Origin of the sequence: Ochrobactrum sp. MYb379 (assembly GCF_037479515.1) — a bacterium.
Classification (GTDB): Bacteria; Pseudomonadota; Alphaproteobacteria; order Rhizobiales; family Rhizobiaceae; genus Brucella.
This window is the reverse complement of the sequence record NZ_JBBGYW010000013.1, coordinates 1-55,937: the sequence shown is the minus strand read 5'-3', so window position 1 is coordinate 55,937 and position 55,937 is coordinate 1. Positions and strand designations below refer to the sequence as shown.

The window sequence follows — 55,937 nt, the reverse complement described above, 5'->3', positions numbered from 1 at the left end:
ATAATTACGGCTCATGGTCTTATCCTAGTAAAGTGTCTCAGGAAGAATATCTTTCAGCCGCAGCAGCGCGATGCGCTCGACCTGTTCGGATGCGGTTTCCAGCTCTGCTTGCTTGCTGTTTTCGACGCGCCGTTTGAACGCGCTCAGAATTTCTTGGGCGTTGCGGCCCTTGACCGCGATGATAAATGGAAAGCCGAATTTTTGCGTGTAAGTGTCGTTAAGTTCAGTAAACGTCTTGCGCTCATCGTCCGTCAAAGCATCAAGACCCGCCCCTGCCTGCTCAGAGGTCGATTCCGGTGTCAGACGCTTCGCCGCTGCAAGCTTGCCTGCAAGATCAGGATGGGCGCGCAGCACACCGAGCTTTTCATCATCCGATGCAGCGCGGAAAGCACGCACCAGAACCGTGTGAAGACCGGAAGCCGAGTCTGCCAGTTCCGTCAGGCCCATGTCATGGGCGCGCTCGGCAATCCATGGCGAATGCTCGAAAATCCCGCCATAGCGCGCAACGAAATCTGCCTTGCTGGCTTTCGATGGCACCACATTGACTGCCTTTGGCTTGTGATGTTCATGCCAGTGCCGCGCAATATCGACGCGTTTGGCAACCCAGACCTTGTCATGCGTCTGCACATAATCGAGGAACCGCTCAAGTGCTGCCACACGGCCCGGACGCCCGACCAGACGGCAATGCAGGCCAATTGACATCATTTTCGGCGCACCTTCCGCACCTTCGCGGTAAAGCACATCAAATGTGTCTTTGAGATAGCTGTAGAACTGATCGCCGGAGTTAAAACCCTGTGGCGTTGCGAAGCGCATATCATTGGTGTCGAGCGTATAAGGCACGATCAAATGCGGGCCCTTTGGCCCCTTCACCCAATAAGGCAATTCATCGGCATAGGAATCGGCTGAATAGAGAAAGCCGCCTTCCTCCATCACCAGATTAAGCGTGTTATCCGACGGCTTGCCCTGATAAATGCCAAGCGGACGCGAGCCGGTTATTTCTGTATGCAGGCGCACCGCTTCGCGAATATGTTCGCGTTCAACCTCTTCGGGAACGTCCTTATATTCCCACCAGCGCAGGCCGTGGCTGGCGATTTCCCAGTCCGCTTCCTTCATGGCTGAAACAGCTTCGGGATTGCGTTCCATGGCAAGGGTCACGCCATAAACGGTGACGGGCATGTTGCGTCGCGTAAAAGCGCGCCACAAACGCCAGAAGCCGGATCGGGCGCCATATTCGTAGATGGATTCCATATTGAGGTTGCGCTGGCCGTTCCATGCCTGCGCGCCGACGATTTCGGAAAGCAGGTTTTCGGATGCCGGATCGCCATCGAGAATGCAGCTTTCACCACCTTCTTCATAATTGACGACGAACTGCACGGCGATGTTGGCATCGCCCGGCCATTGTGGGTCTGGTGTGTTGCGGCCATAGCCAACCAGATTGCGCGGATAACTCATATGGTCTTCCCTCGATTATTCATGGTTTTTTCTTATGATAATAAAGATTTACGCAGACTATTCCCCCTCAAAATTTTGAAAGACATCCAACGATTATCATCTTTCCCAAGACAGAGCTTCGGTGAATACTCACAATCGGGAACAAGTGTGGTTCGCAAAGGCTTGAATGTCGTGCGAAATAAACCACATAAAAACAATAGCTTGCAATGGTTGCGACGGTAGATAGGTCGAATCGCGCAAGCGGCAGGAGTACAAATGGGTCACGAAACGAGCGGTCAGGGCCGGTTAACGACGCATGTCCTCGATACGGTGAGTGGCAAGCCAGCGGCAAATCTGCGCATCGAATTGCGCCGCATTGAGAATCAGCAAGCCGAAACTTTGCGCGAAATCCGCACCAATGCAGATGGTCGCTGTGATGCACCGCTGCTTGCCGACGATACACTGCATCAAGGTTCTTACGAGCTGCTTTTTCACGTTGGCGAATATTTCGGCAAAAGCGCTGACACCATTCCGTTTCTGGATGTGGTGCCATTGCGCTTTGGCATTTCCGACGAAAAGGCGCATTATCATGTGCCGTTGCTGGTTTCGCCGTTTTCCTATTCAACCTATCGCGGGAGTTAAGCGATATGGGTCAAGCCGTCAGACATACACTCCGCTTTTTGCTGAATGGCGAGACGGTTGAATTAGACCGTGTTTCGCCCACAGAAACTCTGCTCGATTATCTGCGGCTTTCGTGCAAATTACGCGGCAGCAAGGAAGGCTGCGGCGAGGGCGATTGCGGTGCCTGCACGGTGCTGGTTGGCAAGATTGTCGATGACGAACTCGTCTATGAAAGCGTGAATGCCTGCATCCGTTTTGTAGGCTCTCTCGATGCTACGCATGTCGTAACCATTGAGCATCTGCGCGGCTCCGACGGCGGTCTGCATCCTGTGCAAAAAGCGATGATCGACTTTCACGGCTCGCAATGCGGCTTCTGCACGCCGGGCTTTGTCATGTCGCTTTATGGTCTCTGGATGCGCAATCCAAAGCCAGCGGATGCACAAATTGAAAAGGCACTGCAAGGCAATCTCTGCCGTTGCACCGGTTATGAGGCGATCATGCGTGCCGCGCGTGCAATATCTGACTATGGCACCTTGACCGATGATCCGCTCGCGATCGAACGCGCCTATGTCATCAGCCAGCTCAGCGCTTTACGCGACGGCACACGGGTTGAAATCGGCAGCGGCAAGGACCGTCTGGTCGTGCCTGCTGATCTCGAAGATTTTGCCAATATTTATGCAGCCGAAGCCAAGGCCACAATCGTTGCCGGTTCAACCGATGTGGGCCTCTGGGTCACGAAAATGATGCGTGATATTTCGCCGGTAGTATTCATTGGTCACCTCAATGAATTGCGGACAATTAGCGAAAAAGATGGTGTTATCAGCATTGGCGCGGGCGTCACCTATACCGAAGCTTTTTTATTTCTGGCGAAGCGCATTCCTGCGCTGGGAAGCCTGATCAACCGCATTGGCGGCGAGCAGGTGCGTAATATGGGCACCATCGGCGGCAACATCGCCAATGGTTCGCCTATTGGCGACACACCACCACCATTGATCGCGCTTGATGCAAAGCTGACACTGCGCAAGGGTGCCGAACGCCGGACGATTCCAGTGCAAGATTTCTTCATCGCCTACGGCAAACAGGATCGTCAGCACGGCGAGTTTGTCGAAGCCGTGCATGTGCCAATTCCGGACGAGCGCAGTCAGTTTGCTATTCACAAAATCTCCAAGCGTTTTGAGGAAGACATCACGGCAACGCTTGGCGCCTTTCATCTGACACTCGATGTACATGGCAATGTCGCCTCCATCCGCATCGCCTATGGCGGCATGGCCGCAACGCCAAAGCGGGCGTTGAATGTGGAAGCAGCCCTTCTTGGCAAGCCATGGAATGACGCAACTGTCGAGGCGGCACTTGAAGCCTATGGCCTCGACTATCAGCCTTTGAGCGACATGCGTGCGAGTGCTGGTTACCGTTTGTTGGTTGCGAAAAATCTGCTCCGCCGCTTCTATGCTGAAACGCAGGGCGAGAGCGAAGCTTTGCGTAAGCCAAACACTGTTGCGGCATAAGGAGGATGACATGAACAAGCATCCTGCATCTGAAATCAAAGCGGCGCGCATTAAAGGCGGTGTCGCAACCGATCAGCGCCATGACTCAGCGCATAAGCATGTGACGGGTGAAGCGGTCTATATCGACGATATTCCTGAACCCGAAGGCACGCTGCATATCGGTATCGGTTGTTCGACCGTGGCACACGCCAAAATCACCGGAATTGATTTGTCGGCAGTACGCTCTGCCCCCGGTGTGGTCGACGTACTGACTTATAAGGACGTGCCAGGCGAAAACGACGTCTCGCCATCCGGTATGCATGATGATCCGATTTTTGCGGTAGACACTGTGCAATTTCACGGCCAGCCGATCTTTGCGGTTTTGGCCCGCACGCGTGATCAGGCGCGTCGCGCAGCTCGCCTTGCCAAGATAGACTATGAAGAAATGCCCGGCCTGTTTTCGATTTCGAGTCTCGACGGCTACAAAGACAAGCTGGTCTTCACGCCGTTGACGCTTAATCGTGGTGACGCCCGTAAGGCCATTGACGACGCGCCGCGCAAGGTCAAAGCCCGCATGAAAATCGGAGGGCAGGATCACTTTTATCTCGAAGGGCAGGTATCGCTTGCGATCCCCGGCGAAGATGAAGACGTGACGATCTATTGCTCCACGCAGGGGCCAAGCGAAACCCAGCATCTGGTGGCCCATGCGCTTGGCGTTCCGAGCCATTCGGTGACGGTAGAAGTGCGCCGCATGGGTGGCGGTTTTGGCGGCAAGGAAACGCAGTCAAACCAATGGGCGGCAATTGCCGCTATCGCTGCCAAGAAGCACAAACGCGCCGTCAAAATCCGGCTCGACCGTGATGAGGACATGACCTCGACCGGCAAGCGCCATGATTTCGTCGTCGACTACGAAGTGGGCTTTGACGATGCGGGCAATATCCTCGGTGTCGATTATCTGTTCGCGTTGAATGCCGGTTTCTCTGCCGACCTGTCCGGTCCGGTTGGTGATCGCGCGCTGTTTCACTGCGACAATGCCTATTTCTTCCCCGCCGTTCATGCGCAATCCGCGCCGCTTTATACCAATACGGTTTCCAACACGGCCTTTCGTGGTTTTGGCGGTCCGCAAGGCATGGTCGGTGCCGAGCGCGTGATCGAAGAAGTGGCCTTTGCTGTCGGTAAAGATCCGCTCGAAATCCGCAAGCTCAATTTCTATGACGCGATGGGAACAGACGGCACACGCAATGTCACGCCCTATCACCAGAAGGTGGAAGACTGCATCATCCAGCGCATTGTTGCCGAGCTTGAGGAAAGTGCGGATTACGCGAAGCGCCGCGAGGCAATCCGCGAATTCAACGCCAAAAGCCGCTATGTCAAACGCGGCATGTCACTGACGCCAGTGAAATTCGGGATTTCCTTCACCAAGACGGAATCCAATCAGGCCGGTGCGCTGGTGCATGTCTATAATGACGGTTCGGTACATATGAACCATGGCGGAACCGAGATGGGGCAGGGGCTTCATCTGAAAGTGGCGCAGGTGGTTGCTGAAGAATTCCAGATCGACCTTGATCGCGTGAAGATCACCGCAACTACGACCGCGAAAGTTCCAAACACAGCGCCCACGGCGGCATCGTCCGGCGCTGATCTCAATGGTATGGCGGCGCAGGATGCAGCGCGTCAGATCAAGAAGCGCCTTATTCATTTTGCCGCCCAGCAATATCAGGTGCCGGAAAATCAGGTTGTTTTCCTGCCAAACCGCATACGCGTCGGCAATCAGGAAGTCAGCTTCAACGATTTGGTGAAGCAGGCCTATATCGGGCGCGTGCAGCTTTCCGCATCGGGTCATTACAAGACGCCAAAAATCCATTGGGATCGCGCCAAGGGTAAAGGCCACGCCTTCTATTATTATGCCTATGGTGCTGCCTGTTCCGAGGTGTCTGTCGATACATTGACCGGCGAATATGTGGTGGAACGCACCGATATTCTGCACGATACCGGGCGTTCGCTGAACCGCGCTATTGATATTGGACAAGTGGAAGGCGGCTTTGTGCAGGGCATGGGCTGGCTGACCACGGAAGAGCTTGTCTGGGACGATAAGGGCAGGCTGCGCACGCATGCACCATCGACCTATAAGATCCCTCTGGCCTCGGACCGTCCGAAGATTTTCAATGTAGCACTGACCGACTGGTCGGAGGCTTATGAGCCGACGATCCACCGCTCTAAGGCGGTGGGTGAGCCGCCGCTGCCACACGGTATGTCGGTGCTCTATGCGCTGTCGGATGCAGTGGCGAGTGTTGCAGATCATAAGACCAGTCCGCGCCTTGATGCGCCTGCAACGCCCGAGCGTGTCTTGATGGCAATCGAGCGGCTGCGAAGTCAGAGAGGCTGATGCGATGCTGGGCAGGCGGGACGACATAAGGGCGTTTCTGAATAAGCGGCCCGATAGTGTTCTGATCGAAGTCACTGATGTCAGAGGTTCTGCCCCGCGGGATGCGGGGGCTTGGATGCTTGTTGCGCGCGATATGATTTTCCGCACCATTGGCGGCGGGCAACTCGAATATATGGCGATTGACCATGCCCGGAAGATTTTAGCGGGCGGCAAAGATTCCCCGATGGATGTGCCGCTTGGCCCCGAGATCGGACAGTGCTGCGGTGGTCGCGTGGCTTTGGGTTTCAAGCGCGTGAACCGTGGCCTTGCCGAAGAATTGGTCATTAAAGTCGATGCCGAAATTGCCATGCGTCCGCATGTCTATGTTTTTGGCGCTGGCCATGTTGGTGACGCGCTTGCCTATGCATTGTCGCTGACCCCTGTGCGCGTCATTCTGGTCGATACGCGTGAGGCGGAGCTTATGGCCGTCGATGCGCCCGGCGTTGAAACCTGTCTTGCGGCAATGCCGGAACAGGTGGTCCGTTCAGCTCCACCGGCAAGCGCATTCATCGTGCTGACCCATGACCATGCGCTTGATTTTCTGATCGTGGCTGAGGCTTTGCAGCGGGGTGATGCCGTCTATGTTGGCATGATCGGCTCAAAAACCAAAAAAGCCACTTTCAAGAATTGGTTGAAAAACGAATTCGGCAGCGCTGATTTGTTTGAAAATCTCGTCTGTCCGGTTGGTGGTGCAGTTGTCAAAGACAAGCGGCCGGAAGTTATTGCCGCATTGGCTGCGGCGGAGGTTTTGACCTCGGTGCTGGTTTCCAACAAAGTTTTGCAATTGGTTTAGAGCGCATCCCGAAAAGTGTGAAACGGTTTGCGGACAAAGATGTGCGTTAGAATAAATATTTAGAGCGCCGATCTGATTCAATCAGATCGTAACGCGCTCTTAAGCCAGCAATTCCTTGATCTGCCGTTGGCAGCGCTCAGTCATAAAATCGATGATCAGACGCACTTTCGGATCCTGAAAGCGCTTATGCGGATAGATCGCTGCAAGCTGGATTGATGCTGGTGGGGTGCTTTCAAGAATCGGAATCAGCCGCCCGTCGCGGATATATTCCTTCACCTCAAACAGCGGCTTGTTGATGATTCCACGCCCGCCGAGCGCCCATTGCGTCAATACGTCGCCGTCGTCGGAGTCATATGGTCCGGTGACTTCAAACTTGCGCAGGCCCTCTGCGGTTTGTAGCGACCAGTAAAACTCTTTTGAGCCAGGAAAACGCAGCAGAAGGCAGTCGTGCTGATCACCCAACAACTCATCAGGAGACTGTGGAGTGCCGTGTTTTTCGAGATATTCTGGGGCAGCGCAGATCACACGCTCACAGTTTAAAATGCCGCGCATGCGCAGATTGGAATTTTCCAGAACGCCTAATTTGAAAGCAACATCAACGCTTTCGCTCATAATGTCGATCTCATGGTCAGATAGTCGCAGGCGCACTTCTATGTCCGGATATTTGTCGTGAAACTCCGGAATTCCCGATGCAATCAGTCTTCGACCCAGTCCTAAAGGCGCTGTAATCCGAATCGATCCTTTCGGATTTTTGGCCAATTCGGCCACTGCGGCTTCCGCTTCATCGACCGCTTCGAGTATCTTTATCGCACCATCATAAAAGATGCGGCCATGCTCTGTTGGGGTCAGTTTGCGTGTCGTTCTGTTGAAGAGCCGCACGCCCAAATGCTTCTCCAACTCCTTGATTCGATTGCTTGCAACGGCTGGAGAGGCGCGCTGGTCGCGACCTGCTGCCGATAGATTTCCCAATTCGACAACGCGCACAAAAACACGCAGATTATCAAGGTAAGACATGCGTTCGTTCCACCATTGTATAGTTTTTTTTGAAAGTGATGGTCTTGATGCGACGTTCACACAGGCGCAAAGCTTTGGCAAATACAAAAGCAGGGAACGAAAGCGCGTCCCGAAAAGTGTAAAACGGTTTTCGGATAAGATGCGCGTCAAGAACAAGAATGGGAGTGCCGCATGTATGATCTTGCCGTGGCCTGGGACTGGCTGGGCTTCGCTGCGCGGTGGCTACACGTCGTCACCGCAATTGCGTGGATCGGCTCGTCTTTCTATTTTATCGCGCTCGACCTTGGCTTGCGCCAGCGCCCCGGCTTGCCCGTTGGAGCGCATGGAGAGGAGTGGCAGGTGCATGGTGGTGGCTTCTATCACATCCAGAAATATCTGGTTGCACCCGCCGAAATGCCTGAACACCTGACGTGGTTCAAATGGGAATCTTATGCCACATGGCTGTCGGGCTTCACGCTGCTCTGCATCGTTTACTATGCGGGCGCTGATCTTTATCTGGTCGATCCGAACGTACTCGATGTCTCGGCAACCACCGCGATTGCCATTTCGATTGCCTCGCTGGCTTTTGGCTGGATTGTCTACAACACCATCTGCAAGCTAATGCTTGGCAAAAGCGACACGCTTTTGATGGTGATCCTCTACGTCATTCTGGTGTTTATGGCATGGGGCTATACGCATCTGTTCACGGGGCGCGCTGCCTTCCTGCATCTGGGCGCATTTACCGCGACAATCATGTCTGCCAACGTGTTCATGGTCATTATTCCGAACCAGAAAATCGTGGTGGCCGATCTCATTGCCGGTCGCAAGCCCGATCCGAAATACGGCAAGATCGCCAAGCAGCGTTCCACGCATAACAACTATCTGACGCTGCCGGTTCTGTTCCTGATGCTCTCGAACCATTACCCGCTGGCATTTGGCACCGAGTTTAACTGGATCATCGCTTCGCTGGTGTTCCTGATGGGCGTTACAATCCGCCATTGGTTCAACACGCGCCATGCCCGCAAAGGCAATCCAACTTGGACATGGCTCGTGACGGTGCTGCTGTTCATCGTGATCATGTGGCTGTCCACTGTGCCGAAAATCTTGACGGGCGAACCGGAAGAGCAAAAGATTTCATCGTTACAGCAGAGTTTCATTTCGGACCCGCACTTTGATAAGGTGCGGGATACCGTTCTCGGACGCTGTGCGATGTGTCATGCTAAGGAGCCCGGCTGGGAAGGCATCATCGCGCCACCGAAGGGCGTAGTGCTTGAAAATGATCGGGAAATCGCGGCCCATGCCCGTGAAATCTATTTGCAGGCTGGTCGTTCCCATGCCATGCCGCCTGCCAATGTGACCGGCGTGAGCAATGAGGAGCGCAAGCTTCTCGCTTCCTGGTATGAATCTGCGACTGCTGGAGCAAAGCAATAATGACCAAACTTCTCATCCGTGGCCGTGTGCTGAGTTTTCGTGAAGAACCGCAAAGTCTGGATGATGCGCAATCTTATCGCTATATCGAAGATGGAGCCGTTCTGGTCGAAAATGGCCGTATCGCGCGCCTCGGTGACTATGCCGATGTGAGCGCCGAAGTGGGCCATGATGTTCAGGTTGCCGACCATCGCCCGCATCTCATTTTGCCGGGTTTCATCGATACACATATTCACTACCCACAGACGCAGGTTATCGCGTCCTATGCGGCCAATCTTCTTGAGTGGCTCAACACCTATACATTCGTGGCAGAGCAGAAATTCGCCGATGAGCAGCACGCGGAATTTATCGCTGAGCGCTTTCTGGATGAGCTGATCCGCCATGGCACAACGACCGCCGTTGCCTATTGTTCGGTGCATCCGCAAAGCGTCGATGCCTATTTCCGTGCATCGCAACATCGCAATATGCGTATGCTGGGCGGCAAGGTGATGATGGACCGCAACGCGCCGCCAGCACTGTGCGACACGGCACAATCGGGTTATGATGACAGCAAGCAGCTGATTGCCCGCTGGAACGGCAAGGACCGGCTTGATTATGTGATTACGCCGCGTTTTGCGATTACCTCAACACCAGAACAGTTGGAAGCAAGTCAGGCGCTTGCCCGCGAGCATCCTGAATGCTTTATCCAGACTCATCTGTCGGAAAACCACGAAGAAATCGAGTTTACGAAGTCGCTCTATCCCGATGCGCCGGATTATCTTGGCATCTATGAGCATTATGGGCTTCTCGGCGAAAAGACATTGCTCGGTCATTCCATTCATCTGGAAGATCGTGAAGTGGGCGTCATGGCGGAAACCGGCTCAATTGCAGTCTTCTGCCCGACTTCGAACCTGTTTCTCGGCTCTGGGCTTTTCGACCGTGATCGCCTCAAAGCATCGGGCGTGCGTATGGCAGTGGCTACCGATGTTGGCGGCGGCACCAGCTTCTCGATGCTGCGCACGATGGACGAGGGCTACAAGGTTCTGCAATTGCGTGGCAACCGGCTCAATCCGTTCCAGTCATTCTACATGATGACGCTCGGCAATGCTCGTGCACTATCGATGGAAGACAAGATCGGTACGCTCGAAGAAGGCACCGAAGCCGACATCGTGGTGCTCGATTCCTCTGCCACCTCGGCAATGCGCTTGCGCATGGCAGCCGTTTCAACACTCGAGCAGGAATTGTTCCTGCTGCAAACGCTGGGCGATGATCGCGCAATTGTTGAAACATATGTGGCGGGCAAGCCGCTAAAGGCTGAATTGGCCTAAAAAATCTCTGGAGGAGGGAGAGGGAGTACCTGCGGCGGAGAAATCTGCAGCGGGTCTTTCTTTTTTGATTAAAGTTCCTCCGGACGTTTGCCGCCCATTGCATGGGTCAGGTCATCGGCTGTAGACCGAATGAGTGGCCCCAGTTCTTCGAGCTTTTGCCGGGGCAAACGAACCGCAGGCCCGGACACGGAAATCCCTGCAATCGCCTCGCCATGCTCATTGAAAATAGGCGCCGCGATGCAGCACATACCAAGCGTATGCTCTTCATCATCAATCGACCAGCCCCGTGTGCGGGTTGCCTGAATGTCTTTCAGCAGTAGAGGCAATGTATCGAGCGTACGTTGTGTAAACTGCTCGAGCGCTTTGCCTGAAAGCGTGCGCGCAATTTGGGTATCCGACCATGTGGACAGAACTGCTTTGCCAATACCGGATGCATGGATAGGTCCACGCCGTCCTGGACGAAAGAAAGCGCGCATCGGCGCGTGGCTTTCGACTTGCGAGATAAACACCACATCACCATCATCTTCGATGCCGATATTGGCGGTCTCGCCGCTCGCTTCCATCAATGATTTGAGATAGGGCCGCGCCAGTGTGCCGAGCTTGCGGAAACGGCGAAACGCATTGCCAATTTCAAACGCCTTGACACCAATGGTCCAGTCGCCGCTTTCCAGATCATGAGAAACCATGCCGTGATTGGCGAGCGAGGTCAGAAGCCGGTGCACGGTGGAAGGCGCCATCCCACTTTCATCAGCAAGATCGGTCAACGTCGAGCCATCATTTTCGGCAATCAGCGCCAGAAGCTTGAGACTGCGATCCAGAACCTGAACGGAGGAAGGTGCCGCGTTTTCCGCAGCCTTGCGGCCCCGCTTTGCTTTTACCTGTTCCATTAGCCACCTCCGATTCCCTGCTCTCTCATCACTACCGCATCCATGTTCTCTCCGAAAGTGCATGTCGATTATCTCCATTTCGTTGAAAATCCTTATTTCCATAGAATGGTATGCATTTCCATTTTTATAGAATAGATTTTTGTTATGGATTATTTTTCCGTTGGAGGAGATCAACATGGCCAGAATGCGTGCAGTGGATGCAGCCATACTTGTGCTGGAGAAAGAAGGGATCGATTGCGCATTTGGTGTGCCAGGTGCTGCGATCAATCCGTTTTATTCGGCCATGCGGGCGCGGGGTTCGATCCGTCACATTCTGGCGCGTCATGTTGAAGGCGCTTCCCATATGGCGGAAGGTTACACCCGAGCAAAACACGGCAATATTGGCCTTTGCATCGGAACATCCGGCCCGGCTGGCACCGATATGATCACCGGGCTTTACTCGGCATCAGCAGATTCAATTCCAATCCTCTGCGTTACAGGCCAAGCACCCCGCGCGCGCCTCGACAAGGAAGACTTTCAGGCAGTGGATATCGCCAAGATCGCGGCCCCTGTCACCAAATGGGCGGTCACGGTTATGGAGCCTGCACTGGTGCCTTTTGTTTTCCAAAAGGCATTTCATATCATGAAGTCGGGTCGCCCCGGCCCGGTGCTGATCGATCTGCCGATCGATGTCCAACTCGCCGAAATCGAGTTTGACATCGATACTTATCAGCCAATGGAGGCTTACAAGCCATCAGCCACCCGCGCACAGGCTGAAAAAGCCATTGCGATGTTGAATGATGCGGAACATCCGCTGATCGTAGCGGGTGGCGGCATCATCAATGCCGATGCTTCCGATCTTCTGGTTGAGTTTGCTGAAATCACCGGCATTCCGGTTATCCCGACCTTGATGGGCTGGGGCGTTATCCCTGATGATCACCGCCTCATGGCGGGCATGTGTGGTCTTCAGACCTCGCATCGCTATGGCAACGCGACGCTATTGGCTTCAGATATGGTTATCGGTATTGGCAATCGCTGGGCCAACCGTCACACCGGCAATGTGGAAACCTATAAGAAAGACCGCAAATTTATCCATATCGATATTGAACCCACCCAGATTGGCCGTGTGTTCGCACCGGACTTCGGTATCGTTTCGGATGCTGCCAAAGCGTTAAAACTGCTGCTGGATGTTGCCACCGAATGGAAGACGGCAGGTAAGCTGCGCGATTGGTCCGGCTGGGCGCAAGAATGCGCTGAGCGCAAAAAAACCATGCTGCGCAAGACGCATTTTGATCAAACGCCGTTGAAGCCTCAGCGCGTTTATGAAGAGATGAACCGGGCCTTTGGCCGCGATACTTGCTATGTCACCACAATTGGTCTGAGCCAGATTGCTGGTGCGCAGTTCCTGCATGTTTATCGCCCGCGCAACTGGATCAATTGCGGTCAGGCTGGTCCATTGGGCTGGACATTGCCAGCAGCACTTGGCGTTCGCGCGGCTGATCCAGATCGCCCGATTGTTGCACTGTCCGGCGATTATGATTTCCAGTTTATGATTGAAGAGCTGGCGGTCGGCGCACAGCACAAGCTGCCTTACATTCATGTGGTCGTGAACAATTCCTATCTCGGCCTAATCCGTCAGGCGCAACGCGGCTTTAATATGGATTTCGAGGTCAGCCTGGCATTTGATAACATCAACGCATCGGGCGATGCCGAAAAGGGCTATGGCGTCGATCATATCGCGGTTGCCGAAGGACTGGGCTGCAAGGCGATCCGGGTGCGAAGCCCCAACCAGTTTGCCGAGAGTTTTGAACAGGCAAAGGCGTTGATGGAAGAACATCAGGTGCCGGTTGTGCTTGAATTCATTCTCGAACGTGTCACCAATATCTCCATGGGAGCCGACATCGATCAGGTTGTCGAGTTTGAGGAACTGGCCGAGCGTGGCGAAGATGCGCCAACTGCAATTGCGGCTTTATTAGATTAATTTCGGAGGAATGGGCTATGCCAAGATTTGCAGCCAATCTGACTATGCTTTTTAATGAAGTGCCGTTTATGGAGCGCTTTGCACTGGCAGCGAAAGCGGGTTTCAAAGGGGTCGAATATCTCTTCCCGTATGACTTCAATCGTCACGAGCTGAAGGCAGCACTGGACCGTCATAATCTGGCACAGGTGCTGCACAATCTGCCCGCAGGAAACTGGGCTGGTGGCGAGCGCGGTATTGCCGTTCTGCCGGATCGGATTGACGAGTTTCGCCGTGGTATTGCCGATGCAATTGACTATGCGACTGCGCTCAATTGTTCGCAGGTCAATTGCCTCGCGGGACTTGCGCCGCAAGGCGTCGATCCCGATGCATTGCGCGCAACGTTCGTGAGCAATCTGCGGCTTGCCGCGCGCGAATTTGGCAAGCATGGCATTCGTTTGCTGATCGAGCCGATCAACCATTACGACATGCCGGGCTTTTATCTCAACACGGTCGAACAGGCGGTGTCGATCATTGATGAAGTCGGCAGCAACAACCTGTTTATCCAATATGATCTTTATCACCAGCAGCGCACGCGCGGCGAACTCATCGCCACCTATGAGCGCTACAAGCCGCTGATAGCACATATTCAGCTGGCCGATAATCCGGGGCGCAACGAGCCGGGCACGGGCGAAATCAACTATCCATATGTGTTCGAAGCGCTGAAAAATGCTGGCTACACGGGTTGGATTGGTTGCGAATACAAGCCGAAGACCACCACTGAGGAAGGTCTTAGTTGGTTTAAACAAGATCAAGCCGAACGGCTGACTGCATAGGGGGAATGGCTATGACAAATATCGGTTTTATCGGGCTTGGCATCATGGGCAAGCCAATGGCGCAGCATTTACAAAATGCAGGCTATAAGCTTTTTACCTCCAAGCATACGCAACCGCCGCACAAGGACTTGCTAGATGCAGGGCTGACTGTCCTCGACACCCCAAAGGCAGTCGCAAGCGAATGCGAAATGACCATTCTCATGCTGCCGGATACGCCGCAGGTTGCCGATGTATTGTTCAGCGAAGGCGGCGTTGCCGAAGGTTTGGGCAAAGGCAAAACGCTCATTGATATGAGCTCAATTTCGCCGATTGAAACCAAGGAATTTGCCAAAAAAGTCCGGGCAACGGGTGCGGAATATATCGACGCGCCGGTATCGGGCGGAGAAGTTGGCGCGAAGAATGCCAGCCTTTCGATTATGGCAGGCGGTGCGCAGGGTGCGTTTGATAAGGCGCTGCCGCTCCTAAAACTCATGGGCAAAAACATCACGCTGGTTGGCGATTGCGGTGATGGGCAAACCACCAAGGTCGCCAATCAGATTATTGTCGCGCTCAATATTGAAGCCGTAGCTGAAGCGCTGGTCTTTGCGTCTAAGGCGGGTGCCGATCCGGCAAAGGTGCGTGAAGCGCTGATGGGTGGCTTTGCTTCTTCGCGTATTTTGGAAGTGCACGGCGAACGCATGATCAAGCGCACATTCGATCCGGGTTTCCGTATTTCGCTGCACCAGAAGGATTTGAATCTTGCTTTGCAGGGCGCGAAAGCATTGGGCGTTTCGCTACCAAATACGTCAATGGCACAGGAACTGTTCAACTCATGCGCAGCGCATGGCGACGATGGTCTCGATCATTCCGGACTGGTGCGTGCGCTGGAGCGAATGGCCAATCATGATGTGGCTTAATTCAAGAGATTAATTCTCTGGAGGGGAGAACATGGAGCTGGCGATCTGGAGGGAGATGGCTGGCTCCATTGCTTTTATATGCGCAGCACGAAATAGTGTTGTGAAATAACAATAATATCGGGAATCTCATGACTGCCATCAACGATCCGAAGAAGTTTCTGACCAGCCTGTTCGATGCAGCGGTTGCGGCTGCTGATCCTGAACTGGTGATCCGCGCCAATTTGCCTGCCAAGCCCAAAGGCCGGACGATTGTGATTGGTGCGGGCAAAGGTTCGGCGCAGATGGCAGCAGCTTTTGAGCGCGCATGGGCAGAGCGGCATGAGGGCGAGGACGCGCCAATCGAAGGTGTTGTCGTCACGCGCTATGGCTATGGTGCGCCTTGCAACACGATTGAGATCATCGAAGCATCGCATCCGGTGCCTGATGATGCCGGGCTTGGGGCCTCAAAACGGCTGTTTGATGCGGTATCCAACCTCACTGAAGATGATCTTGTTGTGGCGCTGATTTCTGGTGGTGGCTCGGCTTTGTTGCCATCGCCACCTAAAGGTCTGACGCTTGCTGACGAGATCGCCGTCAACAAAGTATTGCTGGCGTCCGGTGCGCCGATATCGGCCATGAATGCCGTGCGAAAGCATCTCTCGACTATTAAAGGCGGAAGGCTGGCAGCAGCGGCGCATCCTGCCAAAGTCTTCTCGCTGGTAGTGTCCGATATTCCCGGTGACAACCCCGCCTTTGTGGCGTCCGGCCCGACTGTGCCTGATGAAACGAACCGCGACGAAGCGCTCAAAATTATCGAAAGCTATAGACTTGAACTGCCCGATGCCGTGCTCGCACATATCAAAAGCGAGAAATCGCATGCGCCGAAGCCTGACGATAAGATCTTTGCTGACAACGAAGTGCGGGTGATCGCATCAGCAGCCGTGTCGCTGGAAGCAGCCGTCAAAGAAGCGCAGCGGCATGGCGTTGAAGCGGTGATCCTGTCCGATTCAATAGAGGGTGAGGCGCGCGAAGTCGCGCATGTTCATGCGGCAATCGCGCGGGAAGTGGCGGATCGTGATCGCCCGTTCAAAAAACCGATTGTTCTGCTTTCCGGTGGTGAGACCACTGTGACCATCCGCGCCAAAGGCGGCAAGGGTGGCCGCAACAGCGAGTTTCTTCTGGCTTTCGCGCTTGATATTGATGGCTATGGGAATATTCACGCGCTGGCCGCAGATACGGACGGCATTGACGGTTCGGAAGATAATGCCGGTGCCTTTGCCGATGGCACCACCGCTTCGCGTTTGCGCGATGCGGGTGAGGATGGCGCTGCACGGCTGAATACCAATGATGCATGGAGCGCGTTTGATGCGATTGGCGATCTGTTCACGCCGGGGCCAACCGGCACCAATGTCAACGATCTCCGCGCTATTTTGATAATGGCTTAGTTTCGTCGTCGATCAGGATGCGCGTTGCCGCTCCATCCAGATCTTCATACTGGCCGTTTTTCAATGACCATAGAAATCCGGCAAGGCCCAGAATACCCAGGCCAAGCGCAATTGGAATCAGGAAAAGAAGTCCGCTCATTTGTGCGCTTCCTTGAGAATGACAGCCGGCGCGACCTTGTTTTGCGCCTGCTGTTTTTGTTTTCCGGCCCTAAGCCGCATGGCGTTACTGACAACCACAATCGATGACAACGACATTGAAAGTGCTGCCACCAGCGGCGTGACATAGCCGAAAATCGCAATCGGCACAGCAATGATATTATAGCCGATGGAAAGTGCAAAGTTCTGGCTGATCAACCGACCCGCTTCTTTTGACACCGCAAAAGCCAGCGGAACAGCAGACAGGCTTTCACGCAGGAACACGAAATCGGCGGCGTTGCGGCCAATGTCGGCCGCGGTTGCTGGAGCCATCGAAACATGCGCCGCCACAAGCGCTGGCGCATCGTTCAGCCCATCGCCGACCATCAGGACTTTACGACCATCAGCTGCCAGACCCTGCACAAGCTCCGATTTATCGGCAGGCAGAACTTCACCACGATATTGATCAACACCGAGATAGGCAGCAAGCTTTTTCACTGCAGGCAGTTTGTCGCCCGAGATAATTTCAAGCTTCAAACCATTACGCTTCAGCGTACCAATCGCGGCAGCTGCATCTTCGCGTGGCTGATCTTCAAAGCGGAAGGTTTCAACAAGCATGCCATTGATGGACAGGCAAGTTTCCGGGCCATCTGACAGCGCAGCGTTCGTGTTTCTGTCCGCCCATTCGCGTTTGCCAAGACGATAAATCGTTCCGCTCAGCTCTGCCTCGATGCCAGCGCCGGGAATTTCCTCAATGCGCGTGAAAGCCGTCATCTGCTTTGCACCGGAAAACAGCGCAAGCGCGCGCGAAAGCGGATGGCGCGAATAAAGCGATAGTTCAGATGCAATTTCCAAATTGTTCGGATTGACCGCATCAAGATCAATCAGGCGAGGCTGACCAAGTGTCAGCGTGCCGGTTTTGTCGAATACGGCCGTGTCGATCTCGGCCATACGTTCCATGGCAGAGCCGTCCTTGATCATGATGCCGTTTTCAAACAGGCGACGCGCTGCGACCACCTGAACGATGGGAACTGCCAGTGCCAGCGCACAGGGACAGGTGATTATCAGCGTGCAGATCGCAATGTAAATAGAACGATACCAGTCGCCGCCCGTATAAATCATCCAGCCGACAAAAGCCGCAAAGGCAATCGTATGTACCATCGGCACATAGAGTTCCGACGCGCGATCAGCGAGGCGGCGATAGAATGCGCGACCACCTTCGGCCACATCCATCAGACGCACCATTTCAGCGAGGAAGGAATCCTTGGCTTCAGCGGTCGCACGAATGACGAGCGGGGCAGACAAGTTGATGGTTCCGGCGCGAATATCCGAGCCGGGGCCGACAGGCACCGCATCGCTTTCGCCTGACGCAATCGCGCAATCGAGTTCGGAACGACCGTCTTCGACCTTGGCATCTACCGGCACACGTTCGCCTGCGGCAAGGATGATTCGCATTCCGGGGCGGATTTCATTGACCGGCAGATAGTTGCGCTCGTCATTTTCGCCAATCACCACCGCACCGCGCGGGCTTAATTGCGCCAGACCACGCACCGCAGAACGTGCGCGTGCGCGCATGAGATAGTCGAGCGTGCGGCCAATCAGCAGGAAGAACAGCAGCGAGACAGAAGCGTCGAAATAGGCATGCTGGCCGTGGTTCATTGTTTCATAAACGCTCATGCCAAAGGCGAGCGAAATGGCGAGCGCGATTGGCACATCCATGTTCACGCGGCGCGCGCGCAGCGCATTCCATGCAGAAACGTAGAAAATCCGGCCCGAATAAATCAGGGTCGGCAGGGCGATCAGACCGGAAATCCAGTGAAACATATCGCGGGTGGCAGCATCTGCACCTGACCAGACGGCAACCGACAACAACATCACATTACTGGATGCAAAGGCTGCCACACCAAGTGCAATCAGCAGCCGCGTGAAGGTCGGGTCTTTGTCCTGCACCATATCGAAAATATGCGCTTCATAACCAAGGCGGCGTAGCGGATCGACAACATCGGGCGGCGTTTCGCCATCCTTCCAGCGAATGGTAACGCGGCGCGCGGTGAGATTGACGCGCACATATGCAACTCCGCTAATCTTGCCCAGAGCGTCTTCAATAGTCTTGATGCAAAGCCCGCAATGAACGCCGGGAACTGAGAGATCAAGCTGGCGCAGACCATCGCCGAGTGCACGGCTTGCGACCAGCATTTCATCCGGTGAAACCGACTGAATGACGGTCGCTATTTGTGCATTTTCAACGCAACAACTCATAAGATCCTCCCGTCCTTCACAAGAACGCGGATGATGTGACGATAGGGGTCTTCAAGGTTGTAATCGTCTCTGGCGACGGCGTTGACTTCCATGATCCAGGCACCTTCATCGAGCGCTAGCGGAGCGCTGAGCAAACCGTCTTCTGCAACAGTGAGGTCCACTTTTGTGTCATGCGCATCACCGACAGGGCGCTTGAATTCTACCGTGCCGCCCGTCATCACAACGGCCTTGCCGTCGCGATCATTCAGGCGCCACGAGAACACACCTTCTTCGAGCGCTGGCTGAGACTGCCAGCCAAGCGCTGCCTGCTCTTTTCCAGTCTCTGCTTTGTCGTTGAACTCCTGACTGGCGACATAGGTGTTCTTGACGACCAGTCCGCTCCAACTGCTCACAGCCTTATAAGCCATGGTCATATTGACCGCGATGATGACACCGAAGAACGCGAACATAATACCCAGCATGTGCCAACCGGTGAAGCCATTGGTGGTTTTTGATTTCACTGACATCATTTCTTCTCCGGAGCCATGAAGGTTGCTTTGTAACGTGCATGTTCCGCGCCGTCCGCGTCACGCACTTCGATTTCATAGTCGGAGCGCTGCTCCGTAATGGCATCATGCGGCAGGGTTACGAAAACCCGCAATGTTTTCAGCCGGTCGGGTTCAACGGGTATATCGTAATCGCCCTCTGCATTCAGGTTTTCATCTTGCACAGTCAGTTTCGCGCCGGGTAGACCTTCAATCGAAAGGCGGAACGTGCGCGGAACCGGGATCATGTTGAGCAGCTTGACCGTGTAGCCGTTGCGGATCGAACCATCCGACAGCAGCACATATTGCGGTGCGCGATCATGCAATACATTGATACCGATACGCTGACGCATCGAGAGCGAAATAACCAGTGTCAGACCGATCAACGCCCAGACGATGAAATAGAACAGAGTGCGCGGACGAAGAACCTTCTTCCACGACAGATGTTCAACCGCGGGGGACAGCTTGTTCGGTGTTTCATACACCCGCGCCGGATTGATTGGCGCGGTGCCATTATTGGTGGCAAGCGCCATGTTCCAGTCATAGTCGGCAAGCGTTGCATAGGAAATCAATCCCCGCTCTTTGCCGACTTTATCCATGACGCTGTCGCATGCATCAATGCAGAGTGCGCAGGTGATGCACTCGAGCTGCTGGCCATCGCGAATATCAATCCCCATCGGGCAGGCAGCAACACAGGCATTACAATCCACGCAGTCGCCGACGGTTTCACCCGCTGCGAGTGCCTTCTTGGAATGGCGTGAGCGTGGTTCGCCGCGCCAGTCATTATAGGTCACAGTCAGCGAGTTTTCATCCAGCATTGCGGCCTGAATGCGTGGCCATGGGCACATATAAGTGCAGACCTGCTCGCGCATCAGTCCACCGAAAATATAGGTGGTGGCGGTGAGGATCGCGACAGTCATATAGGCGACGGAGGCTGCTTGACCGGTGACAAAATCCACCAGCAGCGTGGGCGCATCAGCAAAGTAGAAAATCCACGCGCCGCCGGTCAGAACACCGATGATAATCCAGACCGTATGCTTGGTGACACGCTTCCAAACCTTTTCAAAAGACCAAGGCGCTTTGTCGAGCTTCATGCGGGCATTGCGGTCGCCTTCAATAGCGCGCTCGACAACCAGATAAAGATCGACCCAGACGGTTTGCGGACAGGTATAACCGCACCATGCGCGGCCCGCCGCCGATGTCACCAGAAACAAACCAAGGCCCGCCATGATGAGCAGACCTGCGACGTAATAAAATTCTTGCGGCCAGATTTCGACGAAGAGGAAATAGAAGCGACGATTGGCAAGATCGATCAGCACTGCCTGATCGGGCGCATAGGGGCCGCGATCCCAGCGCAGAAATGGCGTCAGGTAGTAAATACCCAACGTGATGAACATGATGATCCACTTGAAGCGGCGGAAATTGCCCTTCACACGCTTCGGAAATATCTTTACCCGTGCCGCGTACAACGACTGCCGGATATTGGGGGAATTGACTGCCTGAACGTCTATCCGTTCGACATCGTCTGACATTTGCCTTGCTCCTCAAGCGCGAGGCCGACAGACAGAAGCTGGCTTGCCGGTTGTTTCGCACTTGTCTTGATTGAGAGCGGGGTGATTATTCGCCGTCCGTTCTTATGTATTTCTCGTTTGGCTGGCCCCGAATTGCCGTCAAGCCGGGGCCAGCTGAAGCTTGGATGCTATTATTCACCACCGCCGAGCGAGTGGACGAAGATTGCGAGCTGCTTGACGGTTGCGTCGCCAAGACGTGCTTCCCATGCAGGCATCACGCCATGTTTTGGACGCGCAACCTGCTTGGCGATTGCGTCTTCACCAGAACCGTAGAACCAGATCGCATCGGTAAGGTTTGGCGCGCCAAATTCGCGCAAGCCCTTCGCATCTGCGCCGTGGCAGACAGCGCAGTTTTCCGCGAAGACCTGCTTGCCAGCCGGGATCATATCCGGGTTATGCGGTGTGCCCGAAAGGCTGACCACATAGGCCGCAACGTCACGAACCTGTTCTGGTTCAAGCACATCGACAAAGGCTGGCATTTCCGAAACGCGGGTATCCGCGTCATCGGGCGAACGCACGCCATGACGGATGGTCGTCAGAATGTCGTCAACCGAACCACCCCAGAGCCAGTCATCATCGTTGAGGTTTGGATAGCCCGGTGCGCCCTGTGCACCAGTGCCGTGGCACTGTACGCAGTTCACGCGGAACGCTGCTGCACCGCCAGCAATCGCATATTGGCGCAGGTTTTCATCCGCGATGATCTCATGCACGTCCTTGGCATTAATCTGGTCCATAATGCCCTGACGGTCAGCTGCGATCTGTGCGTTTTCCTTCCAGAAATCGCCCCGGCTCGACCATTCATAAAGACCTGCCGTCGAGCTTGAGATCAGCGGCCATGCCGGATAGGCAATCACATAGGCTGCGGCCCAAACGATGGTCGCGTAAAAGGTCCACAGCCACCAGCGTGGCATTGGGTTGTCGAGTTCCTGAATACCGTCCCATTCATGGCCGGTTGTGGGTACGCCACTGACTTCATCAACTTGTTTGTCAGTCATTTTTGTCGTCCTTGAACGGTATTTCCTTCGCTTCATCGGCTTTCTTTTTGCTTCCCGGACGGAAAGCAAAAAGAATAACGAAGACGAAGAACAGAGCCATCGCGAGCAGGCCCCAGCTATCGGCGAAAGTGCGCAGGGTATTGTAATCCATGGCTAATTCTCCGCGTTATCGTGCTTTGGGGGACTGGTCGTAGGTCGAGAAGTCGACGAGCGTGCCGAGCATCTGGAGATAGGCAATCAATGCATCCATTTCCGAGATGACCTGCGGGTTGCCGTCAAAGTCGCCAACTTTCGCTTTGGGGTAGCGTTCGAGAAGGGCAGTTGTATCGGCATCCGGCTCTGCCTGCGCTTTAAGATCAGCAAGCGCGTTATCGACCATCTCTTGGCTATAAGGCACGCCAACAGCAACGTTGGCTTTGAGATTGGCCGAAATATCGCTGATTTTCAGCGGGTTTTTCAGCAGGAAGCCGTAATTCGGCATAACCGATTCCGGCACCACGTCACGCGGGCGCACCAGATGCTGCACATGCCATTCGTTGGAATAGCGGCCACCGACGCGCGCGAGGTCTGGCCCCGTGCGCTTCGATCCCCATTGGAACGAATGGTCATACATGGATTCCGCTGCCAGAGAGTAATGGCCGTAACGTTCCACTTCATCGCGGAACGGACGGATCATCTGGCTGTGGCAGAGGTAGCAGCCTTCACGCACATAGATGTCGCGGCCCGCCAGTTCCAGCGGTGAATAGGGACGCATCCCTTCCACCTTCTCGATGGTATTTTCGAGATAGAAAAGCGGGGCGATTTCCACGATGCCGCCGACAGTCACAACAGCCAGCGAGGCGATCAGCAACAGCGTTGCGTTTTTCTCCAGTGTGGAGTGTTTTTTCAGAAAAGACATAAATCACACTCCTTATTCGGCTGGCTGAACAGCTGCGCCAACCACAGGCTGCGCACCGCCCATTGGGGCTTCTTTGCGCAGATTGCCGCGAATGGTCTGATAGACGTTCCAGGCCATAACCAGTCCACCGGCGAGGTAGAGCACGCCGCCCAGCGTACGGATGACGTAGTAAGGGAACATGGCAGCTACGGTTTCGACGAACGAGTAAACGAGGAAGCCCTGGCTGTCGTATTCGCGCCACATCAGACCCTGCTGGATACCGGCAACCCACATGGCGGCGGCGTAAAGCACGATGCCGAGTGTCGCTAACCAGAAGTGCCAGTTGACCATACGGATCGAATAGAGACGTTCGCGGTTCCACAGCTTTGGTGTCAGGTAATAGACAGCCGCGAAGGTAATCATGCCGTTCCAGCCAAGAGCACCCGCATGAACGTGACCAATGGTCCAGTCGGTGTAGTGCGACAGCGAGTTAACCGCTTTGATCGACAGCATTGGACCTTCAAAGGTTGCCATGCCGTAGAAGGCGATCGCAGCAACCATCAGACGGATGATCGGATCGGTACGTACCTTGTCCCATGCACCTGAAAGCGTCATCAGACCGTTGATCATGCCACCCCAAGAAGGCATCCACAGCATGATCGAGAACACCATGCCAAGCGTCTGCGCCCAATCGGGAACAGCCGTGTAATGCAGGTGGTGAGGACCAGCCCAGATATAGAGGAAGATGATCGACCAGAAGTGCACGATCGATAGACGGTAGGAGTAAACCGGACGGTTCGCCTGCTTTGGTACGAAATAATACATCATGGCGAGGAACGGTACGGTCAGGAAGAACGCCACCGCGTTATGACCATACCACCACTGCGTCACAGCGTCCTGTACGCCTGCGAAAGCTGAATAGCTTTTCACGCCGAGGAATGAGACTGGGATCGCCAGATTGTTGATGATGTGCAACATCGCAATTGTGACGATGAATGACAGGTAGAACCAGTTTGCCACATAGATATGTGGCTCCTTGCGCCGCAAGACGGTGCCAAGGAACACGGCGAGATAGGCGACCCAGACAATGGTCAGCCAGATATCGACATACCATTCTGGTTCAGCATATTCGCGCGATTGCGTAATGCCGAGCAGGTAGCCTGTTGCAGCCATCACGATGAAGAGGTTGTAACCCCAGAACACGAACCATGCGAGATCGCCGCCGAACAGGCGTGCGCGACAGGTGCGCTGCACGACATAAAATGACGATGCGATCAAGATGTTGCCGCCAAATGCGAATACAACGCCCGATGTGTGCAATGGGCGCAGGCGACCGAAGTTGAGATAAGGCTCAAAGTTCAGATCAGGGAAAGCGAGCTGTGCTGCGATAAGCACGCCGACCAGAAACCCAACCACACCCCAAAACACGGTCGCGATAACGCCATAGCGGATCGGCCCGTCAATATAGGTCGACGTATCGACCTTTTTTGGCGTCAGGCTGTAATCAGCATTACGCATCAGCAGAATGGTGAAAATGGCGAGTACGGCGAACAGAATCCACATATGGGTTCTGAACAACTCATCATGAGAAAATCCGGCCAGAAGCACGGCAAAAAGTGCTCCCAGACCAGACAGGACTGTTCCAGCGGCGTAGTTCATGTAATCCCCTCGCAGCGCAAGTCAGAAACTGTCTTAATGAAGACAGCTATGTCGATAGCCCCTCTATCGACATTTCTCGGTTACGTGTCATTGATCTAAATCAAATAGCGCTTGTTTGGGATGCGACGAATTGGGAGTTTTGGGGGAGTGGGCCTGTCAGCTCTGGAGCGCCTAGCCGCTTATTCCGTAGCCTGGGCGGGGATAATGACAAGGGCGCGCAAGCCACCTTCCGGGCGATTGCGAAGTTGAACCTCGCCACCCATGCGTGTCGTGGCCATCTTGACGATAGCAAGGCCAAGGCCGCTGCCATTTTCACTTCTGTTGGCACCGCGATAAAAACGCTCGGTTACATGCGCCATATCTTGCGGCGGAATGCCGGGACCGTCATCCTCGACAGTGAAAACAACCTGATCACCCGTCTTTTCGAGGCTGCATCGCACCGAGCCGCCTTCAGGTGAATGGTTGACGGCATTCTCGATCAGGTTGCGCATGGCAAGCGTGAAAAGATGCGGATATTGCATTGTAACAAGCGGTAGATTGTTGGGCAGTTCAATTTTTACGCCACGATGCGCTGCAAGCATACGCATGTCAGTGGAGATCGAGACCAGCAGCTGACAGGCGGGTTCCGGTGCTGGTGGCTCCATTTCATCGCCCGTTTCAAGGGCGGCAAGATCCAGCAACTGATTGACGAGACGGCTGGTGCGATCAACACCCGCCGCAATCTGCCGGACTGCATTGATGCGCATGGCGTCGTCTTTGGCACCCTCCGCGATCTGTGCCTGTGTCTTGAGACCCGCAAGCGGGGTCTTGAGTTCATGTGCGGCGAAGATCGCAAAATTGCGCTCGCGTTCACGCGCTTCCTCAACGCGATGAAAGAGATCGTTCAACGCAGAGACCGCGGGAGTAATTTCCGACGGCAGATTGTCCTGTGGTAACGGCCGCAAATCCCGCGCATCGCGTTTCGATAAAGTGCGAGCGAGGTTGCTCAGCGGGTTAAGTCCGCGCCTGACATAGAGCCAGATTAGCAGAGCCAGAATTGGCAGCATCAACAGCGCTGGCAAAATCACGCCCGTCACCACATTTTGCACCAGTCGCTCACGCACTGATAGGCTGTCACCCACCATCACACGCAGCCCGAGCTTGGTGTTTTCCACCGCAAAGACCCGCCAGCGTTCACCTGCAACGAGGGTATCGGAAAAGCCGTTAGCAACATCGGTTAACCGCTCACCCGGAGCGCTTTCAGACCGCCCCACAAGCCTGCCGTCGATTGCCCAAATCTGGCAGAAAAGCTGGCGGTCATAATGAGGAAAATCATCCATCGGTTTAAATGAAAGCTGCCCGCCGTCACCATCGGGATTAACCTCAACACGCCGCTCGGTGAGCAACGAATTGACCATGCGCGCAGCTTCCATCAGGCGCGCATCCAGCACTTTTTCAAGTTTTGATTGGGTGCTGACATGTATCCAGATCACGGCGAAAAGCCAGACAAGACAAGTGATGCCGATCAATATGCCGGTGAGACGATTGCGGAGCGAATTCATGCCTGTGCTCCGCCGAGCCTGTAGCCGACACCGCGCACGGTTTCGATGAAGCCAGCGCCAAGCTTGGATCGCAAGTGATGGATATGCACCTCGACTGCGTTGCTTTCGACTTCTTCTTGCCAGCCATATAGCGCTTCTTCAAGCGATGACTTTGAAACAGTGGCGGTTGGGCGTTCCATCAATGCGCGCAATATTGAAAATTCACGACGTGTCAGGCGCAGCGGTTCGCCGTTGAATTGCACCGACATTTCGGCAGGATCAAGCTCCACGCCGCGCCATTCAAGGGTGCTGCTTGCGCGCCCGGTACCGCGCCGGGCAATGGCGCGCACACGCGCCGCCAATTCATGCAGATCGAATGGTTTGCCGACATAATCATCAGCCCCAGCATCTAGCCCTGCAATGCGCTCCGGCACCTGATCACGCGCGGTCAGCAACAGGACTGGCGTATCATCGCGGGCCTGTCGCATGGCTTTGAGAATGTCCAGACCAGAACCATCTGGCAGCATCAGATCAAGCACAACGGCATTATAGTTTTGCGCAGCAAGCGCGGCATCCGCATCGCCACAACTCGCCACCGCATCCACGGTAAAGCCAGCCAATCCCAGCCCCACGGATAGCCCGTCGAGCAGGATTGGATCGTCTTCAACCACCAGAATGCGCATGTTTTCCTGTTTCCGCCTTGTTTTATTCGTATGTGGCTTTTTGCTTCGCCAGCTTAAGGCTGCCTTAAGCTGGCAACAGCATTTGCTTTTTACAACCTAATTCATTTTCGAGAATCAGATTACCCAAATGCGTCTCTTCGCGATACTCGCCATCTTTGTTGTGGCCATTCTCTCACCAGCGCTGGCCGCAAATCCGCTGCCGGTGGATGATGCTTTTCGTCTAAGTGTTGTGAAGGATGGCGACAACCGGCTCCTTCTTAACTGGCAGATTTCCGATGGCTATTATCTTTATCGCGATCATATCGAAGCAAAAGATGCGAAAGGCGCAGCACTCACCGTTGATACGCAACCGGGTATCGCCAAGGATGACCCGAATTTCGGACGCCTCGAAGTCTATTACACACGTACGAGTGCAAGTGTTCCTGCAGGCAGTGAACCCATTCAGCTGACCTATCAGGGATGTCAGGAAGACGGCATTTGCTATCGGCCTGAAACCCGCACGATAGATCCCGTAACGCTCGCCGTCAGCTCTCAGATGGGGAAGGCGTTTACGAGCGGCTCGGTGTTCACCGCCGCATCAGCTCCAATAGCTGAGAGCAAAGCTTTCGCGCTCGCCCCCGAAAAAGGCATGATCGAAAATCTTCTCGATCAGGGCGGTTCGGCACTGGTGATTGCGGCTTTCCTTGCTTTCGGTGTGCTGCTGGCCTTTACGCCTTGCGTGTTTCCAATCTATCCGATCGTCGCGAGAACGCTGGCGCGGGAAGGTGAAAAACTGACGGCAAAACGCGGCTTTGTTCTTTCCAGCACCTATGTGGTGAGCCTCGCTTTGGGCTTTGCAGTCGTTGGTGCAATTGCAGGCTGGTCGGGCCAGAACCTACAAATGGTGCTGCAATCCAAATGGATGGCGCTGGCACTGGCTGGCATCTTCACATTGCTGGCTTTGTCGATGTTCGGCCTGTTCCAGCTTCAGCTCCCATCGTCATGGGTCAGTGCAATTTCCGCAAAAACCGGTCAGCGCACGGGATCTAAGCGCTCTGCTGCAATCCTCGGTTTCTCGTCTGTTTTGATTGTCGGGCCTTGCGTGACTGCGCCGCTGGCTGGCGCGCTGCTTTATATTGCGCAGACGGCTAATGTTGCACTTGGAGCCAGCGCGCTCTTCGCGCTTGGCATCGGCAAAGGTCTGCCACTGATTGCTTTTGCGACGCTGGGTGCGGGCACGCTTCCGCGTGCAGGCGCATGGATGGAAGCGGTCAAACAGGTGTTTGGCTTTGGTTTTCTTGCCACGGCCATTTTCATGGCTGCACCTTTGCTGCCATCAGGCGTGGATATGGTTCTGTGGGCTTTGCTGCTGTTTGGCGTGGCGTGCTTCGCATTTATGAAAGTCCCGCATCGCAACCTTGTTGCGCGCACGATTGGAGCGGCTGCGTTTGTCTATGGCGTTATTCTGATGGTGGGTGTTGCGTCTGGCGGTCGCGATCCGTTGCAACCGCTGACAGCATTAGCTAATCGAGATGTTAACCATAATTCAGCCGCGTTACGATTCGCGCCGGTTGAAACGGTTTCTGCCCTTCAGGAAAAGCTGGACGCGGCGCACGGCGATAAGCCGACGCTGGTCTATTTTACGGCAGACTGGTGTGTCAGTTGCTCCGCTGTGGAGCGGCGCGTCCTGCCGGATGCAGGCGTGAAGAAAGCGCTTGGCGGATATCAGCTTATCAAAGCCGATGTCTCGGACCTTAATGCGGGCAATGCCGATCTGATGGCAAAGCTCAGAGTGGCAGGTCCGCCGACCATGATTTTCTTCAACAATGCCAGTAAAGAACCTGAAGGTACACGATTGGTTGGCGATGTTTCGTCAGCAACGATTGAGCGTTCGGTGGGGCTTCTGAATGCCACGCAGAAGCAGGGCGGCGCTTTTAATTAGATACGGCTTGGGCAAAGTAGGGTTGGGGAAATTGACGACACATTATCAAAAAGAGAAGGCGGCACGCTCGCTGGCGCGGCTGGTTTTCATAGGCCTTCTGCCATTTGCAGTTGCTGCCTGCACCACGACACAAGACAGGCCTGTGGTTGTTAACATGCCCGAACCAGTGGTCATGGCGCCTGAGCCTGCGGCTGTTGCACCTCTCTTGCCGGAGCCGGAAGTTCAGACGGCAAGAAGCGAATATGAAGTGATGTATGGCGCTGTCACCGATGGTGGAAATCACATCGCAGCGCTGGATCTCAGTAAAATTGCTGAACGCAATTTGCGCAAGCAAGTGGATTATCAGACCAGCCACCCGGTCGGCACAATCATTGTCGATCCCTATACGCGCTATCTTTATCTCGTGCAGCCCGGTGGTAAGGCCATGCGTTATTCCGTTGGCGTGGGGCGTGCGGGCATGACATTCAGCGGTGACGCACAGGTTGCTTACAAAGCACAATGGCCACGCTGGACACCAACGCAAAACATGATCAAGCGCAACCCAGACCATTACGCAAAACATGCGAAAGGTCTGGAAGGCGGTATTCGCAACCCGCTTGGCGCGCGTGCGCTCTATCTTTATCGCGATGGCAAAGACACGCTTTATCGCATCCACGGCACCAACGAACCCTGGTCAATCGGCAAGGCTGCTTCGTCGGGCTGTATCCGTCTTTTCAATCAGGACATTCTCGATCTGCACAAGCGCGTTTCCGCTGGAAGCCGCGTTGTTGTCCTGAGCAAGTCTCAATCCGGTCAAGGAGAAAGCTAATGATGAACCGCCGCCAGATGCTCGCTACAACAGTAGCCGGAGCCGCGACACTTGCATTTTCTGGCGGCGCAAGCTTCGCCCAGCGCGCGCCGAGCGTCGCCGAAGTCCTTTATGACACGGAAATCCCGGTGCTTGGCAATCCGAAAGGCGATGTGACTATCGTTGAGTATTTCGATTATCAGTGTCCTTATTGCAAAAAGGGCCATGCAGAGCTGATGCGTGTTGTCGAGAAAGACGGCAATGTTCGGCTGGTGTTGAAAGACTGGATTATCTTTGGCGACAATTCTTCCTATCCGGCGCGTCTGGTGCTAGCGGCAGAAAAGTCGGAAAATTACGTCAAAGCTATGGAAGCCATGATGCTGACGCCGGGCCGTCTGACAAAGGATCAGACCGATGCGGCTTTGAAAAAAGCCGGCCTTGATCCGAAGAAGCTCGAAGCTGACTATAAGGCTGATGCAGCGCGGATCGACGGCATTCTTGAGCGCAACATGGAACAGGGCGAGGCTTTCAATTTCAGTGGTACACCGTCTTTTGTCATCGGTACGCGGCTTTATGGCGGTGTGATGAAAGAGCAAAACCTGATTGATGCAATCAAAGAGGCACGCAAGGCTTAACGCGGTCGTAAAATTTGAAAGCAAGCAGCGGAGTGTTGTTTCTCTTGTAAGCGAATAGCTTTCCTTCATAGTAGGAAGGGAAACGGACATGAACCTGATGACATTGACCCACAGCACAGATGACAACCGCTGGAGACAAGTGCTTGCGCGGGACAAGGCATCGGACGGTGAGTTTGTCTATGCCGTCCGCACGACGGGCATTTATTGTCGCCCGTCATGTCCTTCGCGACGTGCAAAACGCGAAAATGTCCAGTTCTTTGCTGCTTGCGACGATGCGGAACACGCAGGTTTTCGTCCCTGCATGCGCTGCAAACCGCATGTTGATGCAACGCTTGAGACACAAAACACTGCGCGTTATGCCGATATGGTTTCGCTTGCTTGTCGTTTCATCGAAAATGCTGAAGAAGTCCCGTCGCTTGAAGACATTGCACGGGCCGCTGGCGCAAGTCCTGCACATTTCCATCGCATTTTCAAAAGCTTTACCGGCCTCACGCCCAAAGCCTATGCCGATGCGCATCGCGCCGACAAAATGCGTGCCGTGCTTAAAGAGACCAGTCGTGTGACCGATGCAATCTATGAGGCAGGCTATAATTCTTCCAGCCGTTTCTATGAAGCCTCAGACAAGATACTCGGTATGAAACCAAAAGCTTTCAAGTCTGGCGGCGAAAGCGAAACTATCCGCTTTGCGATTGGTCAATCTGCGCTGGGTGCAGTGCTGGTGGCGGAAAGTGGCAAGGGTGTTTGCGCTATTCTGATGAGCGATGATCCGCAGGAATTGATTGACGATCTGGAGAAGCGCTTCCCCAAAGCAAAGCTTGTCGGTGCAGATCGCGATTTCGAGGATCATATCGCGCAGGTGATCGGATTTGTCGAAAACCCCGGTATCGGTTTTCATCTGCCGCTCGATTTAAGAGGTACAGCTTTTCAGCAGCGCGTCTGGCAAGCCTTACGTGAAATCCCATTGGGTAAAACGGTGAGTTATAGCGAGCTTGCTGAGACAATTGGTCTGCCAAAATCGGCGCGCGCGGTCGCTCAAGCCTGCGGTGCGAACAAGATCGCTGTTGCTGTTCCGTGTCATCGCGTGGTGCGTCATGACGGCGGAATTTCCGGCTATCGCTGGGGTGTGGAACGCAAGCGCCAATTGCTGAAAAAAGAACGCCAGTCATGAAAGAGAAACTGGCTTCTTACGACTGGCAGAAAATTGCAGATGAGCTGGATCAGTTCGGTGCTGCAACACTGGAGCAGCTCTATTCTCAAGACCAATGCAGTGAGATTAGCGGCCTTTATAACGCTTCCGATGCGTTTCGTTCGACGATTTCCATGGCGAGGCACGGATTTGGGCGCGGCGAGTACAAATATTTCGCCTATCCACTCCCAAAGATCATCAGTGAATCCCGCAAGGAATTGTATGGACAGTTAAGCCCAATAGCTAATCGCTGGAGTGAACGTCTCGGAAGCGGAGTGGAATACCCCGAGAATCATGAGGAGTATCTCGCGAGGTGTCATGCTGCCCGGCAAACGCGTCCGACGCCTCTCATCCTGCAATATGTGGCGGGTGATTATAACTGCCTGCATCAAGATATTTATGGCGATCTTGCTTTCCCACTTCAGGTAGCTGTGCTGTTGTCGCAGCCGGGGGAAGATTTTACGGGTGGGGAATTTGTGCTCACAGAGCAGCGTCCACGTATGCAAAGTAGGGCGGAAGTCGTTCCTTTAGGGCAGGGAGATGCTGTGATTTTTGCAGTAAACGACAGGCCGGTCCGCGGCACGCGTGGCGATTACAGAGTTAAAATGCGGCACGGCGTTAGTCGTTTGCGTTCAGGCAAACGTCATACGCTGGGCATTATATTTCATGATGCACAATAAGGGGTTGCAACGTTTTTGCGGATGGCTTTTGATCGCGATACGAGATCAAAGGAGTCGAAAATGAGCGTGACCATCTACGGTATTAAGGCCTGTGACACGATGAAGAAGGCCCGTAGCTGGCTTGAGGATCATGGCATTGAATACAGCTTTCACGACTATAAGAAAGAAGGTCTGGACGCTGCAACAATCGACCGTTTTCTCAAGGACATAGAGTGGGAAAAGCTGCTCAATCGTGCGGGCACAACCTTCCGGAAGCTGCCCGAAGAAGAGCGCCAGAATGTCGATGCTGCCAAAGCGCGTGCCCTGATGCTGGCGCAACCTTCCATGGTCAAACGTCCTGTTCTCGATAAGGACGGCAAGTTGACGGTCGGTTTTAAGCCGGATCAGTACGAAGATTTTTTTAAGGCTTAACTATCTGAAAGCCTGCCATAAATTGTATCTCTGAATATGACGGATAACAGGGCAGGCCATTCATGCATCAGCGACTTAACAGAGTTTTTCAACAATGGTCGGTGAGTTGGCGCGATGCGCTGATCGCCTCCATTGGTGGTGCGGTTGCATGGCTTATCTGCCAGTGGATGCTCGGCCAGCCGCGTCCTGTTTTTGCGATGGTGACGGCCGTTATTTGCCTTGCACCGAACCTGCCCAATCACGGAAAACAGGCGATTGGCGTCATCGCCGGTGTGACCACCGGCGTGATTGTCGGTGAGTTGTCTCTCTTCGTGCCGGATACCATTATGGTCTTGCATATGAGCGTTGCTACCTGCGTCGCCATGGTGATTGCAACGACTTTTGGTCTGGCCCCTGCCATCGCTATTCAATCGGGCGTTTCGGCTATTCTTGTGTTGGCCATGGGGCCGCAAGTTGCTGGAATGACACGGCTTATCGATGTTCTGGTGGGTGCGGGTGTCGGGCTGTTGTTCAGCCAAATATTGCTAACACCTGACCCGGTCAGACTGATTGATCGCGCCGTTCGCGGGCTGGTCGATAATATCCTGAAGGGTCTCAAGCAGTCGGCAATAGCGCTCGAAAAACGTGATGTTGTGCATGCGCAAAGCGCAATCAATCAGTTCACGCAGGCGCAACGCGCGGTCAATGCGCTGGGCGACGGCATAGCATTGGCTCGTTCCAATGCGCGCTGGTCATTGCGTGGGCGGCTTGTCGCGCGCGAAGTCAGCGAAATGGCAGGCCGCTATGATCGCCGAGGCATTCGTCTCTACGCATCAGCACTGCTGTTTGGCGAAGCGCTTGGCAATGCGCTGCGCAAGAAAGAAGCTCAGCCGCCAGAATGGATTGCGCAATCATTGCAAGCAGTTATCCATAATTGTAATCTCGAAGAAGGAGAGGTGCCAGAGCGTTTGTTACCTGTGCCACAAGACATTGATTTCAGCTGGCGCGATACGGCTTTTCGCTTGCAATCGGTCAATGAAACGTTGTTGCACTTCCTGCATTCAGCCCAACCGGACAGCGTGCCAGTGCGCGCTCGAGCATAATCCGACCTTCGTTCAACGAGGATCGATAAGATTATGCTTAAAGTAAAAGGAGTTAGAGCGCCGATCTGGTTCAGCGCTCGAATGCCGGAAAGTTGAACTGAATTTCCGTGATTGATCCGATCAGAAAAATTCAATTGTATGCTGACAAACGAAGCGTATTTTCCGCGCCATGAATAACACACTCCCCCAGACGTACCCGCATACATCTGCCCTTCGCTATGCCCTTGGCGGCTTTTTCGCCATGATTGCGGTGATGGGCATTGGACGTTTCATCTATACGCCGATTTTGCCCGGCATGATGGTAGATGTAGGCTTCAATGCTGCTGATGCGGGCTTTATCGCTTCGGCCAATTATGTGGGGTATTTGCTAGGCGCGATTGTCGCTGGCTATGGCTGGTCGGCAGGAATTGAACGCGCAAGTGTGCTGACGGGCCTGATCATTAGCGCTATCCTTTGTGCGCTCATGGCGATGGTCGATGGGGTCTGGCTTTTCTCATTCATTCGCTTTGCCGCAGGATTTATCAGCGCTGTAACGATGATTTTAGCCACTGCAATCGTGTTAAGCCACATTACGGCGGCGGAAAAGGCAGAGTTGTCGGCGCTTCATTTTGGCGGCGTGGGCGCTGGTATCGCGCTGTCTGCGATTATGGTCGCAGCTGTCCGTTTCCTTGGCTTCGATTGGCGCGCTGACTGGATTGGCGCAGCCATTTTAAGTGCAGTGCTCGCTGCTTGCGTGGTCTTTTTGGTCAAAGAAGGCCCGATTGGCGGCAATAACGGTAAGCGTGAGCCCGCGCTGCCGAATAGCTTTGCTTTCAATGCAATAGCTCTTGCCTATGGCATTTTTGGCTTTGGCTATGTGATTACTGCAACTTTTATCATCGCGATTGTCCGCGCCAATGAGGGCGGCGGATTGATGGAGGCAGGCGTGTGGGTGCTGACGGGTCTTTGTGCGGCACCATCGATCTGGTTGTGGTCTCCCGCAATCCGCAAATTTGGTTTGTTTACAGCCTTTGCTATCACGGCGCTAATTGAGGCGGTCGGTGTGGCTGCAAGTGTGCTGCTTTCGCCACCATGGGGTCCACTGATTGGTGGCGCACTGTTGGGCATCACCTTTATGGCGCTGACCGCATTTGGCCTTCAGGCAGCAAGAATGCTCGCACCGCAATCACCAAAACGTGCTCTTGCCCGCATGACGGTCTGTTTCAGTATCGGTCAGATTGTTGGACCATTGGTAGCGGGCTTTATGGCTCAGCATTTTGGCTCGTTTACGCTTCCCAGCCTTGTTGCAGCCTTTGCACTGGTTGTAACAGCCGTGATCGGTCTTGCGGCCGGTAGAGCTGCCAAGTGACGGTAAACCTTACAATTATTTAACTGGCAAATATGAGGGAGCAGGAGTTAATTGACGCTAATTTAGTATTTCTGGATTTGCGTCAATGTTCGTCTCCTTCTTCCCGCGCCCCAAGCTGTTTTTTTCTTCCGTGTTGTTCTGGAGCATTCTGGCTGTGCTGGGATGGTATCAGGGCGGTGTCAATCTTGGTCGATTAATCGGTTTAACACCTGCTGCCGCCGACGCTGCACCGATCATTGGCGCGAGCGTTTTTTGGTCTGCGCCATTTTTGTGGTTCTATATATATTTTGCCGTCGTCGTTCTGGCGTTTTACGCTTTCTGGTCTTGGTTTGAGCCGCATCGCTGGCAACGTTGGTCAGTTCTGGGGTCGGCACTCATTCTCTTTGCCACTTATTTTAGCGTGCAAGTCAGCGTGGCCGTCAACGCCTGGTATGGTCCGTTCTACGACATGGTGCAGAATGCACTGGCTAAGCCAGGCGCTGTTCAGGCGGTCGATTTCTACTGGAGCATGCTGGATTTTGCCGGAATTGCATTTATCGGTGTGACGATCAGCGTGTTGAGCGCATTTTTCATTAGCCATTATATCTTCCGCTGGCGCACGGCGATGAATGATTTTTACATGGCGCATTGGCCAAAACTGCGTTCGGTTGAAGGCGCGGCGCAGCGTGTGCAGGAAGACACAATGCGATTTTCGACTACACTTGAGCAGCTTGGGGTTAATCTCATCAAGGCGATCATGACGCTGATTGCGTTTCTTCCCGTGCTGTTTTCATTCTCCGACAAGGTGAGCGAGTTGCCGATTATCGGTCTGGTACCGCATGCATTAGTCTGGGCGGCAATCGTTTGGGCACTGTTTGGAACAGGCTTTTTGGCACTGGTGGGTATCAAATTGCCGGGGCTGGAATTCAACAATCAGCGTGTGGAAGCCGCTTACCGTAAAGAACTGGTCTATGGGGAAGATTTTGCTGATCGCGCGCATCCCTTGACCATGGGGGAACTGTTTTCCAATGTTCGCCAGAACTATTTTCGGCTTTACTTCCATTACGTGTATTTCAATGTCGCCCGTATCTTCTATCTACAAGCCGACAATATCTTCCCGACGCTTATTTTGGTGCCGTCAATCGTTGCAGGCAAGCTAACACTGGGTCTGATGAACCAGATCCTCAATGTGTTTGATCAGGTGCGTGGATCATTCCAGTATCTGGTCAATTCATGGACGACGATTATCGAACTTCTATCGATTTATAAGCGTCTGCGTGGCTTTGAAGCCGTGATCTATAATGAGCCTCTGCCGACACTGGATCAGGAAAACCTCGGTCTCACATCATAATGCCTGTGAATGGCTCTCGGGCGCATTGCCGCCCGGAGCACCGATGCTGTTGAGATAATCATTATAAGTGGTGCATTTGACATCTGGCTTTTTGCAGACCTCTGAAACAAGCCGCTCCATTGCACGCCAGTAAGCGCCGTCATTCATCAGCACAAAATGGAAACCAAGCTGAAGCGGAATGCGTTCACCATCATATTGTTTGTCAAAGGCTGCACGGAACGCTTTATAGGTACGATCCTCAAACTGTGCGGCCTGTGCTGGCGCTTCCTTGCCTTTGGAGTGGCGCACATAGAGGTTGTAATCCATACCAACGATAAGTCTCTGTGATGGGCCTTCGGGAATGAGCGGCAGGCCGAAGGAAGCAAATGCACCATCAAGCTTTGGCACCTCTGGCCCACGCGTGATCGATGACGCCTGATAGCGGAACCCTTCCGACTTCAGCGCATCTTGTACCGGCTTTGATGCCGCAAGGTAGGGTGCGCGAAAGCCATTGATGCCGTTTCGCGCCAGTTCCTGCCAGCCATCCGGTTCGCCTTCAATGCCGTTATTCTTGTAAGCATCGGCAGTAATACGGCGAAATTCTTTGATTTCCTTGTCCCAATCGGCGGTTGACCAGTCGGTTCCGTCAAAATGGCCGCAGCCATGGCTGGCGATCTCATTGCCCTCAAGATGCGCTTGCCAGATGTTGTCGAGGCGGGTCACAACTTCATCATGGCTTAAAGCAAAGCCGACATTGGACGCACCGGCGCGCTTATGCGGCGGCTGGTAATCGCGGCGGTTTTTCTTTTCCATCAGAAAAACGCAGGACAGAAAATAGGTGAAATGCGCATTGTTGTTTTTCGCCAGTTCCCGCGAGCGGGTCCACAGCCTGTTGTCATGTGCGCCATCAAACGAAATCAGCACATATTGCGGCTTGGACGTTTCCGCCTGAACCGGATTTGTGACAAAGGCAAGTGACGCTGAAAGGGCGACAATGGAAGAAAGAACACGCATGGGATAATGAACGCCAGTATGGGGGAAAGGTTGCTTCGTACTGGTTGAATAAGGCAAAGCTCGGACACAAATACAGATTGTTCGGGTAAGGTGCAGCTTATTTCGCTCTCGGGTCTTACATCTCAAGCGAATTCCGATTAAAAGCGCCAGAACATACAAATTAAGATCAACGGTTTTAAGAGCGCGGCTTATACATATTGCGCTCCACTCAGAGTGGCAGGTCCATGGCAGACGACAGTTTCATCCGCGAGGTAAACGAGGAACTCCGTTCGGAACGGGCGAAGCAGGTTTGGAAAAACTTCGGTCCCATCGTTATCGGTGCGGCTGTTGCTATCGTCATCGGTACAGCTGGCTGGGTTGGCTATCAGCACTGGGCTGATGGTAAGGCAAACGCGGCTGGTGACAAGTTCCTCGCAGCGCTTGATCTCGCCGCAGCCGGAAAGAACGATGAGGCAATTGCGGCGCTCGATGATCTGGAAAAGACCGGCTACGGTTCTTATCCGGTGCTGGCGCGTCTGCGTTCGGCTTCGGTTCTTGCCGCTAAGGGCGACGCGACTGCAGCTGTTGCAGCCTTTGATGCGGTTGCTGCCGATAATGCAATTCCAGCGCCGATGCGTGACATAGCGCGCCTGCGTGCAGCCTATTTGCTGGTTGATTCCGGTTCTTATGATGATGTCGCAAAGCGCGTTGAAACGCTTTCGGCAGACGGCAATCCAATGCGTTCCAGCGCGCGCGAGACACTTGGTCTTGCAGCATGGAAGGCGGAACGTTTCGATGATGCTGCCAAGCTTTATCAGCAGATTGCCAATGATACACTGGCCCCGGCGAATATCCGCCAGCGCGCCAACACAATGCTTGATCTCATGCGCGGCGCTGGCATCACTGTGCCAGAAGCTCAGGGCTGAGCTACACTAATTTCGGAGTAATACGAACCTATGGGTTTCACTCTCGCCATCGTCGGGCGTCCCAATGTCGGCAAGTCCACACTGTTTAATCGCCTCGTCGGCCGTAAGCTGGCGCTGGTCGATGACTTGCCGGGCGTTACGCGCGACCGGCGCATCCATGATGCAAAGCTCTATGATCTGAAGTTTCAGGTGATCGATACGGCTGGTCTGGAAGATGCTGCCAATGACAGTCTCGAAGCGCGTATGCGTGCACAGACAGAAGCAGCCATTCAGGAAGCCGATGCGATCCTGTTTGTGGTCGATGCCAAGGCTGGTATCACACCAACCGATGCAACCTTTGCTGAACTTGTCCGCCGCTCGAACCGTCCGGTTGTGCTGGTGGCCAACAAATCAGAGGCACGCGGCGCGCAATCGGGTCTTTATGATGCGTTCCAGCTTGGTCTCGGTGAGCCTTGCGCAGTTTCCGCTGAACATGGTCAGGGCATGCCTGATCTGCGTGACGCGATTGTCGAGCTTTTGGGCGAAGAGCGCGTCTTTGCGGATGAACGTGAACAAGAAGAAGCCGATGAGGTCTTCACACCGAAGGCTGTTGGTGAGCTGATCGGCGACGACATCGAAGATCCGGATGAAGAAGAAATTCCGGCTTACGACACGACCAAGCCGTTGCGCATTGCCATTGTTGGACGTCCGAATGCGGGCAAGTCCACGATGATCAATACGATGCTCGGCGAAGACCGTCTCCTGACTGGTCCGGAAGCTGGCATCACACGCGATTCGATTTCCGTTGATTGGGAATGGCGTGGCCGCAAAATCAAGCTCTATGATACTGCTGGTCTGCGCCGCAAATCCCGCGTTCAGGAAAAGCTTGAAAAGCTTTCGGTTGCCGATGGCCTGCGGGCTATTCGCTTTGCGGAAGTTGTGATCATCGTTCTTGATGCGACGATCCCGTTTGAAAAACAGGATTTGCAGATTGCCGATCTGATTATCCGCGAAGGCCGTGCGCCGATCATCGCGTTTAACAAGTGGGATCTGATCGAAGATCGTCAGGCAGTTCTGGCTGATCTTCATGAAAAGACTGCGCGCCTGCTGCCGCAAGTTCGTGGACTTCGTGCTGTGCCAATTTCTGGTGAGCGCGGTCAGGGCCTCGACAAGCTGATGGAAAATCTTGTTGCGACACATGAGATCTGGAACCGCCGTATCTCGACGGGCCGTCTCAATCGCTGGCTTGCTGGGGTGATTGCGCATCAGCCACCACCGGCTGTTTCGGGTCGCCGCCTGAAGGTGAAATATATGACGCAGGTGAAGACCCGTCCTCCGGGCTTCGTCGTCAATTGTTCGCGCCCTGATGCGATGCCGCAATCTTATGTGCGCTATCTGGTCAATGGTCTGCGTGAAACGTTCGACATGCCGGGCGTGCCGATTCGATTGTCGCTAACGACATCGGAAAATCCGTTTGCGGGTCGCGCAAAGAAGAAGAGATAAACAAAAGCCCGGTCGCTAGACCGGGCTTTTTTGTTAGCTGGGCTTGCGGGTGCTAAGCCCTGCGGAAGCAATCCCCAGAACGCATATGATTGCAATTCCAAGCGATACGTTGCTCGCGGCGTTAAGCGCGGTGCCATCGCCTGCGCTCATCAAAGTCCCGGCAAGTGCTGATGTGATTGAAAAAGCAATGAGCTGCGTGGTTGTGATTGCCGCTGCCGCTTTGCCGCCCTCAGCCGGATCGTTAGTGCTGCTCATAGCGGCAACGCCAAGCAGCGGCCATGAAATACCAATGCCGACACCGGCAACACCGAGCGCTATCGTCCACAATAGAATTGTCGGTGTCGATGCCTTATCGATAAGGAGGAGGCTAAAGGCAATCAAGCCAACTGCCAGCAACAATGGTCCGAGTCGAATGGCACGGCGGCGGGTTGTTTCTGAAGTGATCGATACTGCAAAGAGCTGTGCAATTACCCATGCGAGTGACAGAACCGCGCCCAATAGTCCGGCAAGCAGCGGGCTAAGACCTGCGAGTTGCTGACTGAACAAGGGGATGAAATTCTCAAGCATGACGCCAGCACTTAATGCCGCAACAGTGAGATAAGTCCATTTGAGCGAATTGCCTGGCAGGTAGGTTATGCGCGGCAGGATCGTGTTTGTGGCACTGCGTTCAATCAAAACGAAGACGATCAGCAGCATAACTCCAATGCCGATTGCAATCAGCGTCGGTAGACCGATTGGCAGAACAGAGCTGATGCTGATAGCAATAATTGCAAGCAGTAGCGGGATAAGTGAAGCAAAAGGTATTGGCGCGCGATAGCCGCTTGTCTTTGCCTGTTTGAAGGAACCACGGGCAATGACGGCCAGCAGAAGTGCGGTTACTGCCAGTGCAGCATAGGCCCATCGCCACAAACCAAACTCTGCAAACATGCCGCCCAGTGAAGGGCCGAACAGCGTGCCAAGCCCCCACATTGCGGAAACAACACCTGTCGCACGCGCCCAGAGCTTCTCAGGCAGGGCAGATCGGATCACCGCATAGCCGAGACCGGCCAAAAGACCGCCGCCCAACCCTTGAACAACTCGGGCCACTATCAGCAATTCCATTGTCGGGCTGATCGCAGCGCCCACGGCTCCAAGAGTAAATATTGTGAAGGCGATGACATAGGCCGAAGCTGCACCTTTCCAGTCGAGCACGCGGCTGACGAAAAGCGATGCAACAATGGCTGCAATGACGAAGGCTGTTGTAACCCAAGCATAAAACTGTTGCCCGCCAATATCCATCACGATGGAAGGCATCAGTGCTGCCGTGAAATAAAGGTTCATTGCATAGAGCAGAATGCCGCCCGCCATAACAGAAACAACGGCGAGGTGCTGGCCTGAAAAGAGATCGGCCCAGCTGGCCGAAGGCGCGTCGAGGCCACCGGCCTCGGGTGAGAGTCCAGTCATTGTAGTTCTCCATAGTGTAAAGCTTGAGTTAGTTTGTGGTGCGCGTGCGGCCAGACAAAAATAGCACCAGCAACGACACGATGAGCACGATCAGAGGTGAAATAGCGTGATCATATTCGGTGTGAAAAAGCGTTGTGAGACTTGCCGCGCCCATCACCAAAGCGCCAATTGCAGCACCGGTTTTCCGCGTGGGTGGGTTGATCAACAAAGCTGCGGCTGCCAGTTCAAGCGTGGCGGTTATATAATGAAACCAGTCCGGATAGCTCCAGCGTGCATAAGAAGCCGCATTCTGGGGTGAGAGCAAAAAATTGCCATAAGCGCCAAAGACAAAAAATGCGGACAGCGAGAAAGCAAGGCCAGTGGCGAAGACGGAGCGGAAAGTCATGATGCGAATTCTCAGATTATGCACGACAAAACCCATCACCCGAAATGAGATTTCCGGGCGTGACATTTCGTCTGGACTTCTGTTTTAGATGGTTCTGCCGAGACAGAATGCTATATTCGAGTGGTTACTCTATTTATGTTCGATCTAGTGTCAAGCATAATTAGAGTTAATAATCTATTTATGGAGATTTGAATGGTTCGCACCGTCAATCCGGAAAAACACGAAGAGAAGCGGCTGGAGATTCTGGAAGCTGCCCATCGCTGTTTTCTGCGCGAAGGATTGCAGGGCGCGTCCATTGCAAAAATCTGTAAGGAGGCGGAAATCAGCCCCGGCCATCTCTACCACTATTTCTCAAGCAAGGAGGAAATCGTGGAGCAGATGGCAGAGGAATATTTGAGTAAGCTGCATGGAGATTTTGCAAGCCACCCGGAGGGGCAGGACACTGCCACCGTGTTGTTATCAGAGCTCTGGGGCATGAGCGGTTGGGGTGAGGTTGATCATTGCCGCATTCTGTTTGAGCTTCTATCAGAAGCCGGACGAAGCGAGCGCGTGAAGGAAATTCTGCGTAACAACACAGCCAGTATTCGCAAAATGCTGGCCGATACATTGAAAGCAGGACAGGCGCGCGGCGAAGTCGATCCATCGCTGGATGTTGGCCATACGAGTGCGATGCTGATTGCGGTGCTGGATGCCGCTCCTATGCTGCCTTTGATGGTGCCGGATGCGAATTTTGAGGAAAGCCGCAAGCTGCTGACCACGATGATCACGCGTTTCTTGCGGCCACAATAATCTCACGAATCAAGGGTGCAATTGAGCACCCTTGATCGCTTTGTCGATGTCTTTCTTGGGGCCATAAAGCGCCAGCCCGACCAGATCGGGCGTATCGGCATTATCCGCGCGGAAAACTTCGCGATTGGCCGCATCGTGTCCGGTTGTAAACATTGCCCGTACATAGGCGGCGCGGGTCAGGTCGCGTTGCAGGGACTGTTGCCATGCGCGCTGGAGAATGTCGAGGTTAGCCGAAAAGATAACCATTGGCTGACCGAGCAGACGTGCGTGTACCCGGCCATTTGCATCGACATATGGTTCGCCCATCGCATCCGGAACCGCACCGGCAATGCCTGACGCAAGAAAAGCGGTAACATTAAGTTTTTGCCACATCTGTAAATCGCTCTGTACGAGAATGGCGACTTTTGTATCGAAAATCATGATCCGTTCCTCATTAAAAAAGAGCGGATACCGCGACTAGCGCGCCAAATCTGGAACGTTTGTGCGTCCTCGGCGATATTGTGCGGGTGTCAGCCCATAGGTGCGCCGAAACCATCGCCCCATATGGCTTTGATCGGCAAAGCCACTGAGCATTGCGGCTTGCGCGGGTGTTTCCTGTTCACGCAAGAGACGGCGTGCCGCAGCAAGGCGCAACTGCACCAGACACGCATGTAGCGAAGTACCATAGCGGCGTCGAAAACTGCGCGAAAGTGAGAAACGATCAGTCGCTCCGACGGCCTCGATTAACTGATCAAGCCCGATATCTTCTTCAAAGTGCGCGCGGAGATACTCCATCGCCCGCTCGGAGATTTCTTTTGAGATCAGGCGGGCTTTAGGTGCGTCCCGACCCAGATGGTTACACAGCAATGCGATGATCTCGTCGCGTCCTTCTTCGATAGAAAGACGCGGCGCAGCATCAAGTATCAGACTTGAAGTTCTGGCGATTGCACCGGCCAGACGCGGGTCGTCGGTCACTGTGCTGCGAAAGCCAATCGCAGCATCACTGCCGCCCATCTCCTGTTTGAGAAGCGATTGCGGCAAATAAAGCATGGAATAGGTAAAGCCATCATCCCGGATTGCTTGTCCGTCATGTAACTCGCCCGGCTCAATCAGCATGATCTTGCCGGTGGTGCTTTGGCGTCTTTGTCCGCGACAGAAAAAATCCTGAACGCCTTGATGGGTCACACCGACCAGCCATTCATCATGAAAATGCATGTCATAGGCATGGCTATGAAACCGCGCGCCAACAGCTTCAAGCCCAGTCGCTTGATCGCGGCGGAGTTGAAATATATCCCGTGTCTTATCCAAAAACACCACCTTCATCGGCATCGACAGTAATCGACAACGACACATGGCGTGGGCGGGTGAGGGCAAACAGAACCGATTCGACAATATCGCGGCTGGTGGCAGCTTCGCCTTTTTGTCGCTGGGCTGAGGCTTCCCAGTTGTCTTCCAGTGGAGAAGCGTCTTCCAGATAAGGCGGATGCACCACGATGGAACGAACCGGCGTTCCGGCAAGCTTTTGCCGTAAACCGTCCGCCAGTGCCGCCTGCGCACGCTTTGCCGCATAAAATGGGATCGAGACTGTCTGCAATGGCGCGTTCGGCAAGCCACTGATTGAGCCGATGGTGACAATATCCGGTTGAGATGAAGTATTCAGAAGCGGCAACAGTCCCTGCGTGAACAGGAATGTGCCGGTGACCGCTGCATTAATCACGCCCGCAACTTCCGCTTCGGAATAGTCTTCCTGTCTGTCTTCAAGCCACATCGCACCATTATTGACGAGAATGTCGATTGCGGAATGCTTCGCCTTGATGGTTTCGACAACACGCGCAACACTTGCGGTATCCGCCAGATCCACCTGAACTGTTTCGACCTTCTGTCCGGTCTGTTCCGCAATACTCTGTGCTGTGGCTTCAAGTGCGCCCACGCTGCGTCCGCAAAGCACCACATCGCATCCGGCTTCAGCGAGCGAAAAAGCAAGAGCAGCTCCCAGACCACGCGCTGCACCGGTTATAACTGCGGTTGTGTTTTCAAAGCGGGACATGGGATGTTCCTTTAAATCATGAGTTATGCGAATTCTGATTGTCTCTTATTCAAGTTTCTTGCCTTGAGAAACTCTAATCGGTCTGCTACTCCGCCGCCTCCTGAAATTCCCCAATACCAGAGGCAGATTATGACGATAGTGAGCGAGAGCCAGTTCAGCGGTGTCACGATGGGCATCGATTTTGGCACGACAAACACTGTCCTGTCGCTGGCTTCCCCCGATGGTTCGACGGCAGTGCTGAGCGTGCCGAAAGATGGCGTTGATGTCACCGGCTATCGCTCGATTCTCTGCTTCTGGCAGGATCGCGAAACCGGCGAACGCATCTCGGAAAGCGGTCCATGGGCAATGGATGCCTTTGTGAATGCCCCGCATTCAACGCGTATGCTGCAATCGTTTAAGACATTTGCAGCCCAGAAATCTTTCACCGATACGCCGGTGTTCGGCAAGCGCTTCAAGTTTGAAGATATTCTTGAGACATTCCTTCAATCGGTCGCAGCACGTCTTGGTGATCGACTGCCGCCAAAGGGCAATCGTGTTGTCATTGGGCGTCCGGTTATCTTTGCGGGTGCCACGCCCGATGAAGCGCTCGCAATGGAACGCTATGAAAAGGCATTTCGCGCCTTTGGCTTCACCGATATTCATTATGTCTATGAGCCAGTGGCTGCCGCTTATTTCTATGCGCAGGAACTGAAAAGCGAATCGACCGTTCTGGTGGCCGATTTTGGCGGCGGTACGAGCGACTTTTCGATTGTACGCTTTGAGGTTGGCGCAGATGGCTTGAGCTTCACACCGCTTAGCCAGACGGGTCTCGGCATCGCAGGCGATACTTTCGATTATCGTATCATCGACAATGCCGTGTCGCCGCTGCTTGGCAAGAATGGCGAATATAAATCCTTCGGCAAGCGACTACCGATCCCGCGCCATTACTATGCGAACTTCGCACGCTGGAACACGCTGTTCCTGATGAACTCACCAGCCACCATTCGGGCGCTGACTGATCTTGCCAAGAATGCTGTTGACCCGGAGCCGCTGGAGCATTTTATCAATCTGATCGAGAATGATTACGGCTATGAGGTTTATCGTGCCGTATCAAATCTCAAGGTGCGCCTATCATCGGAACGCATATCCGAGCTGCATTTCAAGGCGGATGATTTCGAGATTCGCTCGGAGGTTACACGTAACGACTTCGACAATTGGATTGCCGATGACGTGGCCAATATTGAACGCTCGGTCGAGCAGGCGGTTGAAAATGCCGGACTGACATTTGATGGCATCGACCGCGTGTTCCTGACGGGCGGCACGTCTTTTGTACCGGCCATTCGTACCGCGTTCGAAAAGCGTTTCCCTGACGCGATGGTCACAAGTTCTAACCAGTTTGATTCCATTGCCAATGGTCTGGCACTGATTGGTCAGAGCGCGGACATTGAACGCTGGGCGGTTAAAGCCGCTTAAGGTATAATGGTAATGGGGGTGCCATTTGGCACCTTCGACCAGATTTCGCGCATTTCAGCATTGGTCACACCAATGCAGCCATCGGTCCAGTCCCAGAGATGATGCAGAGGCGCAAGCAGGCCCCAGCCATTTGGCAGGCCATGGATCATGATATTGCCGCCGGGTTCGTACCCTGCGGCATCGGCGGCATTCTGGTCGTCCGTATTTGGATAGGAAACATGCAGGCTCAGATGTGCCATTGAGCGTGGATTGCGCCAGTCGATGACATAACTGCCTTCCGGCGTTTTCTGATCACCCTCGCGTGCCTTGTGCCCGCCATCGCCATTGCCGCCGAGCGTAATGCGATAGGTGCCGATGACCTCATCGCCGCGCAGCAGCGTCATGCGGCGCTCACCCTTATAGACTTTGATACTATCTGCTTGCTGTTCAGCAGGCGCTGCCTGCGGTGGCTCGCCAGAGCCAATCCGCGCCATGACTTTGGTATAGCCGAACAGAGCAACCGCGATAACGACGACGGTGAAAAGCACTTTTTTGATCATATCGCCTGCTTATTTCTGCTCTGAGGCCTGTTGAAGGCAGTCTGTAATACTTGATTCACATACCGGCGTCCGGGCGCGGCTCTCTGGGGTGTCGCGCCAATGCTTATAGGTGATCCAGAATTCGACATCCTTATAGGCATAGGTTTTGGCTTTCTTCCCATTGCGGCTTTTATTAAGAGCCTCCGGTGTGATCACCATATGCTGCGCAAGCCGTTTGAACACCCACGGCTTGTCGCCCTTTTTATGCTCGAACACTTCCAGATGATAATAAGGATCACTGTGTGCTGCGTCAGGTTGTTGATGAACCACCGCCCAGCGTGTGAGCTTCGGCGTGTCCCTTAAAATGAGCGTGTGTGGGACGTTTTCAGCGTAAAGATTTGACGAGGTGAAAGGGACGAGCATCAACCCTGCCGCCAGTGCTTTAATGATCTTTATGCTAAACATTATAAATACCCTAAAAATTTTATCTGCTTCATTGGGTGTCGCCTTTATACATTAGCTATTGTGACGGCTAAAAAAGCAAACAAAAACAAACCTCCTGAAACGATGTTAATTCAAAATTAATCAATATTTTCAAAGGGTAAACAAAATACCGTTAACGTTCCATCAAGGTTAATAAGCCATTATCGCACATAGTTAAGTAATCGTTGCGAGTGGAGTTTGCGGTGCGTTTTGGTTCCATACGAGCGCTGTTTGGCCGGTCAAAGGCCGCTGCCGAACCGGTATGGCACTATCCGGTGAAGGGCTATTGCCCTGAGGATGGTCGCTATTACGCCGTTCGCGCCAAGCCGCGTCATGTCGTGCGCAAACCCCATCGTCTGGTGCCGCTTGTGCTGGCTGCCATCACTTATCTCTTCAATTCCAATGCAATTGCTTTTCAGGATATGGCGAGCTTAGTGCCAGCCGCAGATATTGCCGGTCATCGCTGGACAGCTTTTGTTGCAAAAGCACCGGTTGGTTCGCTGCATCAGGCGGAAATGCCTTTTGTCGATGCGACGACTGTAACAGGCAGCATTTCAGCGACGGGCATAGAAGTTCCGGGCATTGGACGTGTTGCGCTTTCAGGTGGCCAGAAGACTGCCAAGCTAGGCGTCGATGATCCCAATCCGGACGAGAATCGCATCAATCGCGCTGATAAGACGGGTCGTCTTGTCTCTGTGAAGCCGAAAGCGCCAGCGCGGTCGTTTAATGCCGGTAGCATGTTTGAGAAAATCAGCATGATCACGGCACCGCGCGAAAAGATCGATGCGCGCATGGCTTTCTCCAAGTCCAGTGTTGAGGGCAAGGAGGTTGCAATCGCGATGGCGTTTCATGCGGTCAAACCGCCCAAACCCAAGCCCGACATGCCGGTGCAATTGGCAAAACTCATCAACAATGATCAGCCCGACGTTCTCGCGTTGGGCTATGCGCCGTCTAAGCCCGATTACGGCAAAACATCTCCCTTTGAGAGCATCCTGACACCGGAAGCTGACAGCGGCCGTTTTGTGCCACCTATCAGCGATCAGGACCACGCCTGGGCAGCGACGCCGCTACCGGCAGAATCATTTGGCACCAAAGAGCAGAAGTGCCTTGCTGAAGCAGTCTACTATGAAGCGCGCGGCGAAAACGTCAAAGGGCAGGTGGCTGTCGCACAGGTCGTTCTGAACCGTGTACGCAACCCGGCCTATCCGGGCACGATTTGCGGCGTTGTCTATCAGAACCAGAATTGGCTTAATGCGTGCCAGTTTTCCTTTGCCTGTGACGGTCAGAAGCATCGCGTCACCGAGATGCCGCAATGGCGTCTGGCGCAGCAGGTTGCAAAGACCGTGACCGATGGCCGGATATGGTTGCCAGAAGTCGGTTCTTCCACCCATTATCACGCAACCTATGTCAGCCCGTTCTGGGCGCCGACCATGAAGAAGATGACAAAGATCGGTCTGCATGTGTTTTACCGTACCTATGGCGGCGGCTGGAGCTGATAAGGCTTTGAGTCAATGTGATCACTTTCAGACACATTTATTTGTCCGAAACCGCGCTTGAAACGCGTGCACAATGATGAATCTATGTGCCGACCTTCGCCCAATTCGGTTCCAATTTTTGGGCCGAAATGCTGACTGATCTGCCACTTTGAGCGGAAAATGAGTCGCACCAATAGCTAAGCTATTGTCTTTTCAGGATAAAAAACCTTTTGGAGCAAGTGCTTCATTGCCTTGACTAGCGTGCGGTGTGTCAATATGTTGCGCGCAACTTGGAAATGGGCTTTTAACGCCCGCATTTCTTGCAAAAAGGAGCTGCCAATGACGAGCGGCACTGAGTCGGGGAAAACACCCGGTGAGCGCAAGAATGTGGACTCAAAAACTGTTTCCGGGGGGCTGGATCAGCGTTTGAATCGCCTTGAGGCCGAATTGGCTAAAAAAGGTTTGTTCAAGCAGCCGGCTTCCGAGGATGAGCGGTCAGAAACATCCAGTTCTGTCGCGCAAGCCATGAAACTCTCCAGTGAGTTTATCGCTGGAATTATCGTTGGCGCGCTGATTGGTTGGGCTCTTGATCGCTACGCAGGGACTTCGCCGTGGGGGTTAATCATCTTTCTCCTTCTCGGCTTCGGTGCTGGCACCCTCAACGTGCTCCGTTCTGCAGGTTATGTCGCCGATCAAGGCAACATTAAGTCTAGCGTGGAAAAGAGCGATAAGGAATAAGTCTTCGCGGACATCACGAAAATGTTCGCGTATAGACCTTAAGACAAGCGAACCTTTGGTTCGTGACTAAAACGCCCCAAGCGGACCATCGGTCCGTGACTGAAACGCCTTAGGGCAGGAACGACAGACGAGGTTAAGTTGGCCAACGATCCGATCCATCAGTTCCAGGTTTCCCGGTTGATTCCTATCGACGTCGGTGGTTTGGACCTGTCGTTCACCAATGTTTCGGCCTTTATGGTCGCAACCGTGGTGCTTGCGTCAGGCTTTCTTTATTTCACGTCTTCGAGCCGTGGCCTCATCCCAAGCCGCCTTCAGTCGGTTTCTGAAATGGCCTATGAATTTGTGGCGTCCAGCCTCAGAGATTCAGCTGGTTCAAAGGGTATGAAATTCTTCCCCTTTGTGTTCTCGCTGTTCATGTTCATTTTGGTTGCAAATTTTATCGGTCTGTTTCCTTATTTCTACACGATCACCAGCCAGATCATCGTAACATTTGCGCTGTCGCTGCTCGTTATCGGAACAGTCATCATTTACGGTTTCTACAAGCATGGCATTGGCTTCCTGAAGCTTTTCGTGCCAAGCGGCGTGCCAGGCATTATTGTGCCACTGGTTGTTGCCATTGAAATCATTTCGTTCCTCTCGCGCCCAATCAGCCTTTCTGTTCGTCTTTTTGCGAACATGCTGGCCGGTCACATCACGCTCAAGGTTTTCGCAGGCTTCGTTGTCTCGCTGAGCTCGCTTGGTGCACTGGGTGTTGGCGGCGCTATCCTGCCTCTCATTATGACGGTCGCGATTACCGCGCTTGAGTTCCTGGTTGCATTCCTCCAGGCCTACGTCTTTACCGTCCTTACCTGCATGTACATCAACGACGCAGTACATCCGGGTCACTAAAGCATGTTGCGGAAAAGTGGTTTACCGGTTTTCCGACAGCAACATGCGTTATGAAAAAATTTAAAGCGCTTTGCATCAAGACTATAAGTAAGGCGCTTTGAGGTTCTAGCCGGCGGGTTTCCGCCAGAACAGAAATCCGCACTAATTTACAATCCAGAAGGAGCTTTAACATGGAAGCGGAAGCAGCAAAGTACATCGGCGCCGGTCTCGCGTGTTTCGGTATGGCCGGTACGGCTCTCGGCCTCGGCAACATTTTCGGTAGCTATCTCTCGGGCGCTCTGCGTAACCCATCCGCTGCTGACAGCCAGTTCGGCCGTCTGGTATTCGGTTTCGCTGTGACGGAAGCTCTGGGCATCTTCTCGCTGCTCATCGCGCTTCTGCTCCTCTTCGCTGTTTAATAAACAGTCGCAAGAAACTGGCCTGCCGCGATCTGTATCTTGAAATGCAGCGCGGCTGGCCTTTGCATATGAAGTCTGAGTGAGCGTATTCCGTTTTTCCCGGCTCTTCTGCCCGGAAAAGAATATGCTGGATTAAAGGGGAAATCTGGATGTTCGTGTCCACGGCGTTTGCCCAAACCGCCACCGAATCGCAACCGGCACCAGCTGCTGGCGAGCACGGCGCAGCCGATGCTGTGCACACCGAAACCGGGGTCGCGCACGATGCCGGACACGGCAGCGGCGTATTCCCGCCGTTTGATTCCACCCATTATGCATCGCAGCTTCTGTGGCTCGCGATCACTTTCGGTCTTTTCTATCTGTTCCTGTCACGCGTGGTTCTGCCGCGTATCGGCGGCGTGATCGAAAACCGTCGTGACCGTATCGCACAGGATCTCGAGCAGGCTGCACGCCTCAAGCAGGATGCAGACAACGCTATTGCTGCTTACGAGCAGGAACTTGCTTCTGCCCGCACAAAGGCTGCTTCGATTGCTGAAGCTGCGCGCGAAAAGGGCAAAGGCGAAGCAGATGCTGAACGTGCTGTTGCTGAAGCCGCACTCGAAGGCAAGCTTGCTGAAGCTGAAGAACGTATCGCCGCAATCAAGGCTAAGGCCATGAGCGATGTCGGTACGCTCGCTGAAGAAACCACGTCTGCGATTGTTGAACAGCTTCTGGGAACCAAGGCCGATAAGGCTGACGTGACCGCAGCCGTTAAAACCGCAAACGCCTGAGGAGACGAAAATGGATTCAACATTTTGGGCATTTATTGCTCTTCTTCTCTTCATAGCACTGATTGTTTACCTCAAGGTTCCGGGCATGATCGGTCGCTCGCTCGATGAGCGCGCCGAAAATATCAAGAAGGAACTGGAAGAAGCCCGCACCCTGCGCGAAGAGGCCCAGCAGCTTCTTGCTGAATATCATCGCAAGCGTAAGGAAGCGGAAAAAGAAGCTGGCGACATCGTCGCCGCTGCTGAACGCGAAGCAAAGGCTCTTCTTGAAGACGCCAAACAGGCGACCGAAGAATACGTTATTCGTCGTAACAAGCTTGCTGAGCAGAAGATTGCAACCGCTGAAACCGATGCAATCAACGCAGTCCGCGCTTCGGCTGTTGATCTGGCTATCGCCGCCGCTGGCAAAATTGTTGCCGACAAGGTTGATGCCAAGGTTGCAAACACCCTGTTCAAGGATGCACTCGGTCAGGTTAAGACCAACCTGAACTAAGTTCAGTTGCTATCGAATTTTGGAAACGCCGCCTCAAAAGGGCGGCGTTTTTGTTGTGTCTGCAATCTATTTTTAATAAGAGATTTTAGCCCTATGCGTCGGGATACGCATTGAGCATCTGTTGAGAAGTTTGTGCGGTCTTTATCAATCCGGTCCAGAAGGCCAGTGGTCTTCTTGCGGCTGTCAATGAAAATGGGAGCACTCTGGACGCACTACGCGTTTGAAGATGCGGTTTACTTCTGCGGGGCCTGTTTTGCTTATTCTTGACGACCGTATCTGGTCCGATTTCTCGTGTACGACACGACCGGGCATCATCTTCCTTCTTGGCCTAGGTTCACTGGCTGTCATTGTCCCTTTGGCATTGTTGAAGGACAAACTCCTGGCCCGTCAATATCCGGTTCAGCAAGGTGTTGTGCCGCAACCGATATGGATTGGTTCGAAGATAGCTTATTGGTCGGTTGGATGTGTGGTGGCTCTGGTTTTCGCCGCGATGGCGGTGATTACTTCGCTCTCTCCGAACCTCACGCATCTCATGACGGATGGGCGGTTTCTCATCGAAAAGGGCTGCTTCCAATTGCGGCCATACGAAACGAGGATTGATCTGGCGTCAGCCAACTACGTTCATCAATACAGTGAGCGAAGGAAAGCGCTACGCGGGACGCTTCTATTCATGCAGGATGACAAGAAGATCAGTATCAATCTCAATACGGTTTATAAGGACGCTATTCTGGCGCAAATAGCACCCAATGCCATGCGCGTATTCGCACGCCGACATGATGCCTTGGGATATACATTGCATCCATCAGTACGGGCATTACTAAACGACTGAGCCGGAAGTTTCGTGGCCTCAATTCGCTATGAGAATGTGCGCCCTTTGATAGGGGCAAATGTATAGCGATGAATGCCCGGAACAGGGCCAGCTGTCTCGATAGCATTGCGATGCTTGAGCGTTCCGTAACCGGCATGAACTTCGAAGCCGTAGGCATGATGCACCACTCCGGCGCGGTCCATCATGCGGTCTCGTGTGACTTTCGCCACAATGGATGCGGCTGCAATCGAAATCGAGCGCTGATCGCCTTTCACCAGTGCCGAGCCGGGGCAGGATAGGCCCTGTGGAATATCGCGTCCGTCGATCAATGCATAATCTGGGCTAAGCGTCAGTCCCATAAACGAGCGGCGCATGGCTTCAAGTGCTGCTTTGCGAATGTCGCTTTCGTCAATGCTGCGCGCACTCAGGCTTGCAACGGAAACGCACACCGCTTTAGCCAAAATAACATCATAAAGCGCATCGCGCTTAGCAGCTTTCAGCCGCTTGGAGTCATCAAGTCCCTCTGGAAGATCGTCGGGATCAAGTACAACGGTTGCTGCAACAACCGGGCCTGCGAGTGGTCCACGGCCAGCTTCGTCAATGCCAGCAATATGCTTTAGCCCCCGCGCCAGATATTTCGTCTCTTCCGAGAAGTCTGGAGCAAGTGGAATTTCAAAGAGGCGCGGAGAATCAGAAATTAAGCGTTTCATTTGGCGGAAATGTTCGCACTGCTTCTGATTCTCCGCAAGGTCCCTGCCGAGGATATTGGCGTAAAAGCAGGGGCCTTCCGTCCGAAAAAATCAGACGGGGATGGAACGCACAACTGACAACTCATGCACACGTGAAGTCTAGCGTATCATCTGGACCAGAACGCTGAAATATCGCGTTCTGATATCCAGAATTTAGAAAAGCGAAAGCTGCTTCCCACCTTTTTCGACAGGTTCAAACAGGTCTGTACGCAAGGGAATGCGCTTGGAATTGAAGCCGAGCTTGCGCGCGCTAATTTCGAAGCGGCGCCCGATCTGCCATGCATAAGGGCCAGTACCGCGCATGCGCTTGCCCCATTCGGCATCATAATCCTTGCCGTCGCGCATGGAGCGTACAAGCGACATCACATGGCGATAACGGTCGGGATAATTGCGCAACAACCAGTCCTTGAATAACGGCGCGACTTCCAGCGGCAGACGCAGCAATACATAGCCTGCCTCACGCGCACCTTGAGCGTAAGCAGCATCCAGGATGCGCTCAATCTCATGATCATTGATGCCGGGAATAATCGGTCCCATCATCACACTGGTTGGAATGCCAGCTTCTGTAAGTTTGCGAATAGCTTGAAGGCGCAGTGTCGGCGTTGAAGCACGCGGCTCCATGGTGCGCGCAAGAGTGGCGTCCACAGTTGTGACGGACAAGGCAACCTTAGCCAGACCTTTTTCAGCCATGCGGCTCAAAATATCGATGTCACGCACGACCAAAGCTGATTTGGTAACAATGCCAACCGGATGATTGGCGGCTTCCAGCACTTCAAGAATCTCGCGCATGATGCGCCATTTTTTCTCGATTGGCTGATAAGGATCTGTGTTGGTGCCGATAGCAATCGTCTTTGGTTGATAACCGGCTTTGGCCAGCTCACGCTCAAGCAGACGCGGAGCATCGGGCTTGGCAAAAAGCTTTGCTTCAAAATCAAGGCCAGCAGACAAGCCCATATAGCTGTGTGTCGGACGTGCGAAGCAATAGATACAGCCATGTTCGCAACCGCGATAAGGATTGATCGAACGGTCGAAACTGATGTCGGGTGAATCATTGCGCGTTATAATCGTGCGCGGCTTTTCAACCTGCACGTCGGTCTTGAAAGCGGGCAAATCTTCGAGCGTTTCCCAGCCATCATCAAATTCATGGCGTGTGGTGGGTTCAAAGCGTCCGGTTGGATTGATACCAGCGCCGCGCCCGCGTCTGCGGGAGTGATCAATGCGCAGGCCAGCTTCACTGACAAGCGCATTGGCGTGATCTGCACGTCCTGCTCCGAATGCTGCCTGATCTGCCTGCTGGATGATTTCCATAACCGACTCTTTCGTTTTCTACATTCATCCTATCGCAGAGAATAGAACAAAGCAAGAACACAAAATCTTGAGCCGATATAATAAAACACCGACGTGATGCTCACGCCGGTGTCTGGGGCCTTATATTAGTAGCGTGGCTGCTTCTTTGGTAGATGGCCCTGATTATGGCCAGGCTTGCCCGAGCCACCGGGTCCAACCGGACGGACCTCATGTGGTTTGCTTGGGCCACCCGGACGACCGGGGCGGTTTGCGTGCGGCCTATCAGGACGACCCGGGCGATGTGTCGCCGGAGGCTTTCCGGGACGATGATGGCCATTGTTCCAATGCGGCGGCCGTGGCGGTGGCGGACGATGCCAGCCGTGTTTGTTGGAGCTCAGAATTGCCGCTGCAATCAGGGGGATACCGATAGCAACTGCCGCAGTTCCAAAATTATTGGAGTTTCTGGCCGATCCCTGTGAGAAGGCCAGATAATTGGAGGATGCCCATCCGAGGCGACCACCGTAATCGACCTGACACCAGTTATAGCCAGTCGTGCAGCCAAGCACGTCAATGCCTGCACCATTTGGAATCGCACCAATGACCGGATAGCTCGTACCCGGACCCGTGCGCACGTTCAGATTGGTTGTCGCTATAGCATTCGCGGCCTGTGCAACAGGTGCTGCAAGCATTGCCGTTGCCAGAACAATCGATGTAAGAGCTACCCGCATCAGCTCACTCCGCAAAACATGGGGTTCATAACAGAATCGACTAAATCACTTTGCTTGCTGATTTCATATGTTATTTTTGGCTTATAATTAATATTAAAGAACAGAATGAATATTCGTGTTGCGCTGCTTTAGTAGGCAGTGAACTGTGATATAGAAAATAATGCTTTCTGTTCTGCTCGTCACAAATAATTCTGAAAAAGCTTTGGCGCATACACTGGCCGGGTTGGTGCCAGCTGTTGTTGATGGGCTTTTGCGCCGCGTTGTTGTCGTCGATCAAGGCTCGACAGATGATACAAAGCTTGTAGCAGAAGGCGCGGGTTGCGCGCTTTATGATGAAGGAAGTTTATCTCAAGCATTCCAGGCATTGCGAACATACTGGTTGCTGATCTTACAGCCCGGAGCAACATTGCCGGATGACTGGATTGACGCGGTGGGCCGCCATTTGGCAGCGAGCAATTCTGCTGCACGCTTTACATTGCCGTATGAAGCACGCTTCGGACTGCTTGGAAGGCTGTTTACATGCAAGCCCTCTTTAGACGCGGGATTGCTGGTGAAGGCCGACACGCTCAAGCTGGTGCCTTCGAGGGTGGACGAGCTTGGAGATTTGCCGCGCCAGTTAAAACCTGTGCGACTATCGCCAGTCATTACACTTCCAAATACAACAAAAGGCGGAGCCTGATTGGCTTCGCCTTTTTGTGCAGTCCTACCGGCTGGTGCCGATATTAGTTCTGAAAGCTTGAAGGCGATGCGTCGCCAAAACGATGAGCTGAGCCATCCTGATAGACCTTCTGGCCGATAGAAGCGGTAGCCGTGTTATCAACCTGCTGCGAAGCAACTGGTGTGCGGTCATTGGCATAAAGATCGGCAGGAGTGCCAACATTTGGGTTTTCAGCGAAGGCAGCACCGGCGCTAAGAGCAACGGCTACGGCAGCGAGAGCAAACTTCTTCATTTTTCTATTCCTTTTTTAATCGCCCTTTGGATGGCATCAGTGCTTCCGGGGCACCGGAGTGGCATCAATGCCATCCACCGGGGAGATAACTGGGATTGCCTTTTGGATTAGTCCGTCAG

Annotated in this window: 57 protein-coding genes (1 of these 57 running past the window's edge); 31 read left to right on the top strand and 26 right to left on the bottom strand. The window is 53.8% G+C overall.

Going from position 1 to position 55,937, the window contains the following annotated elements; genetic code table 11:
• A protein-coding gene (locus WH356_RS18925) for a bifunctional allantoicase/(S)-ureidoglycine aminohydrolase (protein ID WP_339513577.1) crosses the window boundary here: on the bottom strand, positions 1–15 show its 5' end (the start). Its footprint begins 807 nt before the window's first position; 15 of the gene's 822 nt are visible here — the first part of the coding sequence; it begins with the start codon at positions 13–15; the stop codon falls past the left edge of the window.
• Positions 16–24: 9 nt separating this feature from the next.
• Positions 25–1,452: an allantoinase PuuE gene (puuE, locus tag WH356_RS18920; protein ID WP_339513576.1), complete on the bottom strand. Its 1,428-nt coding sequence runs from the start codon at positions 1,450–1,452 to the stop codon at positions 25–27.
• Positions 1,453–1,707: 255 nt separating this feature from the next.
• Between puuE and uraH the strand changes: the two genes are divergently transcribed.
• From uraH to xdhC, 4 genes are read left to right on the top strand one after another with little or no spacing between them, the layout of a single operon-like run.
• On the top strand, positions 1,708–2,073 hold the full coding sequence (gene uraH, locus WH356_RS18915) for a hydroxyisourate hydrolase (protein ID WP_339513574.1): 366 nt from the start codon (positions 1,708–1,710) through the stop codon (positions 2,071–2,073).
• 5 nt (positions 2,074–2,078) lie between these two features.
• Positions 2,079–3,557 (top strand): xanthine dehydrogenase small subunit, encoded by a 1,479-nt coding sequence (gene xdhA, locus WH356_RS18910; protein WP_339513572.1) that lies wholly within the window; start codon positions 2,079–2,081, stop codon positions 3,555–3,557.
• A gap of 10 nt (positions 3,558–3,567) precedes the next feature.
• On the top strand, positions 3,568–5,922 hold the full coding sequence (gene xdhB / locus WH356_RS18905; RefSeq protein WP_339513570.1) for a xanthine dehydrogenase molybdopterin binding subunit: 2,355 nt from the start codon (positions 3,568–3,570) through the stop codon (positions 5,920–5,922).
• A gap of 4 nt (positions 5,923–5,926) precedes the next feature.
• Positions 5,927–6,754, top strand: coding sequence for a xanthine dehydrogenase accessory protein XdhC (gene xdhC, locus WH356_RS18900; RefSeq protein WP_339513568.1), 828 nt, complete (start codon positions 5,927–5,929; stop codon positions 6,752–6,754).
• Positions 6,755–6,853: 99 nt separating this feature from the next.
• Here xdhC and WH356_RS18895 read toward each other — a convergent pair whose 3' ends face one another.
• Complete coding sequence (locus tag WH356_RS18895) at positions 6,854–7,768, bottom strand: LysR family transcriptional regulator (protein WP_339513566.1); 915 nt, start codon at positions 7,766–7,768, stop codon at positions 6,854–6,856.
• A gap of 171 nt (positions 7,769–7,939) precedes the next feature.
• On the opposite strand from WH356_RS18895, the gene WH356_RS18890 reads away from it, so the two are divergent.
• Both WH356_RS18890 and guaD read left to right on the top strand, forming a co-directional pair.
• On the top strand, positions 7,940–9,178 hold the full coding sequence (locus WH356_RS18890) for a urate hydroxylase PuuD (protein ID WP_339513564.1): 1,239 nt from the start codon (positions 7,940–7,942) through the stop codon (positions 9,176–9,178).
• A complete protein-coding gene (gene guaD, locus WH356_RS18885; protein ID WP_339513562.1) occupies positions 9,178–10,482 on the top strand; it encodes a guanine deaminase in 1,305 nt (434 codons plus the stop codon). Before WH356_RS18890 ends, guaD begins: the two co-directional genes overlap by 1 nt.
• A 68-nt stretch (positions 10,483–10,550) precedes the next feature.
• On the opposite strand, the gene WH356_RS18880 is transcribed toward guaD, so the two are convergent.
• The gene (locus WH356_RS18880; RefSeq protein ID WP_339513560.1) at positions 10,551–11,369 is read right to left on the bottom strand and encodes an IclR family transcriptional regulator; all 819 of its coding nucleotides are present in this window, start codon (positions 11,367–11,369) and stop codon (positions 10,551–10,553) included.
• A gap of 175 nt (positions 11,370–11,544) precedes the next feature.
• Between WH356_RS18880 and gcl the strand changes: the two genes are divergently transcribed.
• The 4 genes from gcl (at position 11,545) to WH356_RS18860 (ending at position 16,461) form a co-directional block, all read left to right on the top strand.
• Positions 11,545–13,329 (top strand): glyoxylate carboligase, encoded by a 1,785-nt coding sequence (gcl, locus tag WH356_RS18875; protein WP_339513558.1) that lies wholly within the window; start codon positions 11,545–11,547, stop codon positions 13,327–13,329.
• A 17-nt stretch (positions 13,330–13,346) separates the two neighbouring features.
• Positions 13,347–14,141 (top strand): hydroxypyruvate isomerase, encoded by a 795-nt coding sequence (gene hyi / locus WH356_RS18870; protein ID WP_339513556.1) that lies wholly within the window; start codon positions 13,347–13,349, stop codon positions 14,139–14,141.
• 11 nt (positions 14,142–14,152) lie between these two features.
• Positions 14,153–15,037 (top strand): 2-hydroxy-3-oxopropionate reductase, encoded by an 885-nt coding sequence (locus tag WH356_RS18865; protein WP_339513554.1) that lies wholly within the window; start codon positions 14,153–14,155, stop codon positions 15,035–15,037.
• A gap of 128 nt (positions 15,038–15,165) precedes the next feature.
• Positions 15,166–16,461, top strand: coding sequence for a glycerate kinase type-2 family protein (locus WH356_RS18860; RefSeq protein ID WP_339513552.1), 1,296 nt, complete (start codon positions 15,166–15,168; stop codon positions 16,459–16,461).
• On the opposite strand, the gene ccoS is transcribed toward WH356_RS18860, so the two are convergent.
• The 10 genes from ccoS to WH356_RS18810 all read right to left on the bottom strand — a co-directional run bounded on the left by ccoS (position 16,442) and on the right by WH356_RS18810 (position 26,684).
• Positions 16,442–16,600: a cbb3-type cytochrome oxidase assembly protein CcoS gene (gene ccoS / locus WH356_RS18855; RefSeq protein ID WP_339513550.1), complete on the bottom strand. Its 159-nt coding sequence runs from the start codon at positions 16,598–16,600 to the stop codon at positions 16,442–16,444. The genes WH356_RS18860 and ccoS overlap by 20 nt on opposite strands.
• The gene (locus WH356_RS18850) at positions 16,597–18,855 is read right to left on the bottom strand and encodes a cation-translocating P-type ATPase (RefSeq protein WP_339513548.1); all 2,259 of its coding nucleotides are present in this window, start codon (positions 18,853–18,855) and stop codon (positions 16,597–16,599) included. Before WH356_RS18850 ends, ccoS begins: the two co-directional genes overlap by 4 nt.
• Positions 18,852–19,361, bottom strand: coding sequence for a FixH family protein (locus WH356_RS18845; protein ID WP_339513664.1), 510 nt, complete (start codon positions 19,359–19,361; stop codon positions 18,852–18,854). Before WH356_RS18845 ends, WH356_RS18850 begins: the two co-directional genes overlap by 4 nt.
• The gene (gene ccoG, locus WH356_RS18840; protein WP_339513546.1) at positions 19,361–20,911 is read right to left on the bottom strand and encodes a cytochrome c oxidase accessory protein CcoG; all 1,551 of its coding nucleotides are present in this window, start codon (positions 20,909–20,911) and stop codon (positions 19,361–19,363) included. The genes WH356_RS18845 and ccoG overlap by 1 nt, the downstream gene beginning before the upstream one ends.
• 170 nt (positions 20,912–21,081) lie before the next feature.
• Positions 21,082–21,945: a cytochrome-c oxidase, cbb3-type subunit III gene (gene ccoP / locus WH356_RS18835; RefSeq protein WP_339513544.1), complete on the bottom strand. Its 864-nt coding sequence runs from the start codon at positions 21,943–21,945 to the stop codon at positions 21,082–21,084.
• On the bottom strand, positions 21,938–22,096 hold the full coding sequence (locus WH356_RS18830; protein WP_024896091.1) for a CcoQ/FixQ family Cbb3-type cytochrome c oxidase assembly chaperone: 159 nt from the start codon (positions 22,094–22,096) through the stop codon (positions 21,938–21,940). The genes ccoP and WH356_RS18830 overlap by 8 nt, the downstream gene beginning before the upstream one ends.
• Positions 22,097–22,111: 15 nt before the next feature.
• The gene (gene ccoO / locus WH356_RS18825) at positions 22,112–22,843 is read right to left on the bottom strand and encodes a cytochrome-c oxidase, cbb3-type subunit II (protein ID WP_339513539.1); all 732 of its coding nucleotides are present in this window, start codon (positions 22,841–22,843) and stop codon (positions 22,112–22,114) included.
• 12 nt (positions 22,844–22,855) lie between these two features.
• The gene (ccoN, locus tag WH356_RS18820) at positions 22,856–24,481 is read right to left on the bottom strand and encodes a cytochrome-c oxidase, cbb3-type subunit I (protein WP_339513537.1); all 1,626 of its coding nucleotides are present in this window, start codon (positions 24,479–24,481) and stop codon (positions 22,856–22,858) included.
• Between the two features lie 179 nt (positions 24,482–24,660).
• A complete protein-coding gene (locus WH356_RS18815) occupies positions 24,661–26,022 on the bottom strand; it encodes an ATP-binding protein (protein ID WP_339513535.1) in 1,362 nt (453 codons plus the stop codon).
• Positions 26,019–26,684: a response regulator transcription factor gene (locus WH356_RS18810; protein ID WP_339513533.1), complete on the bottom strand. Its 666-nt coding sequence runs from the start codon at positions 26,682–26,684 to the stop codon at positions 26,019–26,021. Before WH356_RS18810 ends, WH356_RS18815 begins: the two co-directional genes overlap by 4 nt.
• 127 nt (positions 26,685–26,811) lie before the next feature.
• Between WH356_RS18810 and dsbD the strand changes: the two genes are divergently transcribed.
• The 9 genes from dsbD to sbmA all read left to right on the top strand — a co-directional run bounded on the left by dsbD (position 26,812) and on the right by sbmA (position 36,064).
• The gene (gene dsbD, locus WH356_RS18805; protein WP_339513531.1) at positions 26,812–28,605 is read left to right on the top strand and encodes a protein-disulfide reductase DsbD; all 1,794 of its coding nucleotides are present in this window, start codon (positions 26,812–26,814) and stop codon (positions 28,603–28,605) included.
• Between the two features lie 31 nt (positions 28,606–28,636).
• Positions 28,637–29,413, top strand: a complete 777-nt coding sequence (locus tag WH356_RS18800) for a L,D-transpeptidase (RefSeq protein WP_339513529.1) — start codon at positions 28,637–28,639, stop codon at positions 29,411–29,413.
• Positions 29,413–30,027 carry a DsbA family protein gene (locus WH356_RS18795; protein WP_339513527.1) on the top strand — a complete coding sequence of 205 codons (615 nt, stop codon included), beginning with the start codon at positions 29,413–29,415 and terminating at the stop codon, positions 30,025–30,027. Before WH356_RS18800 ends, WH356_RS18795 begins: the two co-directional genes overlap by 1 nt.
• An 88-nt stretch (positions 30,028–30,115) precedes the next feature.
• The gene (gene ada, locus WH356_RS18790; RefSeq protein ID WP_339513525.1) at positions 30,116–31,195 is read left to right on the top strand and encodes a bifunctional DNA-binding transcriptional regulator/O6-methylguanine-DNA methyltransferase Ada; all 1,080 of its coding nucleotides are present in this window, start codon (positions 30,116–30,118) and stop codon (positions 31,193–31,195) included.
• Positions 31,192–31,893 (top strand): 2OG-Fe(II) oxygenase, encoded by a 702-nt coding sequence (locus tag WH356_RS18785; RefSeq protein ID WP_339513523.1) that lies wholly within the window; start codon positions 31,192–31,194, stop codon positions 31,891–31,893. Before ada ends, WH356_RS18785 begins: the two co-directional genes overlap by 4 nt.
• A 60-nt stretch (positions 31,894–31,953) precedes the next feature.
• A complete protein-coding gene (locus WH356_RS18780) occupies positions 31,954–32,304 on the top strand; it encodes an ArsC family reductase (RefSeq protein WP_250040141.1) in 351 nt (116 codons plus the stop codon).
• A 62-nt stretch (positions 32,305–32,366) separates the two neighbouring features.
• Positions 32,367–33,386 carry an FUSC family protein gene (locus WH356_RS18775; RefSeq protein ID WP_339513521.1) on the top strand — a complete coding sequence of 340 codons (1,020 nt, stop codon included), beginning with the start codon at positions 32,367–32,369 and terminating at the stop codon, positions 33,384–33,386.
• A gap of 169 nt (positions 33,387–33,555) precedes the next feature.
• Positions 33,556–34,734, top strand: coding sequence for a YbfB/YjiJ family MFS transporter (locus WH356_RS18770; protein WP_339513519.1), 1,179 nt, complete (start codon positions 33,556–33,558; stop codon positions 34,732–34,734).
• Positions 34,735–34,819: 85 nt separating this feature from the next.
• On the top strand, positions 34,820–36,064 hold the full coding sequence (sbmA, locus tag WH356_RS18765) for a peptide antibiotic transporter SbmA (RefSeq protein WP_339513517.1): 1,245 nt from the start codon (positions 34,820–34,822) through the stop codon (positions 36,062–36,064).
• Here the strand turns inward: sbmA and WH356_RS18760 are convergent.
• Positions 36,059–37,057, bottom strand: coding sequence for a polysaccharide deacetylase family protein (locus WH356_RS18760; protein WP_339513515.1), 999 nt, complete (start codon positions 37,055–37,057; stop codon positions 36,059–36,061). The two genes, sbmA and WH356_RS18760, sit on opposite strands and share 6 nt — an antisense overlap.
• Positions 37,058–37,281: 224 nt before the next feature.
• Between WH356_RS18760 and WH356_RS18755 the strand changes: the two genes are divergently transcribed.
• On the top strand, positions 37,282–37,962 hold the full coding sequence (locus WH356_RS18755) for a tetratricopeptide repeat protein (RefSeq protein WP_310010860.1): 681 nt from the start codon (positions 37,282–37,284) through the stop codon (positions 37,960–37,962).
• 30 nt (positions 37,963–37,992) lie between these two features.
• Positions 37,993–39,444, top strand: a complete 1,452-nt coding sequence (gene der / locus WH356_RS18750) for a ribosome biogenesis GTPase Der (RefSeq protein ID WP_339513512.1) — start codon at positions 37,993–37,995, stop codon at positions 39,442–39,444.
• Between the two features lie 33 nt (positions 39,445–39,477).
• Here der and WH356_RS18745 read toward each other — a convergent pair whose 3' ends face one another.
• Together WH356_RS18745 and WH356_RS18740 are read right to left on the bottom strand one after the other, a co-directional pair.
• Positions 39,478–40,887 (bottom strand): MFS transporter, encoded by a 1,410-nt coding sequence (locus tag WH356_RS18745; protein WP_339513510.1) that lies wholly within the window; start codon positions 40,885–40,887, stop codon positions 39,478–39,480.
• Between the two features lie 28 nt (positions 40,888–40,915).
• Complete coding sequence (locus WH356_RS18740) at positions 40,916–41,338, bottom strand: DoxX family protein (RefSeq protein WP_339513508.1); 423 nt, start codon at positions 41,336–41,338, stop codon at positions 40,916–40,918.
• Positions 41,339–41,464: 126 nt separating this feature from the next.
• Between WH356_RS18740 and WH356_RS18735 the strand changes: the two genes are divergently transcribed.
• A complete protein-coding gene (locus WH356_RS18735; RefSeq protein WP_339513506.1) occupies positions 41,465–42,061 on the top strand; it encodes a TetR/AcrR family transcriptional regulator in 597 nt (198 codons plus the stop codon).
• A gap of 9 nt (positions 42,062–42,070) precedes the next feature.
• Here WH356_RS18735 and WH356_RS18730 read toward each other — a convergent pair whose 3' ends face one another.
• From WH356_RS18730 to WH356_RS18720, 3 genes are read right to left on the bottom strand one after another with little or no spacing between them, the layout of a single operon-like run.
• On the bottom strand, positions 42,071–42,481 hold the full coding sequence (locus WH356_RS18730; protein ID WP_339513505.1) for a DUF2000 domain-containing protein: 411 nt from the start codon (positions 42,479–42,481) through the stop codon (positions 42,071–42,073).
• A 36-nt stretch (positions 42,482–42,517) separates the two neighbouring features.
• Positions 42,518–43,348 (bottom strand): AraC family transcriptional regulator, encoded by an 831-nt coding sequence (locus WH356_RS18725; protein ID WP_339513504.1) that lies wholly within the window; start codon positions 43,346–43,348, stop codon positions 42,518–42,520.
• The gene (locus WH356_RS18720) at positions 43,341–44,087 is read right to left on the bottom strand and encodes an SDR family oxidoreductase (RefSeq protein ID WP_339513503.1); all 747 of its coding nucleotides are present in this window, start codon (positions 44,085–44,087) and stop codon (positions 43,341–43,343) included. The genes WH356_RS18725 and WH356_RS18720 overlap by 8 nt, the downstream gene beginning before the upstream one ends.
• A gap of 129 nt (positions 44,088–44,216) precedes the next feature.
• On the opposite strand from WH356_RS18720, the gene WH356_RS18715 reads away from it, so the two are divergent.
• The gene (locus WH356_RS18715) at positions 44,217–45,539 is read left to right on the top strand and encodes an Hsp70 family protein (RefSeq protein WP_339513501.1); all 1,323 of its coding nucleotides are present in this window, start codon (positions 44,217–44,219) and stop codon (positions 45,537–45,539) included.
• Here the strand turns inward: WH356_RS18715 and WH356_RS18710 are convergent.
• The gene (locus tag WH356_RS18710; RefSeq protein WP_339513499.1) at positions 45,536–46,078 is read right to left on the bottom strand and encodes a L,D-transpeptidase family protein; all 543 of its coding nucleotides are present in this window, start codon (positions 46,076–46,078) and stop codon (positions 45,536–45,538) included. The two genes, WH356_RS18715 and WH356_RS18710, sit on opposite strands and share 4 nt — an antisense overlap.
• 9 nt (positions 46,079–46,087) lie before the next feature.
• Positions 46,088–46,522 (bottom strand): DUF5086 family protein, encoded by a 435-nt coding sequence (locus WH356_RS18705; RefSeq protein ID WP_339513498.1) that lies wholly within the window; start codon positions 46,520–46,522, stop codon positions 46,088–46,090.
• A 221-nt stretch (positions 46,523–46,743) separates the two neighbouring features.
• Here WH356_RS18705 and WH356_RS18700 point away from each other — a divergent pair, with 221 nt between their 5' ends.
• From WH356_RS18700 to WH356_RS18670, 7 genes are all read left to right on the top strand, one after another.
• Entirely contained in the window at positions 46,744–48,036 is a 1,293-nt protein-coding gene (locus WH356_RS18700; RefSeq protein ID WP_339513497.1) for a cell wall hydrolase, read from the top strand.
• Between the two features lie 318 nt (positions 48,037–48,354).
• Complete coding sequence (locus WH356_RS18695; protein WP_339513496.1) at positions 48,355–48,753, top strand: AtpZ/AtpI family protein; 399 nt, start codon at positions 48,355–48,357, stop codon at positions 48,751–48,753.
• 138 nt (positions 48,754–48,891) lie between these two features.
• Complete coding sequence (locus WH356_RS18690; RefSeq protein ID WP_134152933.1) at positions 48,892–49,641, top strand: F0F1 ATP synthase subunit A; 750 nt, start codon at positions 48,892–48,894, stop codon at positions 49,639–49,641.
• 170 nt (positions 49,642–49,811) lie between these two features.
• Entirely contained in the window at positions 49,812–50,039 is a 228-nt protein-coding gene (locus tag WH356_RS18685) for a F0F1 ATP synthase subunit C (RefSeq protein WP_007632966.1), read from the top strand.
• Between the two features lie 149 nt (positions 50,040–50,188).
• The gene (locus WH356_RS18680; protein WP_339513492.1) at positions 50,189–50,806 is read left to right on the top strand and encodes a F0F1 ATP synthase subunit B; all 618 of its coding nucleotides are present in this window, start codon (positions 50,189–50,191) and stop codon (positions 50,804–50,806) included.
• A 10-nt stretch (positions 50,807–50,816) separates the two neighbouring features.
• A complete protein-coding gene (locus WH356_RS18675) occupies positions 50,817–51,296 on the top strand; it encodes a F0F1 ATP synthase subunit B (RefSeq protein ID WP_339513490.1) in 480 nt (159 codons plus the stop codon).
• A gap of 253 nt (positions 51,297–51,549) precedes the next feature.
• Positions 51,550–52,125, top strand: a complete 576-nt coding sequence (locus WH356_RS18670; protein ID WP_339513488.1) for a hypothetical protein — start codon at positions 51,550–51,552, stop codon at positions 52,123–52,125.
• Positions 52,126–52,151: 26 nt separating this feature from the next.
• Here WH356_RS18670 and WH356_RS18665 read toward each other — a convergent pair whose 3' ends face one another.
• The 3 genes from WH356_RS18665 to WH356_RS18655 form a co-directional block, all read right to left on the bottom strand.
• On the bottom strand, positions 52,152–52,814 hold the full coding sequence (locus WH356_RS18665; protein ID WP_339513486.1) for a ribonuclease HII: 663 nt from the start codon (positions 52,812–52,814) through the stop codon (positions 52,152–52,154).
• 192 nt (positions 52,815–53,006) lie between these two features.
• Entirely contained in the window at positions 53,007–54,161 is a 1,155-nt protein-coding gene (locus WH356_RS18660) for a PA0069 family radical SAM protein (protein ID WP_339513484.1), read from the bottom strand.
• A 125-nt stretch (positions 54,162–54,286) separates the two neighbouring features.
• Positions 54,287–54,868, bottom strand: coding sequence for an SH3 domain-containing protein (locus tag WH356_RS18655; RefSeq protein ID WP_339513482.1), 582 nt, complete (start codon positions 54,866–54,868; stop codon positions 54,287–54,289).
• Positions 54,869–55,028: 160 nt separating this feature from the next.
• Here WH356_RS18655 and WH356_RS18650 point away from each other — a divergent pair, with 160 nt between their 5' ends.
• A complete protein-coding gene (locus WH356_RS18650) occupies positions 55,029–55,547 on the top strand; it encodes a glycosyl transferase (RefSeq protein ID WP_339513480.1) in 519 nt (172 codons plus the stop codon).
• Between the two features lie 43 nt (positions 55,548–55,590).
• Here WH356_RS18650 and WH356_RS18645 read toward each other — a convergent pair whose 3' ends face one another.
• Entirely contained in the window at positions 55,591–55,818 is a 228-nt protein-coding gene (locus WH356_RS18645) for a hypothetical protein (protein WP_339513478.1), read from the bottom strand.
• Positions 55,819–55,937: the final 119 nt, after the last annotated feature.

What these genes read in the sequence shown, in the direction of transcription:
- WH356_RS18665 (WP_339513486.1), bottom strand. Translation starts at nt 52,814, where the DNA reads ATGAAACGCTTAATTTCTGATTCTCCGCGCCTCTTTGAAATTCCACTT.
- WH356_RS18730 (WP_339513505.1), bottom strand. Translation starts at nt 42,481, where the DNA reads ATGATTTTCGATACAAAAGTCGCCATTCTCGTACAGAGCGATTTACAG.
- WH356_RS18815 (WP_339513535.1), bottom strand. Translation starts at nt 26,022, where the DNA reads ATGAATTCGCTCCGCAATCGTCTCACCGGCATATTGATCGGCATCACT.
- WH356_RS18880 (WP_339513560.1), bottom strand. Translation starts at nt 11,369, where the DNA reads ATGGAACAGGTAAAAGCAAAGCGGGGCCGCAAGGCTGCGGAAAACGCG.
- WH356_RS18645 (WP_339513478.1), bottom strand. Translation starts at nt 55,818, where the DNA reads ATGAAGAAGTTTGCTCTCGCTGCCGTAGCCGTTGCTCTTAGCGCCGGT.
- xdhA (WP_339513572.1), top strand. Translation starts at nt 2,079, where the DNA reads ATGGGTCAAGCCGTCAGACATACACTCCGCTTTTTGCTGAATGGCGAG.
- ccoG (WP_339513546.1), bottom strand. Translation starts at nt 20,911, where the DNA reads ATGTCAGACGATGTCGAACGGATAGACGTTCAGGCAGTCAATTCCCCC.
- xdhC (WP_339513568.1), top strand. Translation starts at nt 5,927, where the DNA reads ATGCTGGGCAGGCGGGACGACATAAGGGCGTTTCTGAATAAGCGGCCC.
- WH356_RS18705 (WP_339513498.1), bottom strand. Translation starts at nt 46,522, where the DNA reads ATGTTTAGCATAAAGATCATTAAAGCACTGGCGGCAGGGTTGATGCTC.
- WH356_RS18660 (WP_339513484.1), bottom strand. Translation starts at nt 54,161, where the DNA reads ATGGAAATCATCCAGCAGGCAGATCAGGCAGCATTCGGAGCAGGACGT.
- WH356_RS18650 (WP_339513480.1), top strand. Translation starts at nt 55,029, where the DNA reads ATGCTTTCTGTTCTGCTCGTCACAAATAATTCTGAAAAAGCTTTGGCG.
- WH356_RS18655 (WP_339513482.1), bottom strand. Translation starts at nt 54,868, where the DNA reads ATGCGGGTAGCTCTTACATCGATTGTTCTGGCAACGGCAATGCTTGCA.
- WH356_RS18785 (WP_339513523.1), top strand. Translation starts at nt 31,192, where the DNA reads ATGAAAGAGAAACTGGCTTCTTACGACTGGCAGAAAATTGCAGATGAG.
- WH356_RS18860 (WP_339513552.1), top strand. Translation starts at nt 15,166, where the DNA reads ATGACTGCCATCAACGATCCGAAGAAGTTTCTGACCAGCCTGTTCGAT.
- WH356_RS18830 (WP_024896091.1), bottom strand. Translation starts at nt 22,096, where the DNA reads ATGGATTACAATACCCTGCGCACTTTCGCCGATAGCTGGGGCCTGCTC.
- ccoO (WP_339513539.1), bottom strand. Translation starts at nt 22,843, where the DNA reads ATGTCTTTTCTGAAAAAACACTCCACACTGGAGAAAAACGCAACGCTG.
- sbmA (WP_339513517.1), top strand. Translation starts at nt 34,820, where the DNA reads ATGTTCGTCTCCTTCTTCCCGCGCCCCAAGCTGTTTTTTTCTTCCGTG.
- der (WP_339513512.1), top strand. Translation starts at nt 37,993, where the DNA reads ATGGGTTTCACTCTCGCCATCGTCGGGCGTCCCAATGTCGGCAAGTCC.
- WH356_RS18710 (WP_339513499.1), bottom strand. Translation starts at nt 46,078, where the DNA reads ATGATCAAAAAAGTGCTTTTCACCGTCGTCGTTATCGCGGTTGCTCTG.
- WH356_RS18740 (WP_339513508.1), bottom strand. Translation starts at nt 41,338, where the DNA reads ATGTCACGCCCGGAAATCTCATTTCGGGTGATGGGTTTTGTCGTGCAT.
- WH356_RS18865 (WP_339513554.1), top strand. Translation starts at nt 14,153, where the DNA reads ATGACAAATATCGGTTTTATCGGGCTTGGCATCATGGGCAAGCCAATG.
- WH356_RS18795 (WP_339513527.1), top strand. Translation starts at nt 29,413, where the DNA reads ATGATGAACCGCCGCCAGATGCTCGCTACAACAGTAGCCGGAGCCGCG.
- WH356_RS18675 (WP_339513490.1), top strand. Translation starts at nt 50,817, where the DNA reads ATGGATTCAACATTTTGGGCATTTATTGCTCTTCTTCTCTTCATAGCA.
- WH356_RS18755 (WP_310010860.1), top strand. Translation starts at nt 37,282, where the DNA reads ATGGCAGACGACAGTTTCATCCGCGAGGTAAACGAGGAACTCCGTTCG.
- WH356_RS18770 (WP_339513519.1), top strand. Translation starts at nt 33,556, where the DNA reads ATGAATAACACACTCCCCCAGACGTACCCGCATACATCTGCCCTTCGC.
- WH356_RS18680 (WP_339513492.1), top strand. Translation starts at nt 50,189, where the DNA reads ATGTTCGTGTCCACGGCGTTTGCCCAAACCGCCACCGAATCGCAACCG.
- WH356_RS18745 (WP_339513510.1), bottom strand. Translation starts at nt 40,887, where the DNA reads ATGACTGGACTCTCACCCGAGGCCGGTGGCCTCGACGCGCCTTCGGCC.
- dsbD (WP_339513531.1), top strand. Translation starts at nt 26,812, where the DNA reads ATGCGTCTCTTCGCGATACTCGCCATCTTTGTTGTGGCCATTCTCTCA.
- WH356_RS18890 (WP_339513564.1), top strand. Translation starts at nt 7,940, where the DNA reads ATGTATGATCTTGCCGTGGCCTGGGACTGGCTGGGCTTCGCTGCGCGG.
- WH356_RS18895 (WP_339513566.1), bottom strand. Translation starts at nt 7,768, where the DNA reads ATGTCTTACCTTGATAATCTGCGTGTTTTTGTGCGCGTTGTCGAATTG.
- ccoN (WP_339513537.1), bottom strand. Translation starts at nt 24,481, where the DNA reads ATGAACTACGCCGCTGGAACAGTCCTGTCTGGTCTGGGAGCACTTTTT.
- ada (WP_339513525.1), top strand. Translation starts at nt 30,116, where the DNA reads ATGAACCTGATGACATTGACCCACAGCACAGATGACAACCGCTGGAGA.
- WH356_RS18780 (WP_250040141.1), top strand. Translation starts at nt 31,954, where the DNA reads ATGAGCGTGACCATCTACGGTATTAAGGCCTGTGACACGATGAAGAAG.
- puuE (WP_339513576.1), bottom strand. Translation starts at nt 1,452, where the DNA reads ATGAGTTATCCGCGCAATCTGGTTGGCTATGGCCGCAACACACCAGAC.
- WH356_RS18775 (WP_339513521.1), top strand. Translation starts at nt 32,367, where the DNA reads ATGCATCAGCGACTTAACAGAGTTTTTCAACAATGGTCGGTGAGTTGG.
- ccoS (WP_339513550.1), bottom strand. Translation starts at nt 16,600, where the DNA reads ATGAGCGGACTTCTTTTCCTGATTCCAATTGCGCTTGGCCTGGGTATT.
- guaD (WP_339513562.1), top strand. Translation starts at nt 9,178, where the DNA reads ATGACCAAACTTCTCATCCGTGGCCGTGTGCTGAGTTTTCGTGAAGAA.
- WH356_RS18845 (WP_339513664.1), bottom strand. Translation starts at nt 19,361, where the DNA reads ATGTCAGTGAAATCAAAAACCACCAATGGCTTCACCGGTTGGCACATG.
- gcl (WP_339513558.1), top strand. Translation starts at nt 11,545, where the DNA reads ATGGCCAGAATGCGTGCAGTGGATGCAGCCATACTTGTGCTGGAGAAA.
- WH356_RS18720 (WP_339513503.1), bottom strand. Translation starts at nt 44,087, where the DNA reads ATGTCCCGCTTTGAAAACACAACCGCAGTTATAACCGGTGCAGCGCGT.
- WH356_RS18735 (WP_339513506.1), top strand. Translation starts at nt 41,465, where the DNA reads ATGGTTCGCACCGTCAATCCGGAAAAACACGAAGAGAAGCGGCTGGAG.
- WH356_RS18695 (WP_339513496.1), top strand. Translation starts at nt 48,355, where the DNA reads ATGACGAGCGGCACTGAGTCGGGGAAAACACCCGGTGAGCGCAAGAAT.
- WH356_RS18685 (WP_007632966.1), top strand. Translation starts at nt 49,812, where the DNA reads ATGGAAGCGGAAGCAGCAAAGTACATCGGCGCCGGTCTCGCGTGTTTC.
- xdhB (WP_339513570.1), top strand. Translation starts at nt 3,568, where the DNA reads ATGAACAAGCATCCTGCATCTGAAATCAAAGCGGCGCGCATTAAAGGC.
- WH356_RS18810 (WP_339513533.1), bottom strand. Translation starts at nt 26,684, where the DNA reads ATGCGCATTCTGGTGGTTGAAGACGATCCAATCCTGCTCGACGGGCTA.
- uraH (WP_339513574.1), top strand. Translation starts at nt 1,708, where the DNA reads ATGGGTCACGAAACGAGCGGTCAGGGCCGGTTAACGACGCATGTCCTC.
- WH356_RS18715 (WP_339513501.1), top strand. Translation starts at nt 44,217, where the DNA reads ATGACGATAGTGAGCGAGAGCCAGTTCAGCGGTGTCACGATGGGCATC.
- WH356_RS18760 (WP_339513515.1), bottom strand. Translation starts at nt 37,057, where the DNA reads ATGCGTGTTCTTTCTTCCATTGTCGCCCTTTCAGCGTCACTTGCCTTT.
- WH356_RS18850 (WP_339513548.1), bottom strand. Translation starts at nt 18,855, where the DNA reads ATGAGTTGTTGCGTTGAAAATGCACAAATAGCGACCGTCATTCAGTCG.
- hyi (WP_339513556.1), top strand. Translation starts at nt 13,347, where the DNA reads ATGCCAAGATTTGCAGCCAATCTGACTATGCTTTTTAATGAAGTGCCG.
- ccoP (WP_339513544.1), bottom strand. Translation starts at nt 21,945, where the DNA reads ATGACTGACAAACAAGTTGATGAAGTCAGTGGCGTACCCACAACCGGC.